The 43,994-nt window shown below is 58.7% G+C and carries 36 protein-coding genes and 1 pseudogene; 20 read left to right on the forward strand and 17 right to left on the reverse strand.

The window, feature by feature from the left end; all coding sequences use genetic code 11:
- From CKF42_RS14795 to CKF42_RS14805, 3 genes and pseudogenes are all read left to right on the forward strand, one after another.
- Positions 1 to 641: transporter substrate-binding protein (locus tag CKF42_RS14795; protein WP_146239943.1), on the forward strand; the 641-nt coding region annotated here is incomplete at its 5' end.
- Positions 638 to 1,246 (forward strand): ANTAR domain-containing response regulator, encoded by a 609-nt coding sequence (locus tag CKF42_RS14800; RefSeq protein ID WP_111208517.1) that lies wholly within the window; start codon positions 638 to 640, stop codon positions 1,244 to 1,246. The genes CKF42_RS14795 and CKF42_RS14800, both read left to right, overlap by 4 nt.
- A gap of 487 nt (positions 1,247 to 1,733) precedes the next feature.
- A pseudogene (locus tag CKF42_RS14805) lies at positions 1,734 to 1,823 on the forward strand (DUF4102 domain-containing protein); the annotation flags it as partial.
- A gap of 158 nt (positions 1,824 to 1,981) precedes the next feature.
- Here CKF42_RS14805 and CKF42_RS21350 read toward each other — a convergent pair.
- Together CKF42_RS21350 and CKF42_RS14815 are read right to left on the reverse strand one after the other, a co-directional pair.
- Entirely contained in the window at positions 1,982 to 2,461 is a 480-nt protein-coding gene (locus CKF42_RS21350; RefSeq protein WP_111208534.1) for a hypothetical protein, read from the reverse strand.
- 559 nt (positions 2,462 to 3,020) lie between these two features.
- Complete coding sequence (locus tag CKF42_RS14815; protein ID WP_111208535.1) at positions 3,021 to 6,650, reverse strand: ATP-binding protein; 3,630 nt, start codon at positions 6,648 to 6,650, stop codon at positions 3,021 to 3,023.
- Positions 6,651 to 7,080: 430 nt separating this feature from the next.
- Here CKF42_RS14815 and CKF42_RS14825 point away from each other — a divergent pair, with 430 nt between their 5' ends.
- Positions 7,081 to 7,761: a hypothetical protein gene (locus tag CKF42_RS14825; protein WP_111208519.1), complete on the forward strand. Its 681-nt coding sequence runs from the start codon at positions 7,081 to 7,083 to the stop codon at positions 7,759 to 7,761.
- A gap of 728 nt (positions 7,762 to 8,489) precedes the next feature.
- On the opposite strand, the gene ychF is transcribed toward CKF42_RS14825, so the two are convergent.
- Positions 8,490 to 9,581: a redox-regulated ATPase YchF gene (gene ychF, locus CKF42_RS14830; protein WP_046101684.1), complete on the reverse strand. Its 1,092-nt coding sequence runs from the start codon at positions 9,579 to 9,581 to the stop codon at positions 8,490 to 8,492.
- Positions 9,582 to 9,689: 108 nt separating this feature from the next.
- Positions 9,690 to 10,277 (reverse strand): aminoacyl-tRNA hydrolase, encoded by a 588-nt coding sequence (pth, locus tag CKF42_RS14835; protein ID WP_009090644.1) that lies wholly within the window; start codon positions 10,275 to 10,277, stop codon positions 9,690 to 9,692.
- Positions 10,278 to 10,532: 255 nt separating this feature from the next.
- On the opposite strand from pth, the gene ychH reads away from it, so the two are divergent.
- Complete coding sequence (gene ychH / locus CKF42_RS14840) at positions 10,533 to 10,808, forward strand: stress-induced protein YchH (protein WP_111208520.1); 276 nt, start codon at positions 10,533 to 10,535, stop codon at positions 10,806 to 10,808.
- Here the strand turns inward: ychH and CKF42_RS14845 are convergent.
- The 4 genes from CKF42_RS14845 to lolB all read right to left on the reverse strand — a co-directional run bounded on the left by CKF42_RS14845 (position 10,805) and on the right by lolB (position 14,731).
- Positions 10,805 to 11,956, reverse strand: coding sequence for a GGDEF domain-containing protein (locus CKF42_RS14845; protein WP_111208521.1), 1,152 nt, complete (start codon positions 11,954 to 11,956; stop codon positions 10,805 to 10,807). The genes ychH and CKF42_RS14845 overlap by 4 nt on opposite strands.
- A 213-nt stretch (positions 11,957 to 12,169) precedes the next feature.
- Positions 12,170 to 13,117, reverse strand: coding sequence for a ribose-phosphate diphosphokinase (gene prs / locus CKF42_RS14850; RefSeq protein WP_009090638.1), 948 nt, complete (start codon positions 13,115 to 13,117; stop codon positions 12,170 to 12,172).
- A gap of 136 nt (positions 13,118 to 13,253) precedes the next feature.
- The gene (gene ispE, locus CKF42_RS14855) at positions 13,254 to 14,111 is read right to left on the reverse strand and encodes a 4-(cytidine 5'-diphospho)-2-C-methyl-D-erythritol kinase (RefSeq protein WP_111208522.1); all 858 of its coding nucleotides are present in this window, start codon (positions 14,109 to 14,111) and stop codon (positions 13,254 to 13,256) included.
- A complete protein-coding gene (gene lolB, locus CKF42_RS14860; protein ID WP_009090634.1) occupies positions 14,108 to 14,731 on the reverse strand; it encodes a lipoprotein insertase outer membrane protein LolB in 624 nt (207 codons plus the stop codon). The genes ispE and lolB overlap by 4 nt, the downstream gene beginning before the upstream one ends.
- 216 nt (positions 14,732 to 14,947) lie before the next feature.
- Here lolB and hemA point away from each other — a divergent pair, with 216 nt between their 5' ends.
- From hemA to kdsA, 6 genes are read left to right on the forward strand one after another with little or no spacing between them, the layout of a single operon-like run.
- Positions 14,948 to 16,204, forward strand: coding sequence for a glutamyl-tRNA reductase (gene hemA, locus CKF42_RS14865; RefSeq protein ID WP_046101687.1), 1,257 nt, complete (start codon positions 14,948 to 14,950; stop codon positions 16,202 to 16,204).
- 42 nt (positions 16,205 to 16,246) lie between these two features.
- Positions 16,247 to 17,329 (forward strand): peptide chain release factor 1, encoded by a 1,083-nt coding sequence (gene prfA / locus CKF42_RS14870; RefSeq protein ID WP_111208523.1) that lies wholly within the window; start codon positions 16,247 to 16,249, stop codon positions 17,327 to 17,329.
- The gene (gene prmC, locus CKF42_RS14875; RefSeq protein ID WP_111208524.1) at positions 17,329 to 18,162 is read left to right on the forward strand and encodes a peptide chain release factor N(5)-glutamine methyltransferase; all 834 of its coding nucleotides are present in this window, start codon (positions 17,329 to 17,331) and stop codon (positions 18,160 to 18,162) included. Before prfA ends, prmC begins: the two co-directional genes overlap by 1 nt.
- Positions 18,163 to 18,186: 24 nt before the next feature.
- Positions 18,187 to 18,579 carry a SirB2 family protein gene (locus CKF42_RS14880; protein ID WP_009090625.1) on the forward strand — a complete coding sequence of 131 codons (393 nt, stop codon included), beginning with the start codon at positions 18,187 to 18,189 and terminating at the stop codon, positions 18,577 to 18,579.
- A 1-nt stretch (position 18,580) separates the two neighbouring features.
- The gene (gene sirB1, locus CKF42_RS14885; RefSeq protein ID WP_009090623.1) at positions 18,581 to 19,390 is read left to right on the forward strand and encodes an invasion regulator SirB1; all 810 of its coding nucleotides are present in this window, start codon (positions 18,581 to 18,583) and stop codon (positions 19,388 to 19,390) included.
- 25 nt (positions 19,391 to 19,415) lie between these two features.
- The gene (kdsA, locus tag CKF42_RS14890; RefSeq protein WP_009090621.1) at positions 19,416 to 20,270 is read left to right on the forward strand and encodes a 3-deoxy-8-phosphooctulonate synthase; all 855 of its coding nucleotides are present in this window, start codon (positions 19,416 to 19,418) and stop codon (positions 20,268 to 20,270) included.
- 62 nt (positions 20,271 to 20,332) lie between these two features.
- Here kdsA and chaA read toward each other — a convergent pair whose 3' ends face one another.
- Positions 20,333 to 21,424, reverse strand: a complete 1,092-nt coding sequence (gene chaA, locus CKF42_RS14895) for a sodium-potassium/proton antiporter ChaA (protein ID WP_009090620.1) — start codon at positions 21,422 to 21,424, stop codon at positions 20,333 to 20,335.
- A gap of 373 nt (positions 21,425 to 21,797) precedes the next feature.
- Between chaA and chaB the strand changes: the two genes are divergently transcribed.
- Together chaB and CKF42_RS14905 are read left to right on the forward strand one after the other, a co-directional pair.
- Positions 21,798 to 22,028: a putative cation transport regulator ChaB gene (gene chaB, locus CKF42_RS14900; RefSeq protein ID WP_009090618.1), complete on the forward strand. Its 231-nt coding sequence runs from the start codon at positions 21,798 to 21,800 to the stop codon at positions 22,026 to 22,028.
- A 225-nt stretch (positions 22,029 to 22,253) separates the two neighbouring features.
- Positions 22,254 to 22,928 (forward strand): gamma-glutamylcyclotransferase, encoded by a 675-nt coding sequence (locus CKF42_RS14905; protein ID WP_162836536.1) that lies wholly within the window; start codon positions 22,254 to 22,256, stop codon positions 22,926 to 22,928.
- 78 nt (positions 22,929 to 23,006) lie between these two features.
- Here the strand turns inward: CKF42_RS14905 and CKF42_RS14910 are convergent, their stop codons facing one another.
- The 8 genes from CKF42_RS14910 to CKF42_RS14945 form a co-directional block, all read right to left on the reverse strand.
- Positions 23,007 to 24,434, reverse strand: a complete 1,428-nt coding sequence (locus CKF42_RS14910) for a serine/threonine-protein kinase (protein WP_009090615.1) — start codon at positions 24,432 to 24,434, stop codon at positions 23,007 to 23,009.
- Positions 24,435 to 24,478: 44 nt separating this feature from the next.
- Positions 24,479 to 25,432 carry a hypothetical protein gene (locus tag CKF42_RS14915; RefSeq protein WP_111208525.1) on the reverse strand — a complete coding sequence of 318 codons (954 nt, stop codon included), beginning with the start codon at positions 25,430 to 25,432 and terminating at the stop codon, positions 24,479 to 24,481.
- 14 nt (positions 25,433 to 25,446) lie between these two features.
- Entirely contained in the window at positions 25,447 to 26,223 is a 777-nt protein-coding gene (locus CKF42_RS14920; RefSeq protein WP_009090611.1) for a PP2C family serine/threonine-protein phosphatase, read from the reverse strand.
- Entirely contained in the window at positions 26,220 to 27,356 is a 1,137-nt protein-coding gene (gene tagH / locus CKF42_RS14925) for a type VI secretion system-associated FHA domain protein TagH (RefSeq protein WP_009090609.1), read from the reverse strand. The genes CKF42_RS14920 and tagH overlap by 4 nt, the downstream gene beginning before the upstream one ends.
- Before the next feature lie 36 nt (positions 27,357 to 27,392).
- Entirely contained in the window at positions 27,393 to 28,091 is a 699-nt protein-coding gene (gene tagF, locus CKF42_RS14930; protein ID WP_009090607.1) for a type VI secretion system-associated protein TagF, read from the reverse strand.
- A gap of 13 nt (positions 28,092 to 28,104) precedes the next feature.
- Positions 28,105 to 30,219 (reverse strand): type VI secretion system membrane subunit TssM, encoded by a 2,115-nt coding sequence (gene tssM / locus CKF42_RS14935; RefSeq protein ID WP_111208526.1) that lies wholly within the window; start codon positions 30,217 to 30,219, stop codon positions 28,105 to 28,107.
- Positions 30,219 to 31,436 (reverse strand): type IVB secretion system protein IcmH/DotU, encoded by a 1,218-nt coding sequence (gene icmH / locus CKF42_RS14940; RefSeq protein WP_111208527.1) that lies wholly within the window; start codon positions 31,434 to 31,436, stop codon positions 30,219 to 30,221. Before icmH ends, tssM begins: the two co-directional genes overlap by 1 nt.
- Positions 31,437 to 31,521: 85 nt before the next feature.
- Positions 31,522 to 32,013, reverse strand: coding sequence for a hypothetical protein (locus CKF42_RS14945; protein ID WP_009090601.1), 492 nt, complete (start codon positions 32,011 to 32,013; stop codon positions 31,522 to 31,524).
- Between the two features lie 487 nt (positions 32,014 to 32,500).
- On the opposite strand from CKF42_RS14945, the gene CKF42_RS14950 reads away from it, so the two are divergent.
- The 7 genes from CKF42_RS14950 to CKF42_RS14980 all read left to right on the forward strand — a co-directional run.
- On the forward strand, positions 32,501 to 33,715 hold the full coding sequence (locus CKF42_RS14950) for a nitrate regulatory protein (protein ID WP_111208528.1): 1,215 nt from the start codon (positions 32,501 to 32,503) through the stop codon (positions 33,713 to 33,715).
- A gap of 262 nt (positions 33,716 to 33,977) precedes the next feature.
- Positions 33,978 to 35,228: a CmpA/NrtA family ABC transporter substrate-binding protein gene (locus CKF42_RS14955; RefSeq protein ID WP_111208529.1), complete on the forward strand. Its 1,251-nt coding sequence runs from the start codon at positions 33,978 to 33,980 to the stop codon at positions 35,226 to 35,228.
- An 11-nt stretch (positions 35,229 to 35,239) separates the two neighbouring features.
- A complete protein-coding gene (gene ntrB, locus CKF42_RS14960) occupies positions 35,240 to 36,112 on the forward strand; it encodes a nitrate ABC transporter permease (RefSeq protein ID WP_111208530.1) in 873 nt (290 codons plus the stop codon).
- 10 nt (positions 36,113 to 36,122) lie between these two features.
- On the forward strand, positions 36,123 to 36,911 hold the full coding sequence (locus CKF42_RS14965; protein WP_111208531.1) for an ABC transporter ATP-binding protein: 789 nt from the start codon (positions 36,123 to 36,125) through the stop codon (positions 36,909 to 36,911).
- Positions 36,912 to 36,921: 10 nt separating this feature from the next.
- Complete coding sequence (gene nirB / locus CKF42_RS14970; protein WP_111208532.1) at positions 36,922 to 40,986, forward strand: nitrite reductase large subunit NirB; 4,065 nt, start codon at positions 36,922 to 36,924, stop codon at positions 40,984 to 40,986.
- The gene (locus tag CKF42_RS14975; RefSeq protein ID WP_111208533.1) at positions 40,983 to 43,601 is read left to right on the forward strand and encodes a nitrate reductase; all 2,619 of its coding nucleotides are present in this window, start codon (positions 40,983 to 40,985) and stop codon (positions 43,599 to 43,601) included. Before nirB ends, CKF42_RS14975 begins: the two co-directional genes overlap by 4 nt.
- On the forward strand, positions 43,601 to 43,994 hold a 394-nt coding region (locus CKF42_RS14980; RefSeq protein WP_233501047.1), incomplete at its 3' end, for a uroporphyrinogen-III C-methyltransferase. The genes CKF42_RS14975 and CKF42_RS14980, both read left to right, overlap by 1 nt.

Consider the following 43,994-nt stretch of genomic DNA (forward strand, 5'->3'; position numbering starts at 1 on the left):
GCGTATTGCAGAGTAAATTACTGCCGATGGGGGACGAAAACGTGGAGGCGTTAATCGCGGATATTATCGCCTGCCGCCCGAAAGTCCTCCTGAATACCATGGTCGGTAAAAGCGCCTACAGTTTCTATCGCGCCTGGCACCAGGCCTGCCAGCAGCAGCCTTGGCTAAATGAGGTGCTGAAGCTCAGCCTGACGCTGTGTGAACCGGAAGTGCAGTTGATTGGTGCAGAGGCGTTAGAGGGGTATCTGGTTTCTGCCAGCTGGTTTCAGTCGATTGACAGCGCCGCCAACCACCGTTTTCTGAGCAGCTATCATCAGCGCTTTGGTGAGCAGGTTTCGCCGTCAGTAGACAGCGAGAGTGCCTGGCTGGCCGGACATTTGCTGGCGAGAGCCATTGCGCGCCACGGCAATGCAGATGTGGACGGTGTGCGCAATGCGGTATTGCAGGATGAGATGGATTCGCCCGCCGGACGGATCCGCCTCGACGCCGACAATAATCACTGCTGGCTGACGCCGCATCTGGCGCGATGCCACAACGGCAGGCTGGAGAGTTTCTGGCAGGCGGAGGCGGCGGTGAAACCCGATCCCTGGCTGGCCAGGGTGGATCTCGCGAGCCTCATGCCACGCGGAGGTGACGAATGAGCCGAAAAAACGTACAGATGCGCGGATTAAAAGCGTGTGTGATCGGCTGTTCCGACCGTGATAACCACCATCTGGCGCAGCAGTTCAGCCGCATAGGCATTGAGGGCCTGTTCTGTACGGTGTTTCCGGACGAGAACCAGCTGGCTGACCAGCAGTTACTGGTGTTCGACGGGGATAACTCCACCCTGTTTCACCCCACGAACCCGCTCCCCTGGCCCGCGCTGCCAAAGGTAGCGCTTACCGCCATTGAAACGCCCTCGCGCTTGCAGTGGATTGCTGAACAGAAGATCGACAGCTATATGCGTAAACCGGTGCGCTTTGATGGTGTGATGACCGCTTTTACCCTGGCGCTCAACCATGCCGCGCACATCAGCCAGCTCGACGCACAGCTCCGGCGGCAGGAGGAGCGACTTCGGGCGCGTAAGTTTCTCTTCTCCGCACAGCTGCGGGTGATGAATGCGCTGGGGCTGGATGAGGATGATGCCTACAGCCTGCTGCGCCGCGCCTCAATGGCACAACACATGACCATTGAAAATCTCAGCTGTGCGCTGCTGAACGACACGGAGGCCTGGCTCAGCCGGCTGAAATCACTACTGGTAGAATAGGGGGCTTTTTTTGTGGAGGTGGAGAACGGTTTCAGAAGAGGCCGGAGTGTCGTTGTTACGCGAAAAAAGTCAGGTTTTTATGCAATGAAAAATCCACGCGGTTGCGTGGATTTAAGAGGGGCTGCCGGGTTTGTTAAGGTTGCAAAAAACCTCATGAAACAGCAGATTTTAATCAGACGTTGAACCGTGAATTTGAGTGCATCTCATTGATATTTATTTTTTATTTAAAAATGTACCTTAATAATACTCATTCTTATACTCATTTTTTAGTTGGCATTATTTTCGTAAGGCGCAGGTTGTAGGTTATACTCCTTTTATCGCACCAATCAAGCATCTCTCAAAGTCTACTCCAGTTCACTGAAAACCATTATAATCAGCATCTTCCAGCTCTTGCTTGTATTCTGATGTCTACTGCCCCCACCAAATATACATACATATGGGGGTACATTTGGGGTATGTGCTGTTCGGTCTTATGGATATACCCCCAATGAAACTTAACGCCCGTCAGGTTGATACCGCAAAGCCAAAAGATGAACCTTACAAAATCTCTGGTGGTGGGGAACTTTACCTTTTGATTATTGGTAGCTTTGACCTGCTCCCAGTTGATTAACACATTATGAACTCAGCAAAGTCCGCTCTTGGCACATTGCGGAAGGGCTAACGGCCCGCAGTAAGTGAGTAACGTATGTTTACTGCTGACAATGATCGCAGCCAAGATAAGATAGGTGGTGTCACTCAATCTATCCAAGGTACAGGTTCACCAATATAAGTGTGTGTGCAGCAACGACATGTCACCTTAACGTCATCTCTCGTGATTGAAGGATTTACCTGTTGCAGAATTCCATTCTCATCAACAATTAGACCTGGGTAAAAACTGCTTTCACCAATGCAGACTAAATCCCTTCGCTGATGCTCATGTAGCGCGACCAACCAGAATACCGGCTCGGTGGTATCAAGACGTCCACATACTTCGCTGAATATTTCATCCCACGGTTTGCCAATCTGTTTGATCAGAAAATAAAACAATGGTGTGTAGTCTCGGCCACGCTTCTGTCTGCTATGCATTGTCTCGCGCTTTACCAGTAGCTCATCTCCGACTTTTTTGCGATTTCGTTCCCACCGATACTCAGCACCTGGATTATTAGAATGGTGCCGCGTCGTCGTGTTGACGCTGCGATATAGTTTACGGGACTTATTCTGCTGATGAATACGCATAGCTCGATCTCGTACATCCTTTCTTTTGTGGGTCAGTAGCCCCACTCGGACCTTGTGTTGTTGCATAAAAAACGGACAGCCTTAAAGGCTGTCTCATTCTGCTCAAATACCGTCCTACTGACAACTACCAAAGGTCGGCTTCTGGCTCTAAGCGGGCTAAAGCTGACAGATTTGAAGAGATAAGGGTATAGATGAACTATCCATATCCTTGAACGATTACTTCCCAGTTGATTTGCTTGGTTTCAGTCCTGGGGTATTACCGGGTGTATCCTTATTATCACGTCTGCGTTGATCGGGTTTTCCTGTTGATTTTGCAATTGGTTTTGGACCAGGTTTAAGCCCCATAATCGTGCTCCTTAGCGTTGTCAGAGGTTATTCCTCAGTGTGGATGTAAGTGGAGCTATAAGAATTATCAAGCTCGGATGGGCGTTGGATAATGACTACTAGAATATTATGTGAGCAATGTCAGTGTTTGACATGTAGCGACTGGTCCGATACTGACGTAGGTTGCAGATTGTTCGCGATGAGCCCTCAACAATGAGGGCCTCCTCGGAGATTGTCAGGATGATTGCGCCAATTGCCGATGCAGGACCTGCAGACTAGTTCCCGCTCCAGCCCATGCAGTAGCCGAGCCGACCACATACAAGTTTTGCTTGGCGCGTGAGACGGCTACATTGATTATATTTGGCGGGCTTGCCGCCCACTGACGCGCCCTTTGCTGACTCGCTTTCGGCGCACCCAGCAACAGGATGACCGTGTCCGCTTCTCGACCCTGGAACGTGTGGATCGTGCCTATACGATCAGGGCACCACTCATCCAACTTCACGCCGAACGCCCGCAGCAGATTAGTTTCACTTTCGAGACGCCGACGCATGTTCTGCTCTACGATCTTGAATGGTGTAATGATAAATACGTCCGGATTTGTAATGCCCGATGCTGCCAGTTCTTTGAGCATTCGTACAACCGCTTCGCCCTCGTCGGGGCACCACTTTGTCTCAGCATTGCCATTGATATCCACCCAGCGAGATCTTCCTAATGCCGAGCCAATAGATCCTGGTCTTTTAGGCCCGACAGCATGGACCATCTGCCCGGCATAGGCGATGGAGTTAGAAACATCGAACATGGGGTTCTGGCAACGCCTGTGAACGAGCAGTGGCAGGCCGACTTCTCGATCACCTACATCCATGACAAAGGTGGATTTGAAGCGCGATGCCTGATCAGCAAGTGTCTGTGTAGATGCTGCGGGGGCAGACCATTCGTTCTGGTCAATGTCAAAGAACTTGCAGATTTCGGCGTTCAGCTTTTCAGGAAGTGAAACTACAGGTGGGATTTGCAACGGGTCACCTACCACGATGGAGCGCTTTGCCCGCATGATAGCTCCCACTGCTGCCTGAGGAACGGCCTGGCCCGCTTCATCTATCAGAAGCCAGCCTATGCTCTCTGGTGGCAGATCCCCGAACATCGTACGAACAGAGGCGAATGTCGTGGACACGGTCGGCACGACCATGAAAAGGCTCGACCAAAGGTCGGGGAGAAGTTCACGGTGAGCAGAAGACTGAAAGGCACCAGCTACCATGCCCGACATCAATAGCCCAAGATTGTGTTGCAAGCGGCTGGCCGAAGCATCGATGAACGTTTTATGCACAGTCAGGGCAGCGGCGAAAAGATCCTCCCGTAGGCGATGAACCTCATCGGGAAGCCATGGCGCAGTCAGGTGGATCGCCTCGTGATCACGCTCGAAGAATCTCTCATCAACGACCCTGTCTCCCATGCGGTTTCGTGCCTGTTCCTCGGTCGCCTTCAATTTCGAAACAGCCTGATATTTTCTGGAAATTTCCTGGTCGAGTTGCTGTAACTGGGCCTCAGTATTGCTCCATTTAGTCCTTGCAAGCTCCAGGGCTCCGTCTGTCTCCTGCGCCCGTAAGACTGATTGCTGCAAGGTCGCCGAGAGTTTCTGAAGAGTTGATCTCCACGACTTCCAGGCCGCAGTCGCGAACAAGCGGGAGAAGAAACCTGGACGGCAAGCAAGATGACTGTCGAGCATGATCTTGTCCTGCTCGATCTGCGATTTTGTCTTCTCATGCTCTCGTTGGCAGGATTCAGCAATCTGGTGTGCCTCTTCAACGGCTTCATTCAGACTCGGCCGACGCTGTTCAACCCTTTGAAGTTCGGTGGTCGCTTCCTTGAGCGCCAGGATATCCCGTCGCATCTCTTCGATACTGGCGATTTCGGCCTCTACCGTCTCCTTAAGTTTAAGGAAAACGGTTCGCGCTTTCCGCCAGGCCGCTAAAGCGTCCGCTTCGTTGGTGCTGGGCCGCTCATTGACAACCACGCTGGGCATCACACGATCAATGATTTCGCCAGTTCGTTCGTCCTTGATCTCACGCATGACATTTATGCCGCGAGCTGCTTTCAGGTAGGTAAGGAAACCACCGTCTTCATTCCACCAGAAACCTTGCTGGAACGCGCCTCGGTTGCTGCTTTTGCCGAGAGCAGCGGCGATCAGCCCCCAGGTTTCGACAGGGTCGGAGGGGATGTCCCCCTCGGCCTCGGCTTCGAAATAGCCTACGCGTTTGGGGTTCGCAATCAGGTCGCTGATGGACCGAAAATAGGCGATCTGTTCATGACGACCATTGGCCTCCTTGAGAGGAAGCTCTTTACTGACGTTCTCGACCGCTTTGTTATTGGAGGACGCTACAACGATCTCATGGCCCCTCAAGGATGCATGTAGCTTGTAGAAGTGCAGGAAGGCATTGGAGCCGAATGCCAGCTTCTCGCCTGAGGTGGAAAATGCATCCTGCGGTTTGTTGAAGGCGCACATCGCCGTGGCCCGATCGAGAATGCACCCAACGACAATATCCCGCAGAAGAGTGGTCTTTCCGGTACCCGGTGGTCCGTTGACACCGATGATGCCTGAAGCCTTATTCAGCTCAGCACGCGCCGCATTCACGGCAGCTTGTTGAAGCAATACCAATGGATGGCCGCCTTTCGAAGGCCAACGAGCCTGCGGCATGAGCGACGGTGCGACGAAAGGCTCAACTGCGGAAATGGGCGATAGCACGTCGATTTTCTGGTCAGGCCTGCCAATTCCCATGTAGCGGTGCAAACCGGTTCCGGCTTTGCCCGTCTCGAGCAATTTGGTTGCTTCACCGAGATCTTCAAGATAGAAGGAATTGAGTAACGAAGGTTCAGGCGGCGCTTTGGCCTTGAAATGATTAAACACCTTAATCGCGAATGTGGGTGGCTCAACCAAATGCTCGGGTACACCGAACTGAGACACAAGCCATCTATAAGCGTTAAGAACGACATCCAAATCGAGCGGTATGGGTTCTCCATCTTCGTTGTGGCGGCGAACTCTTCGATCCAGATGCTCAATAATGCGTGGCTCAACATTCGGCCAATTCCCTAAGCTCCCAAGCTTCAGATCGAGAGCCGGCTTGAGTGCCCAGGCAAAACTGGAAACAGCAACGCCCTTGTCCTCAAGCACATAGCCTTCTTTGTCGATCAGGATCGAACCAATGGCCGCTTTCTTACCGTCCGGGCGTGAACGCTCCTCATCCTCGCCAAAAACCTTGACCAGCTCGTCCGTCGCCTTATCGAGAGCGATGGAGCCGAGGACGACCTCGAAATAAAGCTTATAACTGGGCTTGCTGCGGGCGTTTGGTCCCCATGGAACACCTCGCTCCAATAGAGCAACCTTGGATCGATCGCCGGTTGCCATATCCTCTGGGCGTTTATAACTTTGAGGCGACAGTGCTTCGAGGGCTGTCCATGCTGCCAGTATTGCTCGCGCATCATTCGCCTTATCTGACGGAGAGAATGAGGGGAGTGGACCTGGATCGATTTGGTCTTTGTCATATTGCTGTCGCATGGCAGCGTCTGGGATAGTCTTTGGTTGCAGTTGCTCTACATCTGCAGTCGCATTGTGGGGCATAGCTTGAAAAGATTGTGTGGGCGTCGAATCGGGATGACGTGTTGATGGGCTGGAAGCCGACGTGGCGACCACACTGCGGTCGTTAATTACAATTAGAGCTTGCTCGATTTTAGACGTCAGCGTCCGCGCCCTGGCAGTGTTGCGAAAGGTCAGTTCGCTCAACAGCTGTTCAAGTTCACTAACATTGTTGCGGGACTGTTCGAAGATTGCTTCCAGATCGAAGATAGATTTTTGCGCATACTGCCGTGTATTCATTTCTTTCTGCGGCTCCATATCCCTTCAGTTAAGAGATATTATGCTAATTAGCTTGATTTCTAAAACTATTAACTTTCGCTCATGAGGTAGATCCAGATTTCGGTGGCATGCTCAACTGGCTGCTTACGTGAGAAGACGCACTCTGTGCAAATCAATATAATGCAGGTTGTTGGTATGACTTGATGGTTGAGGGATAGCCAAAGGCTATTACCTGTGAACGTGAGGTACAGTAATAAGTTTTTGGCATCTAGATAGATTTTTATTCGCGTGTCTATGAGCACATTGACTTCGTCTCTACGCATTAATGATATGCGACATATTGCCCAAGCCCCCATACTTTTTGATCTCTTGTTAGCAAGTGGATTTCCTTATTCCCATTAGCTAAACTGTGCGGCTGGATTCCTCCCAGCGACTACGCGCAGAGCGAACCATGATCCGCAGAAAAAAACCATTTAATACACTTTCCCGCCGTCAGCGTCGCGCCCGTACACAACACGTTAAGAATCTGATCTACCGCGAGCGTCAGCGCTGCGGAGGACTGCATTATGATGATTGCGATTCTGAAAATGCCGAGGCCATTGCTGCAGGTTGGGTGTGGACCTGGAGCGATGTTTTATTCCTGGGTAATTCTCCAGATCTGTACTGGAATGCGGAGATCATTACCATTGACGTAGCGCGTGCGGATATTGCGGAAAATCTGGTATTTGAAGAAGCTCATGCAATGTTGAACCAAAGCCAGCAGGAAGATGAAGCCCGCATGGATACAACGTCAAACTTCAATACTAATGGGAAGGTGATTAGCCATACGGTGATAGAACGTGCGCGCGTTTCTTACCCTCAGTTCGATGGATTAACCTATTTCGAGTACATTGATAAACGCTTGGCCGAAGTCATGCGCGACAATCCGCCTATAGTTACTCATGGCTACCGCATTCAATCTGGCTATCGTAGCGGCATTGGTTTGCAAATCATCGTGGAAGAGCCTGTGCTCACTCGCGAGATTATCGACAGTGCGATCCACTCATTTCTGGCTGGGGAAATGCCCCTTGTCCCCCAGGTTGACAAAATTATGAAGCAAACTCTTTTTAAGCAACCTGGCAATAAAAGCTGAAATGCACCCGATAAAATTTATGGCGGGCGAATGAACGTGTGAACATGAATTCGTCCCAGTAGTAGGCTCGGATGCCACAGGAATGAGTTCAGATATCAAGGCTGATACCTGATACTTTTAAACGCTACTTAAGTCCTTTTTTATTGCAATTTATCTGTACTCCTTGCAGATATGGCGGATCGAATGGGAAAAGTTTTAAGTCGACGTCCAGACTTATATTGGCGATCCGCGGTCACTCCAGGAAGAATTTGACACCATTCGTGCGACTCAACTTGGGTTCATCCTGGTATGCGTGCAGCCAGTGATAAGCAGCAATGAAATCGATGCTCATCTCGCAGATTTCGTGTCATTTAATATCTTTCACGCGATGCAAAATGGTGCAACAAAAGCTCGTTGGTCAATGAGTAAACATTAATCCTGTCAAAGGCGGAAAATCAGACAGATTATTTATCGGTTCAGTATCCGCTTATGGCACGGAACGGACAAGTTAACTGGGCTGAAGGTCTGCTTTGAGCCGGGAGTTCAATTGACGGATAGAACACACTTATTGAATCGCTCTGCGAGTAAATGGAAGAAAATAGTACTCATCCCTGTACTCATTTTTAACTGTGTTGTGACGAAATGATTCGAGACACTGTGAAATGAAAAATCCACGCAATTGCGTGGATTTAAAGTTTTTTCTGACGCTCATGAGACTCAATCAAACCCCATGAAACAACAGATTTTAATCAGACGTTAAACAGGAAGTTCATCACATCGCCATCTTTCACGATGTACTCTTTCCCTTCTGAACGCATCTTGCCGGCTTCTTTCGCACCCTGTTCACCCTTGCAGGCGATAAAGTCATCAAATGCGATGGTCTGCGCGCGGATAAAACCTTTTTCAAAATCGGTGTGAATTTTACCGGCGGCCTGAGGGGCAGTCGCGCCCACCGGGATAGTCCAGGCACGCACTTCTTTCACGCCTGCAGTGAAATAGGTCTGCAGGTTCAGCAGGGCGTAACCGGCACGGATCACGCGGTTCAGGCCCGGCTCTTCCAGTCCCAGCTCCGCCATGAACTCGTCACGCTCTTCATCTTCCAGCTCGGCGATATCAGATTCCACTGCGGCACACACCGGTACCACCACTGAACCTTCCGCTGCTGCGATAGCGCGAACCTGATCCAGATAGGGGTTGTTCTCAAAACCGTCTTCGTTGACGTTAGCAATGTACATGGTCGGTTTCAGGGTCAGGAAGCTCAGATAGCGAATCGCCGCTTTCTCATCGGCATCCAGATTCAGAGAGCGCAGCATGCCCGCTTCAGAAAGGTGCGGCAGGCATTTTTCCAGCGCAGCCAGCTCGGCTTTCGCATCTTTGTCGCCGCCTTTGGCTTTCTTCTGCACGCGCTGAATCGCACGCTCACAGGTATCAAGGTCAGAAAGTGCCAGCTCGGTGTTAATCACGTCGATATCTTCCGCCGGGTTAACTTTACCCGCGACGTGGATGATGTTGTCATTTTCAAAGCAGCGTACCACGTGACCGATCGCTTCGGTTTCACGGATGTTGGTCAGGAACTGGTTACCCAGGCCCTCACCCTTAGACGCGCCTTTCACCAGACCCGCGATATCGACGAATTCCATGGTAGTCGGCACCACGCGCTGCGGCTTAACAATCTCCGAGAGCTGGTCGAGACGCAGGTCAGGCATGGGCACCACGCCCGTGTTAGGCTCAATGGTGCAGAAGGGGAAGTTAGCCGCTTCGATACCCGCTTTGGTCAGCGCGTTAAACAGAGTGGATTTACCGACGTTCGGCAGGCCCACGATACCGCATTTGAATCCCATGGTTTGATACCCTTTATAACTGGATGGACAGTGCGCCCGATGGCGAGCTGTCGGAGAAGAATTGAAAAATTCCGCGCATTATACACGGAATTGCGACGATTCGGGCGTTTAAGCAGGTTTGAAGGCGTGCAGCCGGTTCATGGCTTTGATGCGATCCTCTTTCAGCCACAGCTCAGTGCAGCGCGCCGCCTCATCAATGGCTTCATCAATCAGCTTCTGCTCGCTGACGGGCGGTTTACCCAGCACAAATCCGGTCACCTTATTGCGATCGCCGGGATGGCCGATACCGATGCGCAGGCGGTGGAAATTGTTGTTGTTGCCCAGTTTGCTGATGATGTCTTTCAGACCATTATGGCCGCCGTGCCCGCCACCCTGCTTAAATTTCGCGACGCCGGGCGGTAAATCGAGTTCATCATGCGCCACCAGAATCTCTTCAGGCGCGATGCGATAAAAGGTCGCCATCGCCGCCACCGCTTTACCGCTCAGGTTCATAAAGGTGGTCGGCACCAGCAGGCGGACATCCTCTCCGGCTATCGCCAGACGGGCGGTGTAGCCATAGAATTTGCCTTCCTCTTTCAGAGACTGATTGTGGCGTTCCGCCAGTAAATCCAGATACCAAGCACCCGCATTATGGCGCGTGGCGGCATATTCAGCGCCAGGATTGGCCAGTCCCACAATCAGTTTAATGCTGCTCACAATGATTATCCTGCTGTTATCGCGAAAGGGCGTTAGTTTACTTCGCGACAGGCGAGATGACAAAGCAGAAGCAGTCAAATGGTTCATCAGCGTGATTAATCATTTTCTATCGGAATCAACAGTCTGCAATCAGGACCAGGCGAAGCTTTATGGTTGATGTGTGATCCAGCCCGCATCGCGGGGCTGAGCCATTGCCTAAACTTATGACACTTAACATTGTGTGCGGTTATTGGCTCTTATGGATGGAGGTGCATTATGAAACATCATCACTGCCGTGTAGCGGGTAACACGCTAATGATACTGGGATTAGTTACCATGGTTCTGGGCGTGGGTTTCTCTATTATGAACCAGCTGCCCGCGCTCGATCTGCCTCAGTCTCTGGCGCAGGGCGCTATCTTCAGCATCTTTATTGGTGCGCTGCTCTGGCTGGTAGGCGCCCGGGTCAGTGGCCGGGAAAAGATAGAAGATCGTTATTACTGGGTGCGTCACTATGACCAGCGCTGCCGCCGGTCACATAACTCACACCACTAAAGAATGGCAGCAGGCAGCGGATGCTGCGCGGTGCGGTTTCGGCCGCTGGCCTTGGCGTGGTAGAGCGCCGCATCCGCCTGCACCAGTAACGCTTCAAAACCCTGCTGATGATGTGTGGCCGTGGCAAAGCCAATGCTGACCGAATAGGCAATCGCATTATGTTGTGATGCACAGACCGCCAGCCGGATTGTCTCACACCACGCTTCTGTCTCCTGTGCCGTCGCCGGAATGATGGCCGCAAACTCCTCCCCGCCCAGTCGCGCAAAACGCCCCCCCGCCGGGATCAGTGCGCTCACCACCTCGCAAAAGTGGATCAGAATCTGGTCGCCCTGCTGATGCCCGTAGCGATCGTTGATGCTTTTGAAATGGTCCAGGTCAAACAGGATGGCGCTGAAGGGCCGGTTCTGGCGATGGCATCGCGCCGCAATGTTTTCTGCTTCGCTGAACAGGGCGCGGCGGTTCCAGACGCGGGTCAGCGGGTCGTGCAGCGAAGCATGTTTCAGGTCCTGCTGCATCCGTTCATTCACCATCGCCAGAATGGTGAAGGTGAGGCCAATAACAAACAGAATCGACTCCAGGATAACGTAAACCGAGAAAGCCGACCCGCCAATCGCGCCTGGCAGCCCGCTGGCAACGGCGCTATCCAGAAACAGCCGGGCCAGATGGAACAGCAGATGGATCCAGAGCAGCAGCTGAGCCGGCCAGAAGGTGGCTTTCAGCGTCTCTCGTGCCAGCCAGACCAGCTGGATCAGGGCGGCGGTATAGGCGACGCAGGCAAGACAGAGCACCACTACCCGTTTCGGCAGGCTGTCGTAAAATGCCGGGAAACAGCAAAGCAGCGCCCAGAGCAGGGCACCCAGCAGCCAGTGGCTGCCGATGGGTTTGTCACAGAAGCGGCGAAAGGCATTCAGCAACCCGCCATAGGCCAGCATCACCAGCACGTTCCCGACGGCCACCGGCAGAAAATGGAAGCCGCTGCTGCGCAGGCTGCTTAAAAAGACCGCCACCAGCGTCAGTACCAGCGACAGCAGGGTAAAGCCCAGCACGCGATCGTACTGCGATCCGACCCAGGCAAAAATCATGATCAGGCTTAAAAAGCCCAGCACATAGAGCTCGCAAATAAACAGGGTATAGATATCGAGAGTCATGATGGCCGGGTTCTGATGAGAAATGGGCAGCAAAGTACCATTTAACGGCAGCGGGCAGAAGCGGGAAACGAGGCCATTGATGAAAAGAGTGCGTGGCGTTGCAAACCGGGGCGAACGGGAAAATTTATCGCGCTAATCTCAGAAAAAGAAGAGAGTTAAGCGGGCAGAAACAGGCATAAAAAAACCGGGCACAGGGCCCGGTTTCCGCGAAGATTAATGCTCGAACATCGCCGAGATGGACTCTTCGTTACTGATGCGGCGAATGGCTTCAGCCAGCATGCCTGAGAGGGTCAGTGTGCGCACGTTCGGCAGCGCCCTGATCTCTTCAGAGAGAGGGATGGTGTCACAGACAATCACCTGATCGAGCACCGATTTACGCAGGTTTTCAACCGCGTTGCCGGAGAAGATTGGGTGGGTTGCATAAGCAAACACGCGTTTGGCACCACGCTCTTTCAGCGCTTCAGCCGCTTTGCACAGCGTGCCGCCGGTGTCGATCATGTCGTCGACCAGCACGCAGTCGCGGCCAGCAACGTCACCAATAATGTGCATCACCTGAGAGACGTTCGCGCGCGGGCGACGTTTATCGATGATAGCCATATCGGTGTCGTTCAGCAGTTTAGCGATAGCACGGGCACGTACTACGCCACCAATATCGGGAGAAACAACAATCGGGTTTTCCAGTCCGATCTGCATCATATCTTCCAGCAGGATCGGGCTGCCAAATACGTTATCAACCGGGACGTCGAAGAAGCCCTGGATCTGCTCGGCGTGCAGGTCAACCGTCAGAACACGGTCAACACCGACGCTGGAAAGGAAGTCAGCCACAACTTTAGCGGTGATCGGCACACGCGCAGAGCGCACGCGGCGATCCTGACGGGCATAGCCAAAGTAGGGGATGACTGCGGTAATACGACCAGCAGAAGCACGACGCAGCGCGTCGACCATCACAACCAGTTCCATCAGATTATCGTTGGTGGGGGCACAGGTGGACTGGATGATGAAAATATCACCACCGCGTACATTTTCGTTGATCTGTACGCTCACTTCACCATCGCTGAAACGTCCGACAGCGGCGTCTCCCAGACTGGTGTAAAGGCGGTTGGCAATACGTTGTGCTAGTTCCGGGGTGGCGTTACCAGCAAATAGCTTCATATCAGGCACGAGAAGAACCTCAGGCTTTGCGTCCAGAGAATGAACGACATGACCGTAACCGGCGTGCACGGTCATGGGCGTTCACACGGGTGTGTTGATGCAAAAGGTGCAGTGTCCGGAACGTGGTGACACTGTCACGCTTTTGCTAATCGCCTCGCAGGGTACGCTGTAGCGGCGACACGTTAACGCCCCGGGCTACAAATCCGCGCACCCCATTCGGGGCAAGCTCCAGCACCTGGCGGGCAGCAGACTCGGTGTCAAATTCAGCAAACACACAAGCGCCCGTGCCAGTCAGGCGTGACGGCGCGTATTCTAGCAGCCAGGAAACAAGCTCATCAACCTCGCGAAAACGTTTTCTTACCACTGCTTCACAATCGTTGGCGAAGGGGGAGGCTAAAAGTGTCGATAAACTGCGCGCTGGGGTGTCACGCTTCAGGTCGGGATCGCCGAACACCACCGGCGTGCTGATATGCACGCCAGGGTGCGCAACCAGGTACCATTTTTCAGCCGGGTCGGCAGGCTGAAGCTCTTCGCCCACGCCCTGCGCAAACGCCGCGAAGCCGTGGACAAACACCGGGACATCGGCACCGAGCGTCATACCCATCGCCGCCAGTTCTTCCGTCGAAAAGCCGGTCTGCCACAGATGATTCAGCGCCACCAGCACGGTAGCGGCATCAGACGAGCCGCCGCCGATGCCGCCCCCCATGGGCAGTCTCTTCTCGATAGCAATCTGCGCACCCGCGCTGGCAGAGAGGCGATTGCTCTGCAGCGCCGTCTGTTTCAGCAGGTTCGCGGCGCGCACAATCAGGTTGTCCTCGTCTGCCACACCCGCCAGCGGCGTCAGCAGCTGAATGCGACCGCTCTGGTCAGCATGAATCTGCAGCTCGTCACCATAATCGAGAAACTGAAACAGCGTCTGCAGGTTGTGGTAGCCGTCGGGACGACGGCCGGTAATGTAGAGAAAAAGATTCAGTTTTGCCGGGGCGGGCCAGTGGGTGATCATTGAACGGTCCAGCTGTCCATGCGCAGTTTAATCCGCTGGTCACCCTCTTTCAGCTCCAGGCTGGAAGGGAGTGGCGGAGTCACTTTGCTGTCGTAACCAGCGATGGAGACCTGCCAGGTCTGACCGTCGCGGCTGTAGTTCAGGCTGCGCAGCTGATAGCTCTCGTTGAGCTGATAGTCGCTGGCATCGCCTGGCAGACCCATCATCCACTGACGCAGGTTAGCCAGCGGGATGTCCATGCCGGTTAACTGGGAAATCATCTTCTGTGCATCGTTGCTGACGTAACGCTTGCCCTTGTTATCGACAATCTGCACGACCGAGCCCTGCGCATCCAGCTGCAGCTCGGTGCTGCCCAGCGGATTGGTCAGCAGCAGGCGATAGCGGTCAGGCGCGGTCTGCTGCCAGTTGAAGCGGGCATACACTTTCTGTTTGTCGGAGAGGTAGGCAAAGGCGCCGCGGGTCTGATAATGCGTGACCTTTGAGACCGCCTGCTGATGCTGTTGCCACTGCGGCGCGGTGACGCTGGGGCCCGGACCCTGCGGTTTGTTGACGCTACAGGCCGCCAGCAGCACGCTGGCAAGGGGCAAAAGGCGCAACAGATTGCGTGGTGAAGTAAGCATCAAGTGGTCATCTCCTCGGACACATTTATTATTGGCAACGGATAACGCTAACCGTCACGGTTTTAACCGTCAATGCTGTTATGCAGCAAATTGCGTATGATCAGGTTAATCTTATTACAGTCATAGCCTTTGTATGGCTTTTCTTGATCTGTCGCATCTTGTAGAATGCGCCTCACAAAACCCTGACATTATTGGGACATCCCAACCAAAATCACCATGACGCTGCTCGCTCTCGGAATCAACCACAAGACCGCCCCCATTGCTCTGCGCGAACGTGTTACGTTCGGGCCGGAGACGCTTGAGCAGGCCTTAAACAGCCTGTTATCACAGCCAATGGTGCAGAGCGGTGTGGTGCTGTCCACCTGTAACCGGACTGAACTCTACCTGAGTGTAGAGCAGCAGGCGGATTTACAGGCGCGTCTGGTGAGCTGGCTGTGCAATTATCATCAGCTGAACGAAGAGGATGTGCGTAACAGCCTCTACTGGCATCAGGATAATGAGGCGGTCAGCCACCTGATGCGGGTCGCCAGCGGACTCGATTCCCTGGTGCTGGGCGAACCCCAGATCCTCGGTCAGGTGAAAAAAGCGTTTGCCGACTCCTCACGTGGTCAGGCGCTGAGCAGTGAACTGGAGCGCATGTTCCAGAAAACCTTCTCGGTGGCCAAACGCGTGCGCACGGAAACCGACATCGGTGCCAATGCCGTCTCGGTGGCGTTCGCGGCCTGTACGCTGGCCCGTCAGATCTTTGAATCACTCTCCACCGTCAATGTCATGCTGGTCGGCGCCGGTGAGACCATCGAGCTGGTGGCCCGCCACCTGCGCGAACACCAGGTCAAAAATCTGATCATCGCCAACCGCACCCGCGAGCGCGCCGAAACGCTGGCGTCGGAAGTGGGTGCCGAGGTGATTACCCTGGCGGAGATCGACGCCCGTCTGGCCGAGGCGGACATTATCATCTCCTCCACCGCCAGTCCGTTACCGATTATCGGTAAGGGGATGATGGAGCGCGCCCTGAAAGCGCGTCGTAATAAGCCGATGCTGCTGGTGGATATTGCCGTCCCGCGCGACGTCGAGCCGGAAGTGGGCGATCTGCCTAATGCCTATCTCTACAGCGTGGACGATCTGCAGGCGATTATCGAGCAGAACCTGGCGCAGCGCAAAGCGGCGGCAGTGCAGGCCGAAAGCATCGTGGTGCAGGAAAGCGGCGAATTTATGGCGTGGCTGCGCTCGCAGGGCGCGGTGAACACCATCCGGGAATATCGCTCTCAGGCGGATGAGATCCGCGCTGAGCTGGAAGGCCGTGCGCTGCAGGCGCTGCAGCAGGGCACCGATCCGCAGAAAGTTCTGCAGGAACTGGCGCACAAGCTGACCAACCGTTTAATACATGCCCCAACCAAATCACTTCAGCAGGCCGCCCGCGACGGCGATAATGAACGCCTGCAGATTTTACGCGACAGCCTGGGTCTCGATTAGGCACACTGCTGTCGCCACCTGTTTACGGGAATCCCACATTTAATGAAGACCTCTATAGTTGCCAAGCTGGAAGCCCTGCAGGAGCGCCACGAAGAAGTGGAAGCGATGCTGTGGGATGCTGGCGTGATTGCCGATCAGGAGCGTTTCCGTGCGCTGTCACGCGAATATGCTCAGCTGACCGATGTAACCCGTTGCTTCCGCGACTGGCAGCAGGTGCAGGAAGATATCGAAACCGCTCAGCAGATGCTCGATGACCCCGAAATGCGCGACATGGCGCAGGAGGAGTTACAGGCGGCGCGCGAGAAGGGCGAAACCCTGGAGCAGCAGCTGCAGGTGCTGTTGCTGCCAAAAGATCCCGATGATGAACGCGCCTGTTTCGTTGAAGTGCGCGCCGGTACCGGCGGTGATGAAGCGGCGATCTTCGCGGGCGATCTGTTCCGCATGTACAGCCGCTATGCTGAAGCCCGCCGCTGGCGTGTGGAGATCGTCAGTGCCAACGACGGTGAACACGGCGGATACAAAGAGGTGATTGCCCGGGTGACCGGAGAGGGTGCCTATGGGCGCATGAAATTTGAATCTGGCGGACACCGCGTGCAGCGCGTACCGGAAACAGAATCGCAGGGTCGTATCCACACCTCGGCCTGTACGGTCGCCGTAATGCCGGAGATCCCGGAAGCGGAACTGCCGGAGATCAATGCCGGCGATCTGAAGATTGACACCTTCCGCTCATCGGGCGCAGGCGGTCAGCACGTCAACACCACCGACTCCGCGATTCGTATTACCCACCTGCCAACCGGCATCGTGGTGGAGTGTCAGGACGAACGTTCACAGCATAAAAACAAAGCCAAAGCGCTGGCCGTGCTGGGCGCGCGCATTCACGCCGCCGAAATGGCCCGCCGTCACGCGGCGGAAGCCAGTACCCGCCGCAACCTGCTGGGCAGTGGCGATCGTTCCGACCGCATCCGTACCTATAACTTCCCACAGGGGCGCGTGACCGACCACCGCATCAACCTGACCATCTACCGTCTGGATGAAGTGATGGAAGGTAAAATCGACAGCCTGATCGAACCGATTGTGCAGGAGTACCAGGCGGATCAGCTGGCGGCGCTGGCTGGTCAGGATTAATGGATATTCGTCACTGGCTGAAACAGGCGACCGCCACGCTGTGTGGTGGCGACAGCCCGAAGCGTGACGCGGAGATCCTGTTAGGTTTCGTGACCGGTAAATCGCGCAGCTGGCTGATCGCCTTCGATGAGACCGTGCTCACGGAAGCACAGCGCGAACAGCTGGATAGCCTGCTGGCACGTCGTGCCCGGGGCGAACCGGTGGCGCATCTGGTGGGCGAACGGGAGTTCTGGTCGCTGCCTCTGCGCGTCAATGACGCCACGCTGATCCCGCGTCCTGATACCGAACTGCTGGTGGAGCAGGCGCTGACGCGTCTGCCTGCCACCCCGGCGGCGATTCTGGATATGGGCACCGGCACCGGGGCGATTGCACTGGCGCTGGCCAGCGAGCGTCCCGACTGTCAGGTGACGGGCGTGGACCGGATTGACGCCGCCGTCGCGCTGGCCCGCACGAATGCGCAGGCGCTTAACCTCACCAATACCACCTTTCTGCTCAGTCACTGGTTTCGCTCCCTGCCGCCGCAGCGGTTTGCGCTCATCGTCAGTAACCCGCCCTATATCGATGCCAGCGACAGTCACCTGGCGCAGGGCGACGTGCGCTTTGAGCCGCGCAGTGCGCTGGTCGCCGACGAAGCGGGGCTGGCCGATCTGCGTACGCTGATCGAGCAGGCCCCCGCCTGGCTGCTGCCGGGAGGCTGGCTGCTGCTGGAACATGGCTGGCAGCAGGGCGAGGCGGTGGCAGCGCTGATGCAGCAAAACGGCTATCAGGCCGTCGAAACCCTTGAAGATTACGGCGGCAACCCGCGCGTGACCCTGGGACAACTTCTTACCTGAAAGCGCTTGAGAAAAGGACGCAGCATGATCGCTTTTTATCCCCTGATTAAAAATCTTCACCTGGTGACGGTCTGGATCACCGTAACGCTGTTTCTGCTGCGTTTTTACTGGCTGCGGCGCGGCTCACCCCTGCTGACGCGGCGCTGGGTCCGCATTCTGCCGCACGTCAATGACACCCTGTTACTGCTGAGCGGCGTCGCACTGGTGATGATTACTCACTTCTATCCCTTCACACCGCAAGGAAGCTGGCTGACGGAGAAGCTTTTAGCGGTTATCATCTACATCGCCTTAGGATTTGTGGCATTGAGTCGCCGTCCACGCACTGATCGCACCCGCTGGATCGCTTTTCTGGTGGCGTTAATCGCCCTGGTGACCATCATTACGCTGGCGCTGACCAAAATGCCGTTATGGGGATAGCATGACCTCGACCGAACAATTAGATTTCAGCCAGACACCGCTGTGTGAAGCGGTGATTGGCGCAACGCAAGCCATCCGCGCCGATTTTCCGGCGATCTCGGTGGAAGCGCAGCTGGCGGCGTTAGTCGCCGAAGCCCGTGATTATGTCAGCCACACGGAAGATGCCGATCTGCAGCTCGAAAAGCTGCTGGAGCTCTTCTATCGCCAGTGGGGATTTGGCGGTGCCAGCGGTGTCTACAATCTCTCTGATGCGCTGTGGATCGACAACGTTCTGCGGACCCGTCAGGGCACCGCGGTCTCACTGGGCATCATTCTGCTGCACATCGCCGCCGAGCTGGACCTGCCGCTGATGCCGGTGATCTTCCCGACACAGCTGATTCTGCGTGCGGACTGGATTGATGGCGATAAGTGGATGATCAATCCGTTTAACGGGGAAACCCTCGATCGGCACACGCTGGAAGTGTGGCTCAAGGGCAATATCAGCCCGACCGCACGCCTGTATGATGACGATCTCGACGAAGCCAAAACCGTCACCGTGATGCGCAAGATGCTCGATACCCTGAAAGCGGCGCTGATGGAAGAGAAGAAGATGGAGCTGGCGCTGAACGTCAGTCAGGTGCTGCTGCGTATCGACCCTGACGATCCCTATGAGATCCGCGATCGCGGTCTGATTTACGCGCAGCTGGAGTGCGAACATATCGCGCTGAATGATTTAACGTACTTCGTTGAGCAGTGTCCTGAAGACCCGGTCAGCGAAATGATCAAAGTTCAGATTCATGCAATCGAACAAAAACAGGTCACGCTGCACTAAGCGGACCCACTGAAAAGGAAAGGGCATGACACAGAAAGTCGTGAGTATTGGTGATATCAAAGTAGCAAACGATCTGCCGTTTGTGCTGTTTGGCGGGATGAACGTGCTGGAGTCCCGTGACCTGGCGATGCGTATCTGCGAACACTACGTGAACGTCACCGGTAAGCTGGGTATTCCTTACGTATTCAAAGCGTCCTTTGATAAAGCGAACCGTTCCTCGATCCACTCTTACCGTGGCCCGGGTCTGGAAGAGGGAATGAAGATTTTCCAGGAGCTGAAGCAGACGTTCGGTGTGAAGATCATCACCGATGTCCATGAAGCCGCTCAGGCGCAGCCGGTTTCTGAAGTGGTCGATGTGATCCAGCTGCCCGCCTTCCTGGCGCGTCAGACGGATCTGGTGGAAGCGATGGCGAAAACCGGCGCCGTGATCAACGTCAAGAAGCCGCAGTTCGTCAGCCCTGGCCAGATGGGTAACATCGTGGATAAGTTTGCAGAAGGCGGCAACGAGCAGGTTATCCTGTGCGATCGCGGCAGCAACTTCGGCTACGACAACCTGGTTGTGGACATGCTCGGCTTCAACGTGATGAAGAAAGTGACCCGAAACAGCCCGGTCATTTTCGACGTGACCCATGCGCTGCAGACCCGCGATCCGTTTGGTGCGGCATCAGGCGGTCGTCGTGCCCAGGTGGGTGAGCTGGCGCGTGCGGGTATGGCGGTCGGCATTGCCGGTCTGTTTATCGAAGCGCATCCGGACCCGGACCACGCCCTGTGTGACGGTCCTTCCGCACTGCCGCTGGATAAGCTGGAGCCATTCCTGGTGCAGATGAAAGCGATTGACGATCTGGTGAAAAGCTTCCCGGAACTCGATACCAGCAAATAAGTCTGCGGTATAAAAAAAAGAGCGAGAAATCGCTCTTTTTTTTCGCCTGACGTCCGGTGCCGTTACAGCATGATGGTCATCAGATAGCCGATAAACAGGGCCAGATGCGCCGCGCCGTTCAGGACATTGGTACGGCCGGTGGAGAAGGAGATCTGACACAGGATCAGGGACGCCATCATAATCACCATCTGCGGCGGCTCCAGACCAAAAATCAGCTCCTGTCCGGTCAGGGTGGCGATGATGGTCACGGCCGGCACCGTCAGGGAGATGGTCGCCAGCACGGAACCGAAGAAGAGATTCATGGCGCGCTGCACCTGATTCATCAGCACCGCCTTAATCGCGCCCAGGCCTTCCGGCGAGAGGATCAGCAGGGCCACCAGGAAGCCGGTGAACTGCGCCGGAGCATTCATCTCTGTCAGCAGGCTTTCCAGCGTATTCGCGTTCATCTTGGTCACGGCAATCACCGCAATCAGATGTACGATCAGCCAGACGGTGTGCCAGATGCTGCTGTGCGCCGAGGGTTTACCGTGATGCGGGTCACCGTCGTCACTCTCATCCTCATGCTCATAGACGAACAGGCTCTGGTGGGTTTTCGTCTGAATCAGCAGGAAAACGCCATACATCGCCGCTGAAATAGCCGCAATCAGCAGTGCCTGGGTGACAGAGAAATTCCCGCCGGGCAGCGCGTTGGGGAAGACCAGCACCAGAATCGCCAGCGGGAATATCGCGATCAGATACTGCTTCACGCCGGCCAGATTGACGTACTGGGTCGCAAACTTATTGCCTCCCAGCAGCAGCGCAAAGCCCACCAGCCCGCCGGTCACGATCATGACAATCGAATAGAGCGTATCGCGCATCAGCCCCGGCGCCGCATCGCCCGTGGCCATCAGCGCCGAGATCAGGCTCACTTCAAGAATCACCACCGAGAGGCTCAGGATCAGGGAACCATAGGGTTCGCCAAGCCGGTGAGCCAGCACGTCGGCGTGACGCACCACGCTGAACGCGCTGCTCAGGATGGCGACCAGTGCCAGCAGGTTAATCCCGACGACCACCGGAAAAGAGGTCTGCGCACCAAAAAAATAGAGGATACCCAGCGTGATAATCGGAAATATCAGCGAGAATTCCTTGTGACGTGTTTTTTCATGTGAAGGCATTCACCATCCTCTCTGGTTAATGATTGTCCGACGCAGCGCGAACTGCTGTTAGAAATATAATCAGTTTTGGAGCAGGGCGCAGTTTATCTTTTCACCGGCCCGACAGGGAAAAATTTACTGCTTTTTACTAAAATGCAATAAACGATTGAAGCTGCATTAACCTGAAGTTATCCCGAATAATGTAATAATAATCAGTCTGCAACATTCCCTATCAGCCAGGCTGATCCTGGGATTCTGTGCCTGAAAATCCGCAGTTAATTTGCCTTTGTTGCGGCTGTAGGCGGTTTTCAGTCTGAAACAGGAATAAGTGACGATTTGAAATTTTGCGCAGTTGCGCCAGGCTTAACAGGAATCCGTCAACAGAGGAGCCGTTATGCCTTACGCCAGCCGAAGCGATTTACCTGACAACGTTAAGCACGTTCTGCCTGCCCACGCCCAGGATATCTATCAGCAGGCGTTCAACAGCGCCTGGGATCAGTATAAAGAGGCGGAAGATCGACGCGGCGATGATTCGCGGGAAGAGGTGGCACATAAAGTGGCCTGGTCCGCCGTCAAAAAAGAGTATGAAAAGGGCGATGACGACAAGTGGCATCCGAAGCATTAACCCTGCTGCTTCTCCGCACCGCCTGAGGGCCGGCATCAGCTGGCCCTTTTTTTCGTCTGCGCTATCAGGTTTATCTGGTTTTTTTTAAGCTGCGACCCGCCTCACGCTTGAAACCCCGCGCGAAAATAGATTAATGTCAATTTCATGACCGAAACGCCAGAAGCCTCTGGCGAGCAGGTGACAGGAGCTGGTGCGCAGGACGCTGTTGATGTTGAGGAGGTCGCATTGCTTACCCGGGAATTTCTGTTAAAAGCGGATTGTAAAACGTCGTTCGGGGATATCGAAGAGACGCTGCTCTGGAGTTGCGAGCAGCGTGCGGCGTCGCTGGCCGCCACGCTGGCCTGCCGTCCCGATCACAGCCCGGTCTGGATTTTTGGCTATGGCTCGCTGATGTGGAACCCGATCTTTGAGGCGGATGAGGTCGCGTCCGGTTCGCTGGAAGGCTGGCATCGCGCGTTCTGTCTGCGACTGATTGCCGGTCGCGGCACCGCTTCCCATCCCGGCCGCATGCTGGCGCTGAAGCAGGGCGGCAGAACCAGCGGCCTGGCCTTTCGCCTGCCGGAAGCGCGCCTGCATGAAGAGCTGACGCTGCTGTGGAAGCGTGAGATGGTCACCGGCTGCTACCTGCCTACCTGGTGTGAGCTCCAGCTGGATGATGGCCGCAGCGTCACGGCGCTGACCTTTATTATGGACCCGCGTCATCCTTTGTATGAGTCGGACTCCTGTCCGGATGCGGTTGCGCCGTTAATTGCCGTGGCCAGCGGCCCGCTCGGCTCGAACGCGCAGTATCTGTTTGCCCTGGAGGAGGAGCTGACCCGCCGCGGCATGGAGGAGGAGGGGCTGAGCCGACTGGCGCATCAGGTGCGGACATTACAGCAAGCCTGCCTGAAACAGGCCTGACACTCCGCTTTCCTTCTTAACAGAGAAAGGGCGCATCCTCGTGCGCCCTTTCTCTTTTCTGCTGCAAGCCCGCGAAACTCAGTTACCCGGATTGATCAGCCAGGTGCCGGGCTTATCAATGGTCAGGGACTGAGAGTGGGTCACGCTGCCATTGTGAATATCGATTTTATACTGACCCGCCGCCAGGTTCAGCGCGGCAAAGCCACTGCTGCCGGGTTTGACCTCCACCGGCTGGCCGTTAAGCACCACGCTTTCGCCGCTCTCCAGCTTAAGGTAGACGGTTGCCAGCGCGGCGGGAACGGCGGCCGCTGACGGCGCAGAGGCGGGCGCCTGCGTGACGACCGCTGAGGAGTCTGCCGCTTCCGGCGCGGCGCTGTGACGGTTCGCCAGCCAGACGGCGGCCCCGGTCGCCAGCACCGCCACCGCAGCCAGTGCCAGCAGGGCGGGCGACAGCCGGCGCGCCGTGCGCGGTGTCACCGGTTCAGCCGACGCTGCGGCGTGATTCATGGCCATCACCACCGGCGGCGCGGCCTCGACCGGCTCCTCCACCCGCGCAGCAGGCGGTTCACCGGGAACCGGGAAGCTGTTGACCACGGCTTCCACATCGCTGACCGGCAGATCAATCAGCGCCGCAAAGGCATCAATCGTCTGCGGGCGATCGCCCGGCTTCATCGCCAGCGCGCAGTCAATCGCATGGAGCAGCGGCAGCGAGTAGCCCTCTGGCTGACGTTCCACCAGCGGCTGATAGTTATCTTCAATACAGCGCACCACGCTGACCGGCGGCGGATTATGGGTAATCAGGCTGTGCAGCACCGCGCCCAGCGCGTAGATGTCGGTCCAGGGGCCCTGTTCAACTTCTCCCTCTTCGCTGTACTGCTCAATCGGCGCAAAACCGGGTTTGAGCATGATTTCCGTTTCATCAGAGAGGTTGCCAATCTCTTTGCGCGCCGAGCCGAAATCGAGCAGCACCGGCAGCTGATTCTCCTGAATCTGGATATTGTCGAGCGAGATATCGCGATGCAGATAGCCCGCCTGATGAATGGTGCTGATCGCCCCCAGCAGCGGAGGCAGCAGGCGGCGTATCCAGGCTTCAGAGATCGACTCCGGGCTGGTGAGCTGCCACTCCTTCAGGGTCATGCCGCTGTAATAGAGCGTGCCCATATAGGCCGTGCCGTTCTGCTCCCAGAAGCGCAGCACGTGCAGCAGGCCCGGATGGTTAAAGCGGGCCAGCAGGCGCGCTTCCTGAATAAAGCTGTTCAGACCGGCATTAAAGAGCTTCTGAAAACGCTCACCGCGCAATTCCAGGGTGAGATCCGCAGCACGGACGGCCAGCGACACCGGCATATACTCTTTAATGGCGATGGTGCGTTCGAGCTGATGATCCCAGGCGCGATAGACGATGCCGAAGCCGCCGCCGCCAATCACTTCCTTGATCTCAAACTCGTTAAAACGGTATCCGTCAGGCAGGGCATTCGGAACGGTTTTCGGATTTTCATTTGCCGACATAGTGAACTCTCTGTACACGGCCTGCTCGCCAGGCTGCGCGGTAATTAATTGATGTTACGCCAGGCACCAATGGCAGGATCAACCAGATCCGCGTGCAGGGTGTCGATGAGTAACACATTCACTTTTTGCTGTGGCATGAAATAGGGCGCCCACTGGCTGCGCAAGGTATCGACCCGCGATTTCACAGCGTCAGCACTCTGCTGCGCAGCATTCTTATCCATTTTGATTAACAGGGCCCCGTTGAAGCGCCAGACGTGATGCTGGTCATCAAAGGGCAGCACCAGCCAGCTCTCTGCGGCGTCCGCCCGGGTCACGATCATGCGCTGATTATTGGCGGCAATCACTTCCAGCCGGCTGTCCGGGATCGTCAGGTTGGCGATGGGATAGCCCTGATAGAAGGTGACGGCGACCGGCGTTTTCTGATCCGGTGTAACCAGCGTCATCTCACTTTTGCCTTCTGCCCAGCCATCCGGCGAGCACTGCTGCTTGCTGACGTCCGGGATGAACAGGGTGTGAGCATGTTCATCCCAGGCGGTACGAAAATGACAGCCGCTGGGCAGATCAAAGTGTTGCAGCGGCGTGCTGTCAGCCGGCCGCGACAGGTCCAGCGGCGCGGCGTTGCTCTCACTGGCGCTGGCGGTGGCATCAGCCATCACGATAGGCCGCCAGTTCTGCAGCTTGCTGGCACTGCCGCTGGCCAGCACGCTTCCCTCTTTACTGGTCATCTGCCAGGGCAGCACATCCAGCAGGCCGCACTGGTTGGCGAGCAGGGTGCCGACGCGCGGCAAAAAGGTGGTCAGCACCGCCGAATCCTTACTCTTGCCAGAGACGATGCGCAGCGGCAGCGTCTCTTTACACCAGTCGTCAGGCGCTTTGCTGACCACATCATCGATATAAACCTCCAGCTCCAGGCTGGGGGAGTAAACCACACGATAATTTTCAGCCTGGGCGTGAAAGGCCATCAGCAGAGTGATGATGCCGGGCAACCACAGTTTCATAAGGATCCTTGGAATCAAAAACGAGGCGGCAGAAAGCGCGCCGAATCAGCCAGTGAATAGAGCAGCGTGGCCTCTTCCGGCTCACCAATCCAGACCGCCAGTGCGCTGAGATTATCTTTTTTAACGTTGCGGCTGACCGCCTGCTCCATCAGCGCCAGCCACTCTTCGCAGGCATTCACCATGCGCAGCGCCTGTTCCATTTCGCCGGTGGTCAGATTCAGCCAGAAGCCGTCGGTACAGACCAGAAAGGCGTCACCATCCTCCAGCGCCATCTCCTGTGAAAAGCTCACTAAGCGAGGCGGCTCAGCACCGAGCGCATTATAAAGTAAATTACTGTTAATGCCGGTATTTTCATAGCCTGCTTCTTTCAGCTGCTGCGCCAGACTGTGGTCACGGGTCACCTCGTTGAGCACCCCCCGGCGGAAGTGGTAAACCCGGCTGTCACCCGCATGGGCCCACCATGCACGCTGTTTTTTACGGTCAATAAACAGGGCCGCCAGCGTGGTGCTCATACGTGAAAATTTCGGATTTTTACCCTGTGCCTCATGCAGCGCCAGACGGCACTGCTCAATCGCCTGATGGGTGATTTCCGGGGTAAAGGCGTCGTACGCCTGCAACTGACTCAGCAGGGTGTCGCGCACCAGCTGAGCCGCCATCTCGCCGCCCGGCAGACCGGCGACGCCATCGCACACCACAAAACAGGCTTTATGGTCATCCAGTTCAGCGCCGGTGCGATCCTGATTCTCATCGCGGAGTCCCTGCTGGCAGCGACTGGCAAACACAATCTTCATGCTTCATCTACCCGCGTCTGAGAATCCTTATACTGGTTAACTTCCATGTCATAAGCATGAAGAAACGCTTCGCCAAACAGCGTATGGAAATCATCCTCGATCTCCCCGGCGGTGCGCTGATAGTTACGGGTAAAGTAGTCCCACAGCGCCGCTTTCTTCACGGTGGAGAAGGGCAGTTTAGAGACCACGCCGTCGGCGCGCGCCTGCTCCTCCAGCCGCTGCGGATTAAAGGATTGCAGCATCGCGGCGATGATGGCGCGGATGCCGGCAATCATGCCCAGCTGGTGGGCCTGCAGATCGACCAGCGCATCGCGCACCGCCTGTTCCGGCGGCATAAAGCCCGGCATCTGGCTCTGATACATCTGCATCAGCACGGTCTTCCCGGAGGGCAGGATCTTAAACGGGTTGTTGGCCTCGTTGAGGATCATCGTCATGTCTGCCTTCACGCCGCGCTTGAGAATGGAGCGCGAGGAGAGCAGCGCGACCGTGCCCTGCGAGAAGAGACTCAGCATCCGGCCCGTAATCCGCATCTGCTCTTCATCAATCGGCGTGGCGTGCCCGTTGCTCAGCCCCATACCGTCCAGCAGCGCGGCGATGAGCCGATCCTGATCCACCGGCTGGGCTGTCAGCGTGCGGCGTGGCTCACTCGCCTGCGGGTCGATGGCCAGCCGCGCATCGCTGTGGCGTTCGTGGCGGGCGGGCGCCGCCTCGCTGACCAGCAGCCGCGCCTCAATGTCGTGATGTTCGTGAATGCCGAGCGGATTGGCGGGCTGTGCACTGTCACCGGCAAACAGCGCCAGCGGATCGCTCTGGGCGGCGTGGCAGGCAGGGTCGCGCACTTCCAGCGCATAATCGCCGATCCGCAGCGCATCGCCATGTTTCAGCAGCACCTGCATGCCGCGTCCCAGGGTAATGCCGTTGTGCTCCACTGGCGTCACGCTGCCCTGATTGGTCAGGCGACACTCGCCCTCCTGCGACAGATGAACCAGCGCCTGCAGACGCGAAATGGCGCGCGTCTCATCGGGCAGTACCAGATCATTATCCTGACTGCGGCCAATGGTGCCGCCAGGCGGCTGAAACGCGACGCTTTTGACCGGAACATCCGTAGTGCACTGCACAATGGTAAATTGCATGAGTTATCCCAGATTAAACGGCAAACGCATCCGGCCTCATTCGAACATCGGCGGATAGAGGCCATTACGTCCCGGCTGTGAACCTGCCGCCGGGTTGAACAGTAACGAAAACAGTTGCGCGGTGAGGTTGCCGCTATGCTTGTGGGTCGCATGCACAAACCCGTCACTGCGATTACTCCACCAGTAGCTCATATGCTGCTGCGGGTCGAAGCGTTCCGCCACTTCACGCCAGCTCAGCGTGCAGGGCAGGTCCTGAAAACCGATCACATCCATGATTTCAGACGGCTTGCGGGCGGGCACCAGCAGCGGGGGCAGCGCCTGAATCGCCTGCTCCAGCTGCTCGCCGTTCAGCGGCGTCTGCACCGCCCGTAACAGCGTGGCACCCAGATCCTGAAACCAGTCACCGGAGATCCGCAGCTGCGCCGGATGCCACTGCGCCAGCGGAAAGCTGTGCAGAGCCAGCAGCGGCCAGGCGCGTCCGACGCGGTCACAGGAGGGCAGCAGGCAGCCCATCTGTATCTGTGGCCGGGTGGCCGTCACCGGCAGAACAAAGTTCCACACCGGCGCATGGAGAAAATTCGCGCTGATCGCATACGCCTGCTGATGCCAGTGCATCAGTCCCTGCTGAAACCAGTGATTCCAGGGACTAATCTGCTGTTCGCTCAGTCGATGGTGCAGAAAGTCACCGGTCGACGGCAGCTTGCCATACCAGCCGGGGGCCGTGTAAGCAGCCATGTTTACCTCACCATTACTCGCTATGCGAGGAAAATTGCGGGGCAGCGTGCCGGGGCGTCGCCGCCAGCACCGGGCCCGACTGGCCCGCAATGTTCAGATTTTCCGCCAGTTTACGCATCATCAGGGCGTTGTCGCGGGCATAGGGCGACGACTGAATCTGCTGATCCAGCAGCTGGCTCAGGTGCCAGTCGAGCTGCTGAAGATCGCGGGCGCTGACCGAATCGGGCAGCGAGCGCTGTAAGTTCTGCAGCAGCCAGGCCCGTAAAAATTCGCCATCATAATTACGCGGCTGATAGAGCATCTGATAAGCGCGCAGCGCATTGCGGCTGTAGGCGTTATCGTCACCCGGATCGTTGCGCAGGATATTGGTGATCTGCTGGGCCACGCGCGGCAGCAGCAGCGACTTGAGCGCATTCTGATACAGCACCCAGGCCGCATCGCTCACCTGACTCCCGCGATATAAGCCCGCCCGCATAGTAAGCGGTGGATTATCGAGAGAAAAACGCGGCGAGAGCGGCAGCTTCACCAGGTTATTCAGAAAGGGTAGCAGATCAAAAATATTATCTGCAGGCTGATGAATGACCTGCTGACTCTGCGACCGGATGGCCGGCACCCGTGCCGCCACCTCCTGCAGATAGTGCTGATTCTGATAGTAGCTGAGGCACCACAGGCTGGAGGCGATCAACAGCGCGCCCGCCAGCACACCGTAGCCAATCCAGTGGAACAGCTGATTGCGGTACTCCCAGCGGCGATTGCTGCCCGCCAGGCCGCTCTCTTTAAAAATCAGATCGCTCAGCAGATCGCGGATAAAGAAGCTCTGGCCTTTGTTGCCGGGGATGGGGCGGCTGCGGTTAACGCTGTCCCACGCCGCGATGGAGTGATCGCCCGCCTGGCGCAACTGCAGCTTACGGCTCAGTTCACCCATCACCCGATCAAAGGGCAGCCCCTCCTGGGTGCCGCTGGTGAAGAAGAGGCCACGCGGACTCCAGGCCACCGCATCCTGATGGTCAGAAAAGACGATATCCAGATATTCGTTCAGCAGCGGGCGCAGTGAGGCGAACTCCTGCGGGAAGAGGAAACACTCCGCGCGCTGGTTCAGGTCGCGCTCCTGGGTCATCTGATCCGCCAGCTGCTGCTGAAGCTGCTGCTCCAGCCGCTGAAACTGCTGATCAAAGTGGTGATGCCAGTCACTCTTTGGCGATTTGCCCGGTTCACGGTTAAACGTGAAGCCCCAGATGGCGTCACGCCGCGCCTTATCCATCGAGCCAAAATAGCTCATAAAGCCTTTCAGCAGGTCGGTTTTGGTCACCATTACATAGACCGGGAAATGAATGCCGGTCTGCTGATGCAGTTCCGCCATGCGCTCACGCAGGGCGCTTGCCTGAGCGAAACGCGCCTCGGCTGAGTCACTCAGCAGGTCGGCGACGCTGATGGTCATGATGACGCCGTTAATCGGCTGGCGGGTGCGGTAGCGTTTGAGCAGATTGATAAAACTGTGCCACTCCGCGGCGTCGCGCACGCGCTGGCTCTCCTGCAGCGCATAGCGACCGGCGGTATCAATCAGCACGGCGCTGTCGGTAAACCACCAGTCACAGTTGCGGGTGCCGCCGACGCCGCGAATGGCATTTTTTCCCAGCGTGTCGGTCAGCGGAAAGTCCAGCCCCGCATTCAGCAGCGCGGTGGTCTTACCGGCACCGGGGGCCCCCATCACCAGATACCAGGGAAGCTGATAGAGGTAGCTGGCGTTGACGCGCGCCAGCCAGCCGCCACTGTGGCGGCGGCCAAACTGCGTACGTTTCAGCTGCATCACGGCTTCACTGAAGCGCTGATTGAGCCGCTCTTCGGTCATCTGACGCTCGGCCGGATCTTCATTGTCGGCCAGCTGGAGCTGCGTCAGCAGGCGGCTGTTAAACCAGGCGCGATAGAGTGACGGGATCAGCTGGAACAGGATCCAGAGAAAAAAGAGTGCGCCGACGGTGAGCTGGCGGGGCAGCGCCGGTTCCAGAGGACGTGACTCGTCCCATGTCCAGAACGGCCCCAGCATCCAGACCAGGCAGCTCAGCGCCGTGACGCCGATAAAACTCCACAGCAGGCGGTGGGTTAACAACAGACGAAGTGAGGCGCGCATTATCGGGCTCCCTGGTGATTACTGAGCGTTTCAGGCGCGGCAAAAAGGGTAATTTCTACGCGGCGGTTGCGGGTCCGGTTTTCGCTGCTGTCGTTGGGCAGCAGCGGGTCGCTGTCGCCGCGGCCTTCAGAGCGAACCGTATGGCCGTCAGCCAGCTGCACCTGCAGAAGCTGGGTGATGGCGCGGGCGCGGGCAAAGGAGAACTCGTAGCTGGAGGCAAAGCGGCTGTTATCCACCGGATGATCGTCGGTAAACACCGACACCAGAATGGTGCCTTTCACATCATTCATCGCGGTTGAAACACGAGCCAGCAGCGCCCGGCCTACCGGATTGATGACCGTGCCCTGCTGGGCAAACAGTTTATCCGCCGGGATAATCACTTTACTGCCAAACGCGCCGTCGCTCACTTCGAGCTGACCGGCCGCGATGACATCGTTCAGGCGCTGACGCAGATCGAGCAGCGCCTGCGGCGAAGAGGGGCGGCGTCCGGCGGTGATCTGCGGCAGCGGCGTCTGATAAATGGTGCGCAGCAGCGGCTCCGCCGCATTGCCGAGTCGCCAGTTCAGGCCACTATAGATCAGGCAGCCGACCAGCGCGACCAGCATGGCGCACGCCCAGAGCGGCACCATCGGGCGGGCGAGGGTGCTCACCAGCGGATGCACCTCCACCAGCGGCGGTTGCGGGGATTCGCGCTGCGCGCGGGTTTCATCTATCAGGGTTTTCAGGCGTTTGCGGATGCCGTCGCACTGGGTTCGGCCATTTTCGTTGCCGCGATAGCGCCCCTCATAGCCCAGCAGCAGGCAGTAGTGAACCACCTCCAGCAGCCAGAGGTGCTGTTGCGGGCTCTGCGAAATGCGTGACAGCAGCTGAAAAAATTTCTCGCCGCCCCAGCTTTCATTATGAAAGGTGACCAGCATGCCGTTGCCCGACCAGACGCCGCGGGTGCCCCAGGGGGTCTGGGCTGCCGCTTCATCCAGCGCGCTGCAGATGCAGTAACGCGCGCCGATAATCATCTCAAACGGCAGTCCGGCCTGTTTACAGCGCTGTTCGAACTGGCGGATTTCATCGATCAGAGACTGACGCAGCCCGGCAGGGTCGTCATGGGTGGCTGCCTGACGAATCTGCACCACCGCGTTCAGCAGGGGGGCTGCAGCCTGAAGTAACAGATTCTCATTGCCTGAGGGGGACGCCTCACGCGCAGGGGATTCCACAGTCATTACAGTGTGATCTTCCAGCTAATGGCAAATGCCTGTGCCCGCAGCACGGGACGGTGCTGCGGGCAATATGCGCCGGATTTCATAGTCAGTCTAAGATCCAGGTCGCGGTATCGTTAGTGCGGCAGGCTTTGCTGGCGCCGCCGACGGCCACACAGACCTGTTTCGCTTTGCGGGGACGGGGGCGATCGCTCTGCACGGTGGCGTCATAACGACTGCTCTCCACGCCCGCTTTCAGTGGGACGTAACCGATTAAAGGGCCATCAGCCTGGTCAGCAATCGCCAGCCAGCTGTGTTCTACATTGCCTAATACTTCAAACGGTTTACCCGTTTCGAGATAGCGAACCACCTTGCCGCCGTAGTCGGGTGAGGTCATCACGGAGGCGCCATAAAGCGCACGCCAGGTCTGATTGACCGGCTCAAAGGCAGTGGGTGCCGCGACAGCGTGTCGATGGACCAGTTTGACGCCGTTAATTTCGCTGGTGACCAGCGTATCGTCAGTGACGGGCGGCGGCGGGGCCTTACAGCCTGCCAGGGTAAGTACCGCCAGCAGCGTTAACGCAAGACTCTTTTTCACCATGTTCCTCGTGATCTCATCAAAGTATCTGCATATTGCCAGGCCCGATGCAGAAAACGCTGATTCAGGCGCCGCATCGTGCTGAAAGTCTGTTTGTTAAAAAACGGCCAGATTACATCGGGATAGTAACGCGTTTAGTCTACCTAAGACTTTTGAGATTTCAAACCATTGCGCCTGCTGCCGATGCGTGATAGCGGGCGGTTCCGGGGCGTGATACGCCCTGAAAAAAGCCGCGAATAAAGTGATAGTTAAAGCGAACTGAATGATCGCACAGACAAACTGATTGATAACGTGGCTTCCCATTCTGACACGCAATGGGTTCGATGGGAAACTATTAAGTATCACTAACCTTTTATTGCCGGAAAATTTTCCCGGCGCAGGAAAAGAATCTTTTCAAAATCAGAATTTCCGGGGCGGTTTATGCCGCTTTTTTTCGGAAAGCGGCACGCCTTTTGCTTCAGAAGGATTTTACGGCGCGGAGAGATGAAAAATGGCTGACGCCCTGGCCTGGCTGCAGGCTTCACGTGAGAGCGATATCGCCAGCCTGCAGCGGCTGCTTCAGACCGGCGAGCTGATGGCCGCCGTCAGCGAACTGGTTCATCGGCTGCAGCGGGAACGCGGCGCCACTAACCTCTGGCTCTGTTCGGACGGTGCGCTGTTCAGCGCAGAGCGTGGCGCCCGTCAGCAGGCGGTGAGTGAGGCGCTGCAGCACTTTTATCAGGCCCTTCCGCCCGCCGTGGCCCAGCCTGGCTTCAGCCGCTTCTGCAACCTGATTGCCACCGCCCTGCAGGCGCTGGAGGGGTTACCCGCGCTCCGTCAGCAGATCAGCCTGCGTGAACGTGAGCAGGCCGCCGCGATGGCCGCCTTTAATCAGGTGATCCGCACCTTACTGAATCTGGTTTTTGAAGCGGCCGACACCGCCAGCCATCCCGACATCTCCCGCGCGCTGATCGCCCTGTTCAGTTTTATGCAGGGCAAAGAACTGGCCGGGCAGGAGCGGGCTATCGGTTCCGCCGGTTTTGCGGCGCGACAGTTTACCGACGGGCAGCGCAGCCAGATGGTGGCGCTGATTGCGGCGCAGGAGCAGAGTTTTACCACCTTCCGGCAGTTTGCCGACAGCACCGCCTGTGAACGCTGGCAGCCGCTGGCCCAGGCCAGCCGGGACATCGAACGTCTGCGGCGTATCGCCTGCACCGGCGGCCCCTGTGAGGAGAACGGTGCACTGCACTGGTTTTCTCTGCTCTCAGAGCGGCTGGATCAGATGAAAACGCTGGAGGATGCCCTGACGGCCACGCTGATGCAGCGCTGTCGCGCGGCCATCGACCAGGCGCAGCAGCAGGCGACAGGGCAGGTTGTCCAGGGGGAGAGCACCTTTGCGCTCTATGTTTCCGGCGCTGACTGGCTGCCCGGCGCGGCGGCGCTCGACAGTGACGGACTGGCACCCCAGCTCGGGCGCTCGGTGCTGTCACTGATTAGCGAGCAGTCGCAGCGTCTGCAGCAGCAGGCGGATGAGCTGGCATCGATGCGCGCCTCTCTCGACGAGCGGCGGGTGGTCGATCAGGCCAAACACTGGCTGATGCAGCAGCAGGGTTTCAGCGAAGAGGCCGCGTGGCAGGCGCTGCGCAAAAGTGCCATGAATCAGAACAAGCGGATCGTGGAGATCGCGCAGGCGGTGCTGGCGGTCGCCGCGACGCTGCGCAGCTAACCCGGAAGAGGTAGCTGCACAACCGCCGTGCGCAACCTGCGTCACAAACGTGCAAAAACGGTCAGATTTTCAGCAGAGGGAGGCCGGTGAACCGCCATTGACGGCGTTGAAAAAACTGGCACACCCTTTGCTTTAGCCTTACAGAGAGTATGCATTGCGCCCGCCAATGGCGGTGGGATCAGTGCTTTGGATAAAGGCGTCCATCCGCAGGCTTCGGTCTGTCGGAGGACGCCTTTTTTTATTTCTGTTCAGGGGCAACATGATGAGCAAACCGTCATTTTCACTGACACGACGTCAGGCACTGCTTTCCGGCGCGGCGCTGGGCGCAGCCTGGATCATTCCGGGATTACGCAATGCGGTCTGGGCGGCCGGGTCGGACGCGCCGGAAAAAGCGCAGGTGCGGGTCGGATTTATTCCGCTGACCGACTGTGCGCCGGTGGTGATGGCGTCGGTGAAAGGCTTCGATAAAAAGTATGGCCTGACGCTGCAGGTCAGCAAAGAGGCAAGCTGGGCGGCGGTGCGTGACAAGCTGACCTCCGGTGAACTGGATGCAGCGCACGTGCTGTACGGCATGATCTACGCGCTGCAGCTTGGCGTGGCGGGGCCACAGCACGACATGGCCAACCTGATGACGCTCAACCATAACGGCCAGGCCATTACCCTGTCTAACCAGCTGAAGGGCCAGGGTGTGAGCGATCTGGCGAGCCTGAAAAAGGCGGTCGACAGCCGCCCTAAAGGCAGTCTGACCTTCGCCCACACCTTTCCCACCAGCACCCACGCGATGTGGCTCTACTACTGGCTGGCCAGTGCCGGAATTAATCCGTTTGAGGATATCCGCACCGTGGTTGTGCCGCCGCCGCAGATGGTGATGAACATGAAGATCGGCAACATGAGCGGCTTCTGCGTCGGTGAGCCGTGGAACCAGCGTGCCATCAGCGACAGCATCGGCTTTACCGCCGCCACCAGCCAGCAGATCTGGCCGGAGCATCCGGAGAAAGTGCTCGGCACCCGCGCGCAGTGGGTGAAAGAGAACCCCAACACCGCCCGTGCGCTGACCGCCGCCGTGCTGGACGCCGCGCGCTGGATCGACGCCTCAGACGATAACCGCCGCGAAACCGCGCAGGTGCTGGCCGGACGCGCCTGGATCAACACCCGCGTCGACACGCTGCAGGGGCGGATGCTGGGCCAGTATGAGAACGGTCTGGGCCAGACGTGGCAGGACGCCCATCCGATGCGCTTTTTCGACAACGGCAACGTCAGTTTTCCGTGGCTCTCCGACGGCATGTGGTTCCTGACCCAGATGAAACGCTGGGGCCTGCTCACCCACGATCCCGATTACCTCGCGGTGGCCCGCCAGATCAACCGCCTCGATATCTATAAAGAGGCGGCCAGCGCGGTGGGCCAGGTTGCCGTGCCCGCCAGTGAGATGCGCAGCAGCACCCTGATCGACGGCAAAGTCTGGGATGGCAGTGACCCTGCCGCCTACGCCGCCAGTTTCGCTATCAAACGTTAAGAGAGGTCGTTATGAAAACTGACGCGCGCGCCGTGGCGCAGCCGGTGAACCCCCCGAGCCGTGCCACCGTGATCCCGTTACAGGTCACCCCAAAAATCGCGCCCCGTCCGGCGCGTCTGCGGCCTCTGCTGCAGCGCACCATTCCGGCCGCGGGCGGCCTGCTGCTGCTCCTGCTGGTGTGGCAGCTCGCCGCGCTGGTGGAACCGGCGTTTCCGTCGCCTTACGTGACCTGGCAGGCCGCGCAGACCCTGTTCGCCGATCCGTTCTACAGCAACGGCCCCAACGACCAGGGCATCGGCTGGAACGTGCTGGCCTCGCTGCAGCGCGTCGCCATCGGCTTTGGCCTCGCCGCGCTGGTGGGCATCCCGGCAGGCTTTCTGCTCGGGCGGTTCACCTTTCTCGCCCGGATGGGCAATCCGGTTATCGCCCTGCTGCGCCCGGTGAGTCCGCTGGCCTGGCTGCCGATTGGCCTGCTGCTGTTTCAGCGCGCCGAGCCGGCGGCCAGCTGGACCATTTTCATCTGTTCCATCTGGCCGATGATCATCAACACCGCCGAAGGCGTGCAGCGTATTCCGCAGGATTACCTCAACGTGGCGCGGGTGTTACAGCTCTCTGAATGGACGGTGATGCGCCGCATTCTGCTGCCCGCCGTGCTGCCCGCTGTCCTTACCGGGGTGCGCCTCTCTATCGGCATCGCCTGGCTGGTGATCGTCGCCGCTGAAATGCTGACCGGCGGACTGGGCATCGGCTTCTGGATCTGGAACGAGTGGAACAACCTCAACGTGGCCAACATCCTGATCGCCATTCTGATTATCGGCGTGGTCGGCCTGCTGCTGGAGCAGGGGCTGATGCTGCTGGTGCGTCGCTTCAGCTGGGAAAAATAAGGGGAAGAGCATGAAACACATTATTCGCGTTCAGCAGGTGAGCCAGCGTTTTAACACCGCCAGCGGCGAGTTCCTGGCCCTCGACAACGTCAGTTTTGATCTCCACGAAGGCGAAACCCTGAGCCTGATCGGTCACTCCGGCTGCGGCAAATCGACGCTGCTTAACCTGATCGCCGGGTTGACCCGCCCCAGCAGCGGGGTGCTGCTGTGTGACAACCGTGAGATTACCGGTCCCGGCCCGGAGCGCGCCGTGGTGTTTCAGAACCATTCGCTGCTGCCGTGGCTGACGGCCTTTCAGAACGTCGAGCTGGCGGTGCAGCAGGTGTTTAAAGGGCGTCTCACCCGCGCGGAGATGCACGACTGGATCGAGCACAACCTGAATCGGGTGCAGATGAGCCACGCCATGCACAAGCGGCCAGGCGAAATCTCCGGCGGCATGAAGCAGCGCGTCGGCATTGCACGGGCGCTGGCGATGAAGCCACGCGTGCTGCTGCTGGATGAGCCGTTTGGCGCGCTGGACGCCTTAACCCGCGCCCATCTGCAGGACAGCGTGATGCGCATTCAGCAGGAGCTGAACACCAGCATCGTGCTGATTACCCATGACGTCGATGAGGCGGTGCTGCTCTCCGATCGGGTGCTGATGATGACCAATGGCCCTGCCGCGCAGATTGGCGAGATCCTCACCGTCGATCTGCCGCGTCCCCGCGCCAGGGTGGCGCTGGCCGATGAGCCGCGCTATCACCAGCTGCGCCAGAAGGTGCTGCATTTCCTCTATGAAAAACAGACCACGGCGGCATAGGGAGCAGACCATGAGGCAACGGTTGCTGGTGATAGGCAATGGCATGGCGGGGATGCAGATGGTGGAGCGGCTGGTGCAGCGTGCGCCGCAGCGCTTTGTCATCACGGTCATTGGCCGCGAGCCGCACGGCAACTACAACCGCGTGCTGCTCTCGCCGGTGCTGGCCGGGGAAATGGTGTTCGATGAAACCCTGATCCATGACCCTGACTGGTATCAGCGGCACGGCGTCACGCTGCTGAGCGGTGAAACCGTGCTGCAGACCGACCTGGCGGCCCGCACGCTGCAGACCTGTCAGCGCCAGCTCGGCTGGGATCGGCTGGTGTTTGCTACCGGGTCACGGCCGCGCCGTCCCGCGATCCCCGGCATTGAGGGCGATAACGTCGTGACGTTTCGCAGCATTGCTGATGTCCGGCTGCTGCTGGCGGGTGAGGGGCCGATCGTGGTGCTGGGTGGCGGCTATCTCGGGATTGAAGCCGCGGCGGCGCTGCGCGCCCGGGGACGGGCGGTGACGCTGGTTCATCACAAGCCCTGGCTGCTGGATCGCCAGCTGGATGCACAGGCGGGCGGGCTGTTACAGGCGGCTCTGGAGCAGCGCGGTATCCGCTGTCTGCTGAACAGCGGCATTGCGGCCATCGGCAAAGCAGATGTGACGCTGACGGATGGCCAGCGCTGCGCCGCTCGTCAGGTGGTGATCGCCATCGGCGTTGAGCCGGAGGTGACGCTGGCCAGGGCGGCGGGGCTGCCCTGTCAGCGCGGCATTCTGGTGGATGGCCAGCTGCGCAGCGCGGTCAGCGGGGTGTATGCCGTGGGCGAGTGTTGTGAACACCAGGGTGAAACCCCGGGGCTGGTGGCCCCCTGCCTGGCGCAGGCTGAGATTCTGGCGGCGCAGCTGGCGGGATCGCCGCAGCCCGATTTCGTCAGTCAGCCGCTGGCGACCCGGCTCAAAGTCAGCGGCATTTCGCTGTTCAGCGCCGGGGATATCAGTGAGGGGGAATCCCTCCACAGTTTCGATCCGCTTTCCGGCGACTATCGCCGTCTGTTTCTTCGCCAGGGCCGCCTGCGCGGGGTGCTGCTCTCTGGCGACACCCGGCAGGGCCCGGCACTGCTGGCGCGTCTGCAGCGGGGCGAGGCGGTCACGCTTAACGCCCTGTTCGACCCCGATCAACCTGAACCGCAGCCGCAGGCTGCAGAGAGTCCTGAGATGAGTAAACCCGTATTAGCCGTGGTCGGTCACGGTATGGTCAGTCACTACTTTCTTGAGCAACTCGTTGCCCGCCAGCTGCATCAGCATTACCACATCGTGGTGTACGGCGAGGAGTTGCAGCCAGCCTACGATCGGGTTCATCTCTCCGACTACTTCAGCGGCAAAGCGGCGGACGCGCTCTCGCTGGTCAGCGCAGACTTTTTTGCCCTGCAGGGGATTGAACTGCGCAGCGGCTGTCAGGTGATGGCAATCGATCGGGCGCAGCGCAGCCTGCGCGACAGCGCGGGCAATGAGCTGGCGTGGGACAGGCTGGTGCTGGCAACCGGTTCACGCGCGTTTGTGCCGCCGGTGCCGGGCCACGATGGCGACCGCTGCTTTGTCTACCGAACCCTGGACGATCTGGATGCGATCGCAGCCTGCGCCCGCCACAGTCAGCGCGGTGTGGTGATTGGCGGCGGCCTGCTCGGTCTGGAGGCGGCCAACGCCCTGAAGCAGCTCGGGCTGGAAACCCATGTGGTGGAGTTTGCGCCACGGCTGATGGCGGTGCAGCTGGATGAGGGCGGGGCGCTGATGCTGCGCCAGAAGATCGATGCGCTGGGCGTCACGGTTCACACCTCGAAGCAGACCGACATCATTGAGCCGCAGCCGGACGGCAGCGTGGTGCTGCGGTTTGCCGACGGCAGCGCGCTGCCCACCGATCTGGTGCTCTTCTCCGCCGGTATCCGGCCGCGGGATGAGCTGGCGCGGGAGGCGGGCCTGACGCTCGGCCCCCGCGGCGGCATTGAAATTAACGACTGCTGCCAGACCAGCGATGCGGCGATCTTTGCCATTGGCGAATGCGCCTTGTGGAACGGGCAGATTTTCGGGCTGGTCGCCCCCGGTTACCAGATGGCACGGGTGCTTGCCGGACATCTGGCTGGAGAGCCTGCGGCCTTCAGCGGTGCCGACATGAGCACAAAACTGAAGCTGCTGGGGGTGGAGGTGGCGTCGTTCGGCGACGCGCACGGGCGCACGCCGGGCAGCCAGCACTATTACTGGAGTGATGGCCCTAAAGGCATCTACAAAAAGATCGTGGTCTCCGCGGATAACACCCGGCTGCTGGGGGGCGTGCTGGTGGGCGACAGCAGTGAGTACACCACGCTGCTGCAGATGATGCTCAATGCATTGCCGCTGCCCGCAACCCCGGGAAGCCTGATCCTGCCTGCGCTGGCCGGTGCGCCGAAAGCGCCCGGCGTCGCGGCGCTGCCCGACAGTGCGCAGGTCTGCTCCTGCCACAACGTCAGCAAGGGCGATATCTGTGCGGCGGTTCAGGCCGGATGCGGGGAGATGAGCAGTATCAAAAGCTGCACCCGAGCCGCCACCGGCTGCGGCGGCTGCGCGGCGCTGGTGAAGCAGGTCATGGAGTATGAACTGGAAAACCTCGGCGTCGAGGTGAAGAAGGATGTCTGCGACCATTTCAGCTATTCGCGTCAGGAGCTGTATCACCTGGTGCGGGCGGGGGAGTTCAGAACCTTCGATGCGCTGCTGGCGTCTCACGGCAAAGGCCAGGGCTGCGAAGTGTGCAAACCGCTGGTGGCGTCGCTGCTCGCTTCCTGCTGGAACGACTACCTGCTCAGACCGGCGCATCTGCCGTTGCAGGACACCAACGATCGCTACTTCGCCAACATCCAGAAAGATGGCACCTACTCCGTCGTGCCGCGCGTGCCAGGGGGCGAAATCACGCCGCAGGGGCTGATTGCCATTGGTGAGGTGGCGGCGCGCTACGATCTCTACACCAAAATCACCGGCGGCCAGCGTATCGACCTGTTTGGCGCGCGGCTCGACCAGCTGCCCGACATCTGGCAGACGCTGCTCGACGCCGGGTTTGAAACCGGTCACGCCTATGGCAAGTCGCTGCGCACCGTGAAGTCCTGCGTCGGATCGACCTGGTGCCGCTATGGCGTGCAGGACTCGACCGCCTTCGCTATCGCCCTGGAGAACCGCTACAAGGGACTGCGCGCGCCGCACAAGATCAAGATGGCGGTTTCCGGCTGCACCCGCGAATGCGCCGAGGCGCAGAGCAAGGATATCGGGGTGATCGCCACCGACAAAGGCTGGAACCTCTACGTCTGCGGCAATGGCGGCATGAAGCCGCGTCACGCCGACCTTTTCGCCAGCGATCTCGATGATGCCACGCTGCTGCGCTATGTGGATCGCCTGCTGATGTTCTATATCCGCACCGCCGATCGTCTGCAGCGTACCAGCGTCTGGATGGACAATCTGGAGGGCGGTCTGGACTATCTGCGGCAGGTAATCATCGAGGATAGCCTCGGGCTGGGCGCGACGCTGGAGGCGGAGATGCAGCAGGTGGTCGACGCTTACCAGTGCGAGTGGCAGACCACGCTGGCGGACCCGTCGCGCCTGGCGCTGTTCACCCCAACCCTCAACAGCGCGCAGCCGGATGAGACGCTGCACTACAGCCGGGTTCGCGGTCAGCGTCAGCCTGAAACGGTGGCCGCGCGGCCGCTGTTACAGCTGCCCGCCGAGCCGTGGAGTGCCATCTGCGCGCTGGAGGCGATTCCGCCTCAGGCGGGGATCGGTGCGCGCCTCGGCAGCGAACGGGTGGCCCTGTTCCGCTTTGGCGAGACGCTCTATGCGCTGGAGGATCGCGAGCCCGGCAGCGATGCCAGCGTGCTGTCGCGCGGGATTCTGGGCGATGTGGGCGGCGAGCCGGTGGTGATCTCCCCGCTCTATAAACAGCGGGTGCGGCTGCGTGACGGACAGAGCCTGGATAACCCGCAGCATCAGCTGCGCTGCTGGCCGGTGAAGCTGGAAGCGGGGCAGATCTGGCTGGCAAACCGTCCGCTTAACCCGCTGGCGCAGGCATCATGAACAGCACCTGTCCCTATTGTGGCGTGGGCTGTGGCGTCTGCGTCACGCTGCAGGGGGCGCAGCAGGCCGTTGTCACCGGCGATCCGCACCATCCTGCCAGCCTGGGCCGGTTATGCGTCAAGGGCGCGGCGCTGGGCGAGACGCTGATCCCGGAAGGCCGGTTGCTGACGGCCAGGGTCGACGGTCAGCCGGTCAGCCTGGCATCCGCGCTGGATGCGGCGGCGGCGGGGCTGCGCGCGGTGATCGATCGCTATGGGCCGGAGGCGGTAGCGTTTTACGGCTCCGGTCAGCTGCTGACTGAGGATTACTACGTCGCCAATAAACTGATGAAGGGCTACATCGGCGCCGCCAACATCGACACCAATTCGCGGCTCTGTATGGCGTCCGCCGTGGTGGGATATAAGCGGGCGCTGGGCGCGGACGCAGTGCCCTGCTGTTATGAGGATCTGGAGCAGGCCGATCTGGTGCTGCTGGTCGGCTCTAACGCCGCCTGGGCGCACCCGGTCGTCTGGCAGCGGCTGATGCAGGCGAAGCAGCAGCGTCCGGCGATGCGCATCGTGGTGCTGGACCCGCGCCGGACCGCGAGCGGCGATCAGGCTGATCTGCACCTGCCGCTGCGTCCCGGCAGCGATGCGGTGCTGTTTTCCGGCCTGCTGCACTGGCTGGCACAGACGAAGGGTCTGGATGCCAGCATGCTGCCGCACCTCAACGGCGTCTCAGAGACGCTGGCCGCGGCGGCGGCGTGGGATGTGGTTCGGGTGGCGGTGGAGTGCGATTTAACCGTGCAGCAGGTGACGCACTTTTTCCGGCTGTTCAGTGAGCACGATCGGGTGCTGACGCTCTGGTGTATGGGGATCAATCAGTCCGTCACCGGCAGCGACAACAATCAGGCCATCCTCAATCTGCATCTGCTGAGCGGCAAAATAGGCCGCCCGGGCTGCGGTCCCTTTTCGCTGACCGGACAGCCAAATGCCATGGGTGGCCGCGAGGTGGGCGGGCTGGCGAACCAGCTGGCGGCGCACATGACGTTTACCGCAGAAGATTGCGACCGGGTGCAGCGTTTCTGGCGCAGTCCGGTGATAGCCCGCCAGCCGGGGCTGACCGCGCTGGAACTGTTCAGGGCGATCGGGGAGGGCAGCGTGAAAGCGGTGTGGATAATGGGGACCAACCCGGCGGTGTCGATGCCTGAGGGCAACCGGGTGGCGCAGGCGCTGGCGGCCTGTCCGCTGGTGATTGTGTCCGATGTGATGGCGCAGACTGACACCAGCGCCTTTGCCGATATCCTGCTGCCTGCCCAGGGCTGGGGCGAGAAGAGTGGCACCGTGACCAACTCAGAGCGGCGGATTTCACGTCAGCGCCCTTTCGCCAGCGCACCGGGTGATACCCGGCCAGACTGGTGGCTGCTGGCTCAGGTGGCGCAGCGGTTAGGGTTCAGTGAGGGGTTTAACTGGCAGCATCCGTCGGAGATCTTCCGCGAACATGCTGCGCTGTCCGGTTTTGAGAACGGGGGGCAGCGGGCATTCGATATCAGCGGGCTGGCGCAGCTGAGTCAGGCGGAGTGGGACGCGCTGCGTCCGGTGCAGTGGCCGGTAAACGCTGACCACCCACGGGGCTGCGCCCGGCTGTTCAGCGATCGGCGCTTTTATCATCCGGACGGTAAAGCGCAGTTACGGGTGCCGGCAACGCCGCACGCTGTGCCGCGTGATGCGGCTTATCCGCTGCTGATGAACAGCGGTCGGGTACGTGACCAGTGGCATACCATGACCCGGACCGGGCTGGTGCCGCGCCTGATGCAGCATTGTGATGAGCCGTTTGCGGCACTGCATCCGGCGGATGCCGTGCAGTATGGTGTGACGCCGGGCGGGCTGGCGCGGGTGCAGTCGCAGCAGGGCTGGATCAGCGTGCGGGTGCGTGCGGATGCCGGGATGCGGCGCGGCGAGCTGTTTGTGCCGATGCACTGGAACCGGCAGTTCAGTCAGCAGGGGCACGTTGACATGCTGGTTGCCGCCCGGGCCTGTCCTTTTTCCGGGCAGCCTGCGCTGAAGCAGACGCCCGTGCGCATCCTGCCGCTGGCGGTGAAGTGGCAGGGCTGGCTGTGGCAGCGCGGGATGACACCGCCCGCCGGGTTGCGTTACTGGGCGCGCGTGCCCTACCCGGCGGTGCAGCGGTTTGCGGTGGCGGGCGAGGGTTCGCCGCAGGCGTGGCTGGCCGATCATGCGGATCTGACCGGTTGTGAGGTGCAGGTCGCCACCGGCAGCGGCAGTGACTACCGGCTGCTGGCCTGGCGCGACGGCGCGTTGCAGCTGGCGTTTTACGCTGGCACAGCGCAGCCGGCGCTGGAGAGTGCGTTTGTCGCGGCGGCCTTCCTGGCTGCCCCGCAGGATGCGGCCGGGCGGCACAGCGTGCTGGCCGGTCGGGCCGCAGAGGGCAGGGCGACGGGCCGGATAATCTGCAGCTGTATGGCGGTGGGTGAGGAGGCGATTTTGCAGGCGATGGCGCAGGGGTGCCGGTCGACTCAGGCGCTGGGCGAGAGGCTGAAGTGCGGCACACAGTGCGGCTCCTGTATTCCGGAGCTGAAGCAGCTGTTGTTGTCTGACGTGGTGGTGGAGGAATGATGACGCGGGCAATTGATTCTCTGGATAAGTTACTGGCTCCGGCCGGTGCGGGCGGGCAGGCGGGCAGGGTCTGGCTGGTCGGTGCCGGGCCGGGTGATGTGGATCTGCTGACAGTGAAGGCATTGCGGTTGCTGCAGCGTGCGGAGGTGGTGGTGTATGACCGGCTGGTGAGCGAAGCGGTGATGGCGGAGGTGCCGGAGAGCGCGTTGTCGATTGATGTGGGCAAGCAGCCGGGCGCGCATGGTCTGAAGCAGGCACAGATCAATCAGCTGCTGGTGGATCTGGCGCGCAGCGGGCGCAACGTGATCCGGCTGAAAGGCGGCGATCCCTTTATTTTTGGTCGCGGTGGCGAGGAGATGGTGAGCCTGCAGCAGGCCGGGATCCGTTGTGAGG

The sequence above is a fragment of the Pantoea sp. ARC270 genome, from assembly GCF_003236725.1.
In the GTDB taxonomy this organism is placed as follows: domain Bacteria; phylum Pseudomonadota; class Gammaproteobacteria; order Enterobacterales; family Enterobacteriaceae; genus Pantoea; species Pantoea anthophila.

What these genes read in the sequence shown, in the direction of transcription:
- CKF42_RS14800 (WP_111208517.1), top strand. Translation starts at nt 638, where the DNA reads ATGAGCCGAAAAAACGTACAGATGCGCGGATTAAAAGCGTGTGTGATC.
- CKF42_RS21350 (WP_111208534.1), bottom strand. Translation starts at nt 2,461, where the DNA reads ATGCGTATTCATCAGCAGAATAAGTCCCGTAAACTATATCGCAGCGTC.
- CKF42_RS14815 (WP_111208535.1), bottom strand. Translation starts at nt 6,650, where the DNA reads ATGAATACACGGCAGTATGCGCAAAAATCTATCTTCGATCTGGAAGCA.
- CKF42_RS14825 (WP_111208519.1), top strand. Translation starts at nt 7,081, where the DNA reads ATGATCCGCAGAAAAAAACCATTTAATACACTTTCCCGCCGTCAGCGT.
- ychF (WP_046101684.1), bottom strand. Translation starts at nt 9,581, where the DNA reads ATGGGATTCAAATGCGGTATCGTGGGCCTGCCGAACGTCGGTAAATCC.
- ychH (WP_111208520.1), top strand. Translation starts at nt 10,533, where the DNA reads ATGAAACATCATCACTGCCGTGTAGCGGGTAACACGCTAATGATACTG.
- CKF42_RS14845 (WP_111208521.1), bottom strand. Translation starts at nt 11,956, where the DNA reads ATGACTCTCGATATCTATACCCTGTTTATTTGCGAGCTCTATGTGCTG.
- ispE (WP_111208522.1), bottom strand. Translation starts at nt 14,111, where the DNA reads ATGATCACCCACTGGCCCGCCCCGGCAAAACTGAATCTTTTTCTCTAC.
- lolB (WP_009090634.1), bottom strand. Translation starts at nt 14,731, where the DNA reads ATGCTTACTTCACCACGCAATCTGTTGCGCCTTTTGCCCCTTGCCAGC.
- hemA (WP_046101687.1), top strand. Translation starts at nt 14,948, where the DNA reads ATGACGCTGCTCGCTCTCGGAATCAACCACAAGACCGCCCCCATTGCT.
- prfA (WP_111208523.1), top strand. Translation starts at nt 16,247, where the DNA reads ATGAAGACCTCTATAGTTGCCAAGCTGGAAGCCCTGCAGGAGCGCCAC.
- prmC (WP_111208524.1), top strand. Translation starts at nt 17,329, where the DNA reads ATGGATATTCGTCACTGGCTGAAACAGGCGACCGCCACGCTGTGTGGT.
- CKF42_RS14880 (WP_009090625.1), top strand. Translation starts at nt 18,187, where the DNA reads ATGATCGCTTTTTATCCCCTGATTAAAAATCTTCACCTGGTGACGGTC.
- sirB1 (WP_009090623.1), top strand. Translation starts at nt 18,581, where the DNA reads ATGACCTCGACCGAACAATTAGATTTCAGCCAGACACCGCTGTGTGAA.
- kdsA (WP_009090621.1), top strand. Translation starts at nt 19,416, where the DNA reads ATGACACAGAAAGTCGTGAGTATTGGTGATATCAAAGTAGCAAACGAT.
- chaA (WP_009090620.1), bottom strand. Translation starts at nt 21,424, where the DNA reads ATGCCTTCACATGAAAAAACACGTCACAAGGAATTCTCGCTGATATTT.
- chaB (WP_009090618.1), top strand. Translation starts at nt 21,798, where the DNA reads ATGCCTTACGCCAGCCGAAGCGATTTACCTGACAACGTTAAGCACGTT.
- CKF42_RS14910 (WP_009090615.1), bottom strand. Translation starts at nt 24,434, where the DNA reads ATGTCGGCAAATGAAAATCCGAAAACCGTTCCGAATGCCCTGCCTGAC.
- CKF42_RS14915 (WP_111208525.1), bottom strand. Translation starts at nt 25,432, where the DNA reads ATGAAACTGTGGTTGCCCGGCATCATCACTCTGCTGATGGCCTTTCAC.
- CKF42_RS14920 (WP_009090611.1), bottom strand. Translation starts at nt 26,223, where the DNA reads ATGAAGATTGTGTTTGCCAGTCGCTGCCAGCAGGGACTCCGCGATGAG.
- tagH (WP_009090609.1), bottom strand. Translation starts at nt 27,356, where the DNA reads ATGCAATTTACCATTGTGCAGTGCACTACGGATGTTCCGGTCAAAAGC.
- tagF (WP_009090607.1), bottom strand. Translation starts at nt 28,091, where the DNA reads ATGGCTGCTTACACGGCCCCCGGCTGGTATGGCAAGCTGCCGTCGACC.
- tssM (WP_111208526.1), bottom strand. Translation starts at nt 30,219, where the DNA reads ATGCGCGCCTCACTTCGTCTGTTGTTAACCCACCGCCTGCTGTGGAGT.
- icmH (WP_111208527.1), bottom strand. Translation starts at nt 31,436, where the DNA reads ATGACTGTGGAATCCCCTGCGCGTGAGGCGTCCCCCTCAGGCAATGAG.
- CKF42_RS14945 (WP_009090601.1), bottom strand. Translation starts at nt 32,013, where the DNA reads ATGGTGAAAAAGAGTCTTGCGTTAACGCTGCTGGCGGTACTTACCCTG.
- CKF42_RS14950 (WP_111208528.1), top strand. Translation starts at nt 32,501, where the DNA reads ATGGCTGACGCCCTGGCCTGGCTGCAGGCTTCACGTGAGAGCGATATC.
- CKF42_RS14955 (WP_111208529.1), top strand. Translation starts at nt 33,978, where the DNA reads ATGAGCAAACCGTCATTTTCACTGACACGACGTCAGGCACTGCTTTCC.
- ntrB (WP_111208530.1), top strand. Translation starts at nt 35,240, where the DNA reads ATGAAAACTGACGCGCGCGCCGTGGCGCAGCCGGTGAACCCCCCGAGC.
- CKF42_RS14965 (WP_111208531.1), top strand. Translation starts at nt 36,123, where the DNA reads ATGAAACACATTATTCGCGTTCAGCAGGTGAGCCAGCGTTTTAACACC.
- nirB (WP_111208532.1), top strand. Translation starts at nt 36,922, where the DNA reads ATGAGGCAACGGTTGCTGGTGATAGGCAATGGCATGGCGGGGATGCAG.
- CKF42_RS14975 (WP_111208533.1), top strand. Translation starts at nt 40,983, where the DNA reads ATGAACAGCACCTGTCCCTATTGTGGCGTGGGCTGTGGCGTCTGCGTC.